This is a genomic window from Grimontia celer, from assembly GCF_900055185.1.
Classification (GTDB): domain Bacteria; phylum Pseudomonadota; class Gammaproteobacteria; order Enterobacterales; family Vibrionaceae; genus Enterovibrio; species Enterovibrio celer.
Genome location: NZ_FIZX01000001.1, coordinates 1,845,486 through 1,903,156 on the forward strand (window position 1 = coordinate 1,845,486; position 57,671 = coordinate 1,903,156).

General features: G+C 48.1%; 43 protein-coding genes, 1 tRNA gene, 1 other RNA gene and 1 pseudogene (1 of these 46 only partly in view). 17 read left to right on the top strand and 29 right to left on the bottom strand.

The annotated features are described in order from the left end of the window. Positions 1 to 283: 283 nt before the first annotated feature. A complete protein-coding gene (locus GCE9029_RS08105) occupies positions 284 to 976 on the top strand; it encodes a peptidoglycan recognition protein family protein (RefSeq protein WP_231870056.1) in 693 nt (230 codons plus the stop codon). Between the two features lie 39 nt (positions 977 to 1,015). Here GCE9029_RS08105 and GCE9029_RS08110 read toward each other — a convergent pair whose 3' ends face one another. The 8 genes from GCE9029_RS08110 to GCE9029_RS08145 form a co-directional block, all read right to left on the bottom strand. Then, a complete protein-coding gene (locus GCE9029_RS08110) occupies positions 1,016 to 1,633 on the bottom strand; it encodes a CDP-alcohol phosphatidyltransferase family protein (RefSeq protein ID WP_062662450.1) in 618 nt (205 codons plus the stop codon). Beyond that, entirely contained in the window at positions 1,626 to 2,288 is a 663-nt protein-coding gene (locus GCE9029_RS08115) for an ATP-binding cassette domain-containing protein (RefSeq protein ID WP_062662452.1), read from the bottom strand. The genes GCE9029_RS08110 and GCE9029_RS08115 overlap by 8 nt, the downstream gene beginning before the upstream one ends. Then, entirely contained in the window at positions 2,254 to 3,957 is a 1,704-nt protein-coding gene (locus GCE9029_RS08120) for an ABC transporter permease (protein WP_062662454.1), read from the bottom strand. Before GCE9029_RS08120 ends, GCE9029_RS08115 begins: the two co-directional genes overlap by 35 nt. A 5-nt stretch (positions 3,958 to 3,962) precedes the next feature. After that, on the bottom strand, positions 3,963 to 5,111 hold the full coding sequence (locus GCE9029_RS08125; protein ID WP_062662455.1) for an ABC transporter substrate-binding protein: 1,149 nt from the start codon (positions 5,109 to 5,111) through the stop codon (positions 3,963 to 3,965). A 102-nt stretch (positions 5,112 to 5,213) separates the two neighbouring features. After that, on the bottom strand, positions 5,214 to 5,891 hold the full coding sequence (locus GCE9029_RS08130; RefSeq protein WP_062662457.1) for a TVP38/TMEM64 family protein: 678 nt from the start codon (positions 5,889 to 5,891) through the stop codon (positions 5,214 to 5,216). 211 nt (positions 5,892 to 6,102) lie between these two features. Then, a complete protein-coding gene (locus GCE9029_RS08135) occupies positions 6,103 to 6,873 on the bottom strand; it encodes a heterodisulfide reductase-related iron-sulfur binding cluster (protein WP_062662459.1) in 771 nt (256 codons plus the stop codon). Continuing rightward, the gene (locus tag GCE9029_RS08140; protein ID WP_062662461.1) at positions 6,870 to 8,666 is read right to left on the bottom strand and encodes an FAD-dependent oxidoreductase; all 1,797 of its coding nucleotides are present in this window, start codon (positions 8,664 to 8,666) and stop codon (positions 6,870 to 6,872) included. The genes GCE9029_RS08135 and GCE9029_RS08140 overlap by 4 nt, the downstream gene beginning before the upstream one ends. Before the next feature lie 84 nt (positions 8,667 to 8,750). Next, positions 8,751 to 9,740, bottom strand: coding sequence for a sulfurtransferase (locus GCE9029_RS08145; protein ID WP_062662463.1), 990 nt, complete (start codon positions 9,738 to 9,740; stop codon positions 8,751 to 8,753). A gap of 272 nt (positions 9,741 to 10,012) precedes the next feature. Between GCE9029_RS08145 and GCE9029_RS08150 the strand changes: the two genes are divergently transcribed. Further along, on the top strand, positions 10,013 to 11,857 hold the full coding sequence (locus GCE9029_RS08150; RefSeq protein WP_231870057.1) for a sensor histidine kinase: 1,845 nt from the start codon (positions 10,013 to 10,015) through the stop codon (positions 11,855 to 11,857). Beyond that, positions 11,858 to 12,463, top strand: a complete 606-nt coding sequence (locus GCE9029_RS08155) for a response regulator transcription factor (protein WP_062662467.1) — start codon at positions 11,858 to 11,860, stop codon at positions 12,461 to 12,463. 93 nt (positions 12,464 to 12,556) lie between these two features. Here GCE9029_RS08155 and nagE read toward each other — a convergent pair whose 3' ends face one another. After that, positions 12,557 to 14,014, bottom strand: coding sequence for an N-acetylglucosamine-specific PTS transporter subunit IIBC (gene nagE, locus GCE9029_RS08160; RefSeq protein WP_062662470.1), 1,458 nt, complete (start codon positions 14,012 to 14,014; stop codon positions 12,557 to 12,559). 195 nt (positions 14,015 to 14,209) lie between these two features. On the opposite strand from nagE, the gene GCE9029_RS08165 reads away from it, so the two are divergent. Both GCE9029_RS08165 and GCE9029_RS08170 read left to right on the top strand, forming a co-directional pair. Beyond that, entirely contained in the window at positions 14,210 to 15,100 is an 891-nt protein-coding gene (locus GCE9029_RS08165) for a LysR substrate-binding domain-containing protein (protein ID WP_062662472.1), read from the top strand. Between the two features lie 138 nt (positions 15,101 to 15,238). After that, a complete protein-coding gene (locus GCE9029_RS08170; protein ID WP_062662474.1) occupies positions 15,239 to 16,252 on the top strand; it encodes an alpha/beta hydrolase family protein in 1,014 nt (337 codons plus the stop codon). A 12-nt stretch (positions 16,253 to 16,264) separates the two neighbouring features. On the opposite strand, the gene GCE9029_RS08175 is transcribed toward GCE9029_RS08170, so the two are convergent. Both GCE9029_RS08175 and GCE9029_RS08180 read right to left on the bottom strand, forming a co-directional pair. After that, the gene (locus GCE9029_RS08175; protein WP_062662476.1) at positions 16,265 to 17,329 is read right to left on the bottom strand and encodes a helix-turn-helix domain-containing protein; all 1,065 of its coding nucleotides are present in this window, start codon (positions 17,327 to 17,329) and stop codon (positions 16,265 to 16,267) included. Positions 17,330 to 17,379: 50 nt separating this feature from the next. Beyond that, positions 17,380 to 17,733 (bottom strand): annotated as a pseudogene (locus GCE9029_RS08180) (LysR substrate-binding domain-containing protein); the annotation flags it as partial. Positions 17,734 to 17,998: 265 nt separating this feature from the next. Here GCE9029_RS08180 and GCE9029_RS08185 point away from each other — a divergent pair. Genes GCE9029_RS08185 through GCE9029_RS25830 form a run of 3 tightly spaced genes read left to right on the top strand, consistent with a single transcriptional unit; the run spans position 17,999 to position 21,154 of the window. Continuing rightward, on the top strand, positions 17,999 to 19,510 hold the full coding sequence (locus GCE9029_RS08185) for a hypothetical protein (RefSeq protein ID WP_062662478.1): 1,512 nt from the start codon (positions 17,999 to 18,001) through the stop codon (positions 19,508 to 19,510). Further along, positions 19,507 to 20,553 (top strand): glycosyltransferase, encoded by a 1,047-nt coding sequence (locus GCE9029_RS08190; RefSeq protein WP_062662480.1) that lies wholly within the window; start codon positions 19,507 to 19,509, stop codon positions 20,551 to 20,553. Before GCE9029_RS08185 ends, GCE9029_RS08190 begins: the two co-directional genes overlap by 4 nt. Further along, a complete protein-coding gene (locus GCE9029_RS25830; RefSeq protein ID WP_062662482.1) occupies positions 20,531 to 21,154 on the top strand; it encodes a class I SAM-dependent methyltransferase in 624 nt (207 codons plus the stop codon). The genes GCE9029_RS08190 and GCE9029_RS25830 overlap by 23 nt, the downstream gene beginning before the upstream one ends. 73 nt (positions 21,155 to 21,227) lie before the next feature. On the opposite strand, the gene GCE9029_RS08200 is transcribed toward GCE9029_RS25830, so the two are convergent. Continuing rightward, complete coding sequence (locus tag GCE9029_RS08200) at positions 21,228 to 22,127, bottom strand: LysR family transcriptional regulator (RefSeq protein ID WP_062662485.1); 900 nt, start codon at positions 22,125 to 22,127, stop codon at positions 21,228 to 21,230. Between the two features lie 67 nt (positions 22,128 to 22,194). Beyond that, a complete protein-coding gene (gene ppsR / locus GCE9029_RS08205) occupies positions 22,195 to 23,031 on the bottom strand; it encodes a posphoenolpyruvate synthetase regulatory kinase/phosphorylase PpsR (protein WP_082804303.1) in 837 nt (278 codons plus the stop codon). 169 nt (positions 23,032 to 23,200) lie between these two features. Between ppsR and ppsA the strand changes: the two genes are divergently transcribed. Beyond that, on the top strand, positions 23,201 to 25,576 hold the full coding sequence (ppsA, locus tag GCE9029_RS08210) for a phosphoenolpyruvate synthase (protein WP_002542628.1): 2,376 nt from the start codon (positions 23,201 to 23,203) through the stop codon (positions 25,574 to 25,576). 67 nt (positions 25,577 to 25,643) lie between these two features. On the opposite strand, the gene GCE9029_RS08215 is transcribed toward ppsA, so the two are convergent. Then, positions 25,644 to 26,363, bottom strand: coding sequence for a GntR family transcriptional regulator (locus GCE9029_RS08215; RefSeq protein WP_197475332.1), 720 nt, complete (start codon positions 26,361 to 26,363; stop codon positions 25,644 to 25,646). A 253-nt stretch (positions 26,364 to 26,616) separates the two neighbouring features. Here GCE9029_RS08215 and mngA point away from each other — a divergent pair, with 253 nt between their 5' ends. Next, positions 26,617 to 28,554, top strand: coding sequence for a PTS 2-O-a-mannosyl-D-glycerate transporter subunit IIABC (gene mngA, locus GCE9029_RS08220; RefSeq protein ID WP_062662489.1), 1,938 nt, complete (start codon positions 26,617 to 26,619; stop codon positions 28,552 to 28,554). Between the two features lie 96 nt (positions 28,555 to 28,650). Continuing rightward, positions 28,651 to 31,293 (top strand): mannosylglycerate hydrolase, encoded by a 2,643-nt coding sequence (gene mngB / locus GCE9029_RS08225; protein WP_062662492.1) that lies wholly within the window; start codon positions 28,651 to 28,653, stop codon positions 31,291 to 31,293. 111 nt (positions 31,294 to 31,404) lie between these two features. Here the strand turns inward: mngB and GCE9029_RS08230 are convergent, their stop codons facing one another. From GCE9029_RS08230 to GCE9029_RS08240, 3 genes are all read right to left on the bottom strand, one after another. Then, the gene (locus GCE9029_RS08230; RefSeq protein WP_062662494.1) at positions 31,405 to 33,321 is read right to left on the bottom strand and encodes a methyl-accepting chemotaxis protein; all 1,917 of its coding nucleotides are present in this window, start codon (positions 33,319 to 33,321) and stop codon (positions 31,405 to 31,407) included. A gap of 479 nt (positions 33,322 to 33,800) precedes the next feature. After that, positions 33,801 to 34,808, bottom strand: a complete 1,008-nt coding sequence (galE, locus tag GCE9029_RS08235; RefSeq protein WP_062662496.1) for a UDP-glucose 4-epimerase GalE — start codon at positions 34,806 to 34,808, stop codon at positions 33,801 to 33,803. A gap of 267 nt (positions 34,809 to 35,075) precedes the next feature. Beyond that, positions 35,076 to 37,013: an amidohydrolase gene (locus GCE9029_RS08240; protein WP_062662498.1), complete on the bottom strand. Its 1,938-nt coding sequence runs from the start codon at positions 37,011 to 37,013 to the stop codon at positions 35,076 to 35,078. Positions 37,014 to 37,138: 125 nt separating this feature from the next. Between GCE9029_RS08240 and GCE9029_RS08245 the strand changes: the two genes are divergently transcribed. After that, the gene (locus GCE9029_RS08245) at positions 37,139 to 38,029 is read left to right on the top strand and encodes a LysR family transcriptional regulator (protein ID WP_062662500.1); all 891 of its coding nucleotides are present in this window, start codon (positions 37,139 to 37,141) and stop codon (positions 38,027 to 38,029) included. Positions 38,030 to 38,083: 54 nt separating this feature from the next. On the opposite strand, the gene GCE9029_RS08250 is transcribed toward GCE9029_RS08245, so the two are convergent. Further along, positions 38,084 to 38,554 carry a phosphatase PAP2 family protein gene (locus tag GCE9029_RS08250; RefSeq protein WP_062662502.1) on the bottom strand — a complete coding sequence of 157 codons (471 nt, stop codon included), beginning with the start codon at positions 38,552 to 38,554 and terminating at the stop codon, positions 38,084 to 38,086. A gap of 502 nt (positions 38,555 to 39,056) precedes the next feature. Here GCE9029_RS08250 and GCE9029_RS08255 point away from each other — a divergent pair. Beyond that, positions 39,057 to 42,977 carry a calcium-binding protein gene (locus tag GCE9029_RS08255; protein ID WP_062662504.1) on the top strand — a complete coding sequence of 1,307 codons (3,921 nt, stop codon included), beginning with the start codon at positions 39,057 to 39,059 and terminating at the stop codon, positions 42,975 to 42,977. A 293-nt stretch (positions 42,978 to 43,270) separates the two neighbouring features. On the opposite strand, the gene GCE9029_RS08260 is transcribed toward GCE9029_RS08255, so the two are convergent. From GCE9029_RS08260 to GCE9029_RS08270, 3 genes are all read right to left on the bottom strand, one after another. Further along, positions 43,271 to 43,417: non-coding RNA, RtT sRNA (locus tag GCE9029_RS08260), on the bottom strand. A 44-nt stretch (positions 43,418 to 43,461) separates the two neighbouring features. Next, positions 43,462 to 43,552 (bottom strand) — tRNA-Ser (locus GCE9029_RS08265). Positions 43,553 to 43,693: 141 nt separating this feature from the next. Beyond that, positions 43,694 to 44,581, bottom strand: a complete 888-nt coding sequence (locus GCE9029_RS08270; RefSeq protein WP_062662506.1) for a LysR family transcriptional regulator — start codon at positions 44,579 to 44,581, stop codon at positions 43,694 to 43,696. Positions 44,582 to 44,709: 128 nt separating this feature from the next. Between GCE9029_RS08270 and GCE9029_RS08275 the strand changes: the two genes are divergently transcribed. Then, entirely contained in the window at positions 44,710 to 46,389 is a 1,680-nt protein-coding gene (locus GCE9029_RS08275; RefSeq protein ID WP_062662508.1) for an amidohydrolase, read from the top strand. Between the two features lie 65 nt (positions 46,390 to 46,454). Here the strand turns inward: GCE9029_RS08275 and pstB are convergent, their stop codons facing one another. The 4 genes from pstB to GCE9029_RS08295 all read right to left on the bottom strand — a co-directional run bounded on the left by pstB (position 46,455) and on the right by GCE9029_RS08295 (position 51,158). Further along, complete coding sequence (pstB, locus tag GCE9029_RS08280) at positions 46,455 to 47,207, bottom strand: phosphate ABC transporter ATP-binding protein PstB (RefSeq protein ID WP_231590948.1); 753 nt, start codon at positions 47,205 to 47,207, stop codon at positions 46,455 to 46,457. Between the two features lie 127 nt (positions 47,208 to 47,334). Then, a complete protein-coding gene (gene pstA / locus GCE9029_RS08285; protein WP_062662513.1) occupies positions 47,335 to 48,636 on the bottom strand; it encodes a phosphate ABC transporter permease PstA in 1,302 nt (433 codons plus the stop codon). Continuing rightward, the gene (gene pstC, locus GCE9029_RS08290; RefSeq protein WP_062662514.1) at positions 48,629 to 50,011 is read right to left on the bottom strand and encodes a phosphate ABC transporter permease subunit PstC; all 1,383 of its coding nucleotides are present in this window, start codon (positions 50,009 to 50,011) and stop codon (positions 48,629 to 48,631) included. The genes pstA and pstC overlap by 8 nt, the downstream gene beginning before the upstream one ends. Before the next feature lie 106 nt (positions 50,012 to 50,117). Next, the gene (locus GCE9029_RS08295; protein WP_062662516.1) at positions 50,118 to 51,158 is read right to left on the bottom strand and encodes a PstS family phosphate ABC transporter substrate-binding protein; all 1,041 of its coding nucleotides are present in this window, start codon (positions 51,156 to 51,158) and stop codon (positions 50,118 to 50,120) included. A 366-nt stretch (positions 51,159 to 51,524) separates the two neighbouring features. On the opposite strand from GCE9029_RS08295, the gene GCE9029_RS08300 reads away from it, so the two are divergent. Further along, a complete protein-coding gene (locus GCE9029_RS08300; RefSeq protein ID WP_062662519.1) occupies positions 51,525 to 52,007 on the top strand; it encodes an arsenate reductase/protein-tyrosine-phosphatase family protein in 483 nt (160 codons plus the stop codon). A 13-nt stretch (positions 52,008 to 52,020) separates the two neighbouring features. On the opposite strand, the gene GCE9029_RS08305 is transcribed toward GCE9029_RS08300, so the two are convergent. The 3 genes from GCE9029_RS08305 to GCE9029_RS08315 all read right to left on the bottom strand — a co-directional run bounded on the left by GCE9029_RS08305 (position 52,021) and on the right by GCE9029_RS08315 (position 55,881). Further along, complete coding sequence (locus tag GCE9029_RS08305) at positions 52,021 to 53,082, bottom strand: sensor domain-containing diguanylate cyclase (protein ID WP_062662521.1); 1,062 nt, start codon at positions 53,080 to 53,082, stop codon at positions 52,021 to 52,023. Positions 53,083 to 53,193: 111 nt separating this feature from the next. Continuing rightward, the gene (locus tag GCE9029_RS08310) at positions 53,194 to 54,300 is read right to left on the bottom strand and encodes a GGDEF domain-containing protein (protein ID WP_062662523.1); all 1,107 of its coding nucleotides are present in this window, start codon (positions 54,298 to 54,300) and stop codon (positions 53,194 to 53,196) included. A 90-nt stretch (positions 54,301 to 54,390) separates the two neighbouring features. Further along, positions 54,391 to 55,881 (bottom strand): FAD-binding domain-containing protein, encoded by a 1,491-nt coding sequence (locus GCE9029_RS08315; protein ID WP_062662525.1) that lies wholly within the window; start codon positions 55,879 to 55,881, stop codon positions 54,391 to 54,393. Between the two features lie 167 nt (positions 55,882 to 56,048). Here GCE9029_RS08315 and GCE9029_RS08320 point away from each other — a divergent pair, with 167 nt between their 5' ends. Both GCE9029_RS08320 and GCE9029_RS08325 read left to right on the top strand, forming a co-directional pair. Beyond that, the gene (locus GCE9029_RS08320) at positions 56,049 to 56,333 is read left to right on the top strand and encodes a 2Fe-2S iron-sulfur cluster-binding protein (protein WP_062662527.1); all 285 of its coding nucleotides are present in this window, start codon (positions 56,049 to 56,051) and stop codon (positions 56,331 to 56,333) included. A gap of 135 nt (positions 56,334 to 56,468) precedes the next feature. Beyond that, a complete protein-coding gene (locus GCE9029_RS08325; protein ID WP_062663179.1) occupies positions 56,469 to 57,170 on the top strand; it encodes a YoaK family protein in 702 nt (233 codons plus the stop codon). On the opposite strand, the gene GCE9029_RS08330 is transcribed toward GCE9029_RS08325, so the two are convergent. Beyond that, a protein-coding gene (locus GCE9029_RS08330) for a GGDEF domain-containing protein (protein ID WP_062662528.1) crosses the window boundary here: on the bottom strand, positions 57,152 to 57,671 show its 3' portion. The gene runs 332 nt beyond the window's last position; the window shows 520 of its 852 coding nt (coding positions 333-852); its start codon lies off the right edge, out of view; it ends in the stop codon at positions 57,152 to 57,154. The genes GCE9029_RS08325 and GCE9029_RS08330 overlap by 19 nt on opposite strands.

Genomic DNA, 57,671 nt, shown 5'->3' on the forward strand with positions numbered 1-57,671 from the left:
GTTCAAATAGATGAAATAACTAACATTTACTGGACAAAAGTCGCATGCGAATCGATGTGTGAAATGCATCACCAAGCCGGAAAGTCCGATCGCTCCACTGCCCGTTCTGGAAAAAAGCGGCATTGATTCCGTTCTTCGGCACTCAGCGAATTCTCCACTTCAGCATTAGCAATCGCTCATTAAGTCGCATCTGTGATATTCCTCCCACCACTATTCGTTACGATACTTGGTGTATAGCGGTGTTACGACAGCCGCCTCAGGAAGAAAATAACTCAACAAGGACGTGGCGACAATCAACGACATAGGTATCACCATGGACTTTTCCAAACCCAAACGCCCTGTCGACAGGGTGTTTTTGCATTGTAGTGCCAGCGATTCAGAGGCACATGACAACATTGAAACCATGCGAAGATGGCACCTTGAAAGAGGATGGCGGGATGTGGGCTATCACTATTTCATCCGAAAGAGTGGCGAGTTGGAGGCTGGCCGCTCGCTGGAAAAAGTCCCCGCCGCACAGCAAGGACACAACACAGGTTCTATCGCGATTTGCCTGCATGGTTTGAAGCAGGAAAAATTCACCAAAGCCCAGTTCGACACCCTTATCGCGCTCTGTCGCGAAATCGACAACTCCTACGAAAACCAACTGACCTTCCATGGCCATTGCGAGGTTTCTGCCAAGACCTGCCCGGCGTTTGACTACAAAGCAGTGTTGGGTCTGACTGAGGCCGGCGATAGGAAAAATGCGCCTGCAAGCGAACCACAGCGGGTTGAACAGCCCATTCTTGAACTCACTGCCAAAGGTGCCGCTGTTGCTCACCTTCAAGCGCTACTCAGTGAAAAGCTGCAAATAGACCTCACCATTGACGGTCATTTTGGCCAGCTCACCAAAGCGGCAGTGATTTCATTTCAGCGAAAGAAAGGACTGGTTGACGACGGCACGGTTGGCCGAAGAACGTGGGAGGAATTGCTGTCTTAAATTGAAGTCGCCCAACGTGTCGTTGGGCGACTTGCAAACTCAGCGAATTTGCTTGGCAAGGGTCTGATAGCCGTTATAAATGCGCGAGCCAGTAGTAAACCAGCACATGGCACCGAACACACAGGCAATCGTCACAAAATGTGCAGGGAATAGACACATCAGCATAAAGCAAAGAATCGTCTCTGAACCTTCGGTCAATCCCGTCATGTAATACAGTGATTTGTTACTGTAAACTGGGTCATCAATCCCCTGCTTGCTCGCCATGATCGCGAAAGCCAGAAAGCTGCTTCCCGTGCCAATGAAAGAGAAAATCAAGAAAGCCCCCGCCACCGCATTCACTTCCGGATTAGCCAGAATAAAGCCAAATGGCACCAGCGAGTAGAACAGGAAATCGAGGCTGATATCCAAAAACCCACCGGCGTCAGTAATGCCCTGAATCCGCGCCAACGCGCCATCCAATCCATCCATCATGCGGTTGATCATAATGAAAATCAGCGCCAGTTCGTATTGCTGCATCGCCAGCGCTGGCAAAACCAGAAATCCGATGCAAAAGCCTGCCAAAGTGACCTGATTGGCAGAAACGCCCATCTCATCGACCATTTCAGCAAACATCGCCAACGGGCGCTTCACCACTTTAATGCCAAAACTATCAAGCATGTTGACGCTCCTGTTGTGCGGCGTGCCAAGGCCAGTTCAGAAGCTGACTGCCTTGAGGAATATCTTCGAGATCATGCGTCACCATCAACGCGGGAATTTGGGCTTCTTTCAGCTGCTCAACCACCCAATCGCGGAACTGACTGCGCAAGGTTTTATCCAGCTTGCTGAAAGGTTCATCCAAAAGCGCCACTTTGGGTTTTGCCAACAACATTCGGGTCAGACTGACACGGGCGCGTTGGCCGCCGGAGATCTGGTCTGGGAACGAATTCGCCAACTGTGCCAGCGAGATGTTTTTCAACGCCTGCATTGCACGTTCTTTGCGTTCCGCGCCTTTAATGGTATCCGGCAAGGCAAACGCCAGATTTTCCCAAACAGACAGGTGTGGGAACAGTAAGTCATCCTGAAACAGAATGCCGACTTCGCGCTTGTGCGCTGCCATGCCATCAAGCTTGATGCCATTCAGTTTGATGCTGCCGAAATATTCAAATTCATCTGACAGGTGGCCTGCTACGGCATCCAACAAAGTGGATTTACCGCAACCACTTGGTCCCATCAGACACAGCACTTCGCCCTTTTCTACGCGCATGTTCAGCGATGAAAACAGCACCTCGCCAGAGGATTTACGAATGGCGAGGTTTTCGAGACATAAGCTCATTATGAAACAACTCTTTGATTGGTTTGCGGCGAAGCGTTAACTGCAAACGGCTTGTTAGTATCGCCAGCGAGAAGAACAGGAACGGCAGCAAAGCCTGCCAAATAGCGTAAATCGCCGTAACACGACGATCGAAGCCGCTGGAAAGCGCCACCGCTTCCGTGGTCAATGTGGTAATGCGTCCTGCACCCAGCACCAGTGTCGGCAGGTATTGCGCCAGACTGACGCTGATACCAATTGCCCAGGCGAACAAAATTGCGGGCAACAGGATAGGCATTTTCACTTTAAGCCAGACGCGGAGTGGCGATTTACCGAGACTCAACGCCGCGCGGGTTAAACGCTCGTCATAGCTGCGCCAAGGGCCGTCCAGCGAAAGATAAACATACGGGAAAGCAAAGAACAGATGCGCCCAGCAGACCCAGAAAAAATGTGCATCGCCATTCACGTACAGCGTGGCAACCTGCATGCCAAAAAGGATGGAAAGCTGCGGCACCAACATAGGCACGGCAATGATGTAACCCGGCACCTGAATGCGGTGACACAGGCGATATTCGTGCGCCAGTAACGCCATCACCAAAGCCAGCGTGGCGGAGATCAGTGCGATAACGATGCTCTGCTCAATCGAGCCAAGAATGGAATCCCACTCATATTCCCAGAAACGCAGGCTGTATCGGCTTGGTAGTAAATCCGGGAAGCGCCAGCGCTGCGCCACGCTCCAGATTAACATCAGCGGGATCATCGAAATCGAGAGTGTCAGCATCCCCACAAACAGGGTTTTCCCCGGTAACGCGAAACCTGTACGCCCTGCATATTGCCATTGGTTGAAGCCTTGGGTGACCGCCCATTCAATCAGACGCGCAACACCAATCAGCAAGAGGGAGATCGCCAGCAACACCACAGCCCCTGCTGACGCGCGTGGCAGTAGAGCTAAGTCCGGGTCGTTAAACCATTGCCACACCAACACCGCAAAAGTTGGCGGGTTGGTCGGGCCGATGATCAATGCCACATCCACTACCGACAAGCCATAAGCCATGACCGCCAGCAATGGAAAACGCAGCTTGGACAGCCACTGTGGGAACACACATTTCCACCAGGCTTCCGCACGGGAATACCCCAGTGACGCGGCGACTTTTTCCACTCTGTTTACTTTCACCTGCTGGAGAATGGAAATACTCATCAGTAGCAGGAATGGCACCTCTTTCAATGCCAGCATCAGGATTAAACCAAGCGCGTGCGGGTCTTTGATCAGCAGCGCGAGGTCAGACGCGTTCGGATCAGCACTGATGCCAACCACATCCAGCAAACGCATTCCCATCCCCGTTGGGGCAAACAGGAAAGCAAAGCCAATGGCAAACGCCACATGCGGCACAGCCAGCAAAGGAGAGAGGGAGACCTCGACCTTACGCCAGAACTTGGTTCCCCAGGTTGCCTGCAGAATGGCAAATGTCAGCAAACACGCCAGATACGTGCTCGCTAATCCGGAATAGACCGTCATGCCAATCGAGCGCCAAACGCCTTCCCAATCGAACACTTGGGAAAATCCGTTCAGCGAGACGAGGTGCATGTCGAGTGGCGGAATGTAGCCCACTGAAGAGACCGCAACGCCCGCCACCCCAAACAGGGTCGGCAGGACGCAGATAAGAAGAATGAACAGATAGCTCGCGCGTAACATCAAACCTAACTTCCGTAGCGTTGTAGCCACTCTTTTTCGATGGCACTTTGCCAGCTTGGGTGGGTTTCAGGCACTGATTTGAACGGCTTGTGTTCTTTCGCCGAGCCAGAAAGGAATTCGGTTTTAAGTACCGATGGATCACCCCAAATATCGATATTACCTTTACGTGATTGCGCTTCAGGACACATCAAAAAGTTAATGACCACTAACGCCCCAGCCTTTGCATTAGCGTTCCATGGCACCGCCAGATAATGAATGTTCGACAGCGCGCCGAAGTCCATTGCATAAGCTTTAGTGCTTTCCGCAAGGTTACCCGTTGCATGGGCAGCGTAAACCGCGTTTGGGTTGAAAGTGATGGCCAAATCGATTTGACCGTCATCCAGCAATTGCAGTGTTTCGGCTGTGCCTGCCGGGAATTGCTCGCCCCCACGCCAAGCTACTTTGTGGAACGCATCCAGATAGTCCCAAAGCGGTTTGGTCACAGCTGCATAATCTGTGTCAGAGGCTGACTTTTGCAGACGTGGATCGTTCGAAGTCAGCTCAATCAGCAAGGACTTCAAAAAGCTCGTGCCGTGAAATTCCGGTGGTCGTGGGTACGTCAGTCGGTTTGGATTTGCCTGCGCATATTTCAACATGTCCGCGTAAGAGCGCGGAGGAGACGAAAGCGCTTCCTCGTCATAGATAAACACCAGTTGTCCCATGCCCCATGGCGCTTCCAGCCCTTCTGTTGGTTCGGAAAAATCCACGGTCACAGGCAGTGACTGATCCACGTACTGCCAGCTTGGTAAGTCTTCAACAAAAGGCCCAAACAGCAGTTGGTTGTCTTTGAGGGATTTGAAGTTTTCGCCGTTAATCCAGAGCATATCAACGCTGCCACCCTGATCTTTGCCTGCGGCTTTTTCTGCAATCAAGCGCGTGGTGGTTTCAGTAATGTCTGTCACTTTGACGTGATGAAGCGTGACATCGTAACGACGCTTAAGCTCTTTTTTCGCCCATCCCAGATAGCGGTTAATTTCCTGATTACCGCCCCAGGCGTGGAAGTAAACATGCTGTCCGGCGGCCTCGGCTTCAATCTGCTGCCAGTTTTCAGTGCCTGTCGCAGACACAGAGAAAGTGGTGACCGCTAAAATAAGCGCGGTGAAAAGGTTGTTCATACTACTTCGTTTTTATCGGTTTCTAGGGCTTTCAAAAGCAAAAAATCGTCCCCAGCCAAAAAGACGGAGGACGATACATTCACTTCATGGATATGCGCAAGCTTATTTAGACAGTTCCGCCATATCGATGCCTTTTTTCTTCGCGATGTATTTCGGGATCAGAGACATGCCGAACAGCACCAGACCCGCAACCGCGAATTTCACCAGCAGCATGGCTGACACGCCGTTAGTCGCGATGTCACCCGCCATGTAAGCGAAGATGAAGGCGCCAGGTGCCATAGTGATCATCGAAACCAGTGCGAAAGTGCTCAGGCTCAGACCAGTCAAACCGTATGCGTAGTTTTGCAGGCTGAATGGGAACACAGGAACCAGACGGGTCAGGATCAGGAAGCTAGTGCCGTTTTGCGCAACACCGTCGTCAATTTTCTTGAAGATTGGGTTGGTACCAAACTTTTTCATGATGGTGCCACGTAGCAGGAAGCGAGCCACAACAAACGCTGCAGACGCACCTACGGTTGCAGCAACCAGTGCCAGAATACCGCCTTGAACCGGGCCAAAGACGATACCCGCAACGATGGTGAACGCACTGCCTGGCAGCATGAAGATACAGGCGAAAACGTAAGCAATCAGGAATACCACGTAACCCATTGCGCCGAAGCTTGCGATCCAAGCTTGCAGGCTTTGGATGTCAGTGATGATTTCCAGAATGCCGCTTTGTTTCGCTGCAAACAGAACAGCGGCGATAACCGCAATGACCAGACCTATTTTTAGAAATTTCATGAGTATTTACCCGAAAAATAAAGAATTCTGCTTTTCCCTGAAGAAGGCGTTCGGCCTTGAATGTGCGCTTTTTGTTTGCCTGATACGAGGGCTCCCGTTAGGCCCAAACGCATCCTAAAAGCGCACCGAACGACTTCTTAAGGCAAGAAACTCGCCGGGCGAAACTGCAGGAGACAACTGCGTATTGTTCAACACCCGGCGGCTTCTTAAATCACACTGACATGCACTTAATCAGGCCAGCTTTTGACTTGTAACGGTTGAACCAAGCTTTTGCTGGGTTAGCCAGTACGTTCACTGGTGGTGCAGTGTCTTGCATCACAACCGGACCAAACATCAGATCCAGAATGTGCCAAGATTTAGTGCCCACACCCATCATGGATGCGCGACATGCTGCGCAGTAAACCACCACGTGGTCAGTTTCAAATTCATCAACACGACGCTGAACCACTCGGGTTGCCACATCAGGGTTAGCCGGTACAACCATGCCACCGAAGCCACAGCAGCGCGTATTCTCGCGGGTGTGTTCTGGCTCAGCAGTTTTGTAGCCAAGCTCATTCAGGATCCAACGGATACCGTCTTGTAGTTCTTTCTCGTAGCGGGTTGAGCAAGAGTCGTGAATGGTGAATACCACGTCGCTGTCTTTTGCTTTGCCCACCAGCTCTTTTGGCAGACCGATTTTTGGCAGCAGTTTCCACAGAGAAACGGGCTTTTGCGTACCTCCAGATTTCTTGATCATGCCGTAGCAGCTTTGACATGCCACGATCACTTCGTCTGCTTGCAGCTTGTCAAAGTCAGCTTGCAGCTGGCCGTAACGCTCTTTGAATTTGTCTGCCTGACCAATCGCTGCAGTTGGCTTACCACAACATTTCTGAACCGCACCCATTTCCGGGAACACGTTTTTCAGGTGTTGTGCAATCGCCGCGACACCTTCTGGCGAGTAGGATGGCAGGCTGCATCCTGGCATGAATACTTTATTGGTCATTTTGTGGTTACCGCGCGTTTAGCCATTGTGAAGAATTTCGAGAAGCCCAGCTTCTGGTGCATGTTGATTGCCTTGTGGCCTTTCATTGGCGATTCGCCATTGTTCGCGTTAACGAAGTCAACACGGGCACCAAGGAAGATATCCTTCATTGGGTAATCTTTAGGACAAACGATGGTGCACTGGTCACAGGCGTTACAGGAGTAAGCCAGCAGTGGGTCCATTTCTTTGTTGTTGACGAAGTCGCTGAACAGGGTCTTCGGACAGTCGCCGAAGTCGTTCATCATGATGCACTCGCTCATACACAGTTTGCAGGTACATTGCAGACAGCGGCTTGATTCCTGCTTGATTTGCTCTTGCGTGAAACCAAGGTCAACCTGCGCGAAATCGCGCTTGCGTACTTCAGCATCACGCAGTTCACCGTGCAGACGAGGAACATCGGTAGTGCCTTTAGGCAGTGGGATGTCCAGACGAGACTTGTAGCTGTACTCTTCCTGGAAATCGCGGCCTTCTTCCAGAGGACGACCCGCGAACTGACGCTCGATGCTCATGGCTGCTTTACGGCCCAGCGCCATCGCTTCAATCACGATGTTACCGCCAGCGGCGTCACCAGCGACGTAAACACCTTCCATCGAAGTTGCCAGCGTGTCTTTGTCGACCACGTAGCGACCGCCACGCGTGGTTTCCAGCGCGCCGTCAGTGATGTCTGCCACCAGCTGACCGGTTGCGAATACCACTGTGTCGACTTCGATAGTACGGGTTTCATCGCTGTAGCTTGGAGCAAAGTTGCCGTTTTCGTCGAAGATAGACAGCACACGACGCAGGGTAATTGAGGTCACTTTACCGTCTTTCTCTTCGATAGAGATTGGGCCCCAGCCTGCGTTGAAGACCACGCCTTCTTCCAGCGATTCTTCGATTTCAACATGGCTTGCTGGCAGTTTTTCCATCGCTTCCAATGAGCACTGGTAAACTTCATCAGCACCGATACGCCATGATGAACGTGCACAGTCCATCGCTACGTCACCACCGCCGATCACCATCACTCGTTTGCCAGCGCGGGGGAATGCACGGGTTTCAGAGATTTCTTTCAGGTATTCAACTGCAGAGAATACGCCTTCAGACTGGTGACCAGGCAGCGGGATGATAGAACCCACATGCGCACCGTGTGCCAGAACCACTGCATCGTGAGTGTTGCGCAGTTCTTCAAATGTGATGTCTTTGCCGATTTCCACGCAGAACTTGGTTTCGATGCCCAGCATATCCAGGTAGCTGTATTCGAAATCAATAACATGGCGTGGCAGACGGTATTCAGGAATACCTACGCGCATCATGCCGCCGTACACGTCCATTTTTTCGAAAATAGTGACTTCGTGACCTTTGCGGCGAAGTTCAATCGCCGTCTGTGCACCCGCAGGGCCAGCACCGATGATGGCGATTTTCTTTCCAGTTGGATTCAAAACCGCCAGATCCCAGTTCTCTTTGTTATCCATTTTTTCTGCAACGAAGCGTTTGATACCCGCCACGCTGATGCCCTGACCGTATTCAGTCTGACGACGACATGCCTGCTCACACGGGTGCGCACAGATGCGGCCCAGCGTTTGCGGCAGAAACAGTTTGCCGCGAATCACGTCCAGTGCTTCTTGATACTTGCCTTCGCCCGCCAGACGCACGTATTGCTTAACGTCAGTGTGCATTGGACATGCAGTTTGGCATGCTGGGTCTGCATCACCCATGCAGCCGTCTACTACGCGTTGTGCCGCGTCGTAGAGCTTTTGACTAAAAATGACATTGTTCATTGTTGTTATGATTCCGGTATATGTAATTCTTTTGGCAGTACCTACTCAGGCGCAGTGCTCAAGTGCGCCTGGGTAAGTCATTGATTAGCTTTTCTTCGCACCGCTTTGCACTGGAATATCCGCACGATTTTGTTCGTAGTGCGCGTAGCTGTATTCAATCCAAGAACCGTCGTAGTTGTAGACGTCTTGTGCACCCAGAACTTCTTCCAGAACCATCATGGTGTGTGCAGAACGAACGCCTGATTGACAGTAGGCAATCACTTTCTTGCCTTTGATTACGTCGCCGTACAGGGCTTGCAGTTCTTCTGCCGATTTCAGCGTGGTGTCGTCGTTCAGCGCTTTGGTCCAGTTGATGTGAACACTGCCAGGGATCGTGCCCGGGCCAAATGCGCCAGATACTGTGGTGCTGCCATCAAATTCCGCGGTGCCGCGGGTATCCAGAATCACCCAGTCAGCGGTGTTTTGCGCTGCCAGAACCATATCCAGAGTTGCCAGTGCCGATTCTTCGCTTTGTGGTGCTGGAGCTTTGTACTGAGATGCAGTCACCGTTGGGTTTGCATTGCCAGTTGGGAAGCCTTCGCCAATCCAAGCATTCAGGCCGCCATCCAGATAACGAACATCTTCATGGCCGAGGTTTTTGATTTGCCAAAACAGGCGGGCAGCGTCGTGGTGAGAGTTCGCCGCGTAAACCACAATGGTGGTTTCCGGTGTTGCGCCGTAGCTGCTCAGCAGGGATTCCATTTCTTCGACAGAGTTGCGCATGCCGTCAAACTCATACGCCTCTTTCGCTGCTGAGTAATCAGGACGCCACATTGAGAATGAACCTTCGATAGGTGCATCTGGCTTCATTGGGTTCAGCGCGCCGATCACAACCACATCCAGGTCGCGATCCATCATCTGCTTCACTTCCTGTGCAGAAACGAACGCTTCTGGGTTGGCGTACTCAGCAAACTTCTGATCTAACACTTCAGCACTTACCTGAACCGCTTCTGCACCGAACATGCTGGTGTAGCCGACATAACCTGCTGCCAGAACAGCAGCGACAACGCCGATTGCAACTGTCGATTTTTTCATCGTGAAATTCCCAAGATTATTAAAAATTTTTCTGCCTTCTCAGAGGCAAAAGGAAATCAATAACGGGATGCTGAATACTCGGCTTTATGATTCGTTTTAAGTGCCAATCTTACTGCCAGCATCTCGCTCAAAATGCGTTGGGTTGACCGCTCCGGGTCAGTAGCACGGATTGTGTGTGAATGGGGAAATGGCGGATATTGTGGTTTACCACAATAGTGCGAAATATTTGATCTAAAGCAACATTATTTATAGGGTTTTATAAGGTAAAATGCGTGCCACTATCATTCCCGACGTGTGCCACTCACTTGCCCGGTTACCTACAACGTTTAACCCCATTTTTGGGTATTAAAGCGGTTTTCCTTTATATCGTTAGCATGTGCTGCCTATGTGTTTGTCCTGCACAAGCCGGCGTCCTTCAACATTATGATGTCGGTGTGTTAGCGCTTCGTGGCGATCAGCATGCTGATCAATCTTGGCGGCCAACATTGGATTGGCTGGAAGAAACCATTCCGAATACCGAGTTCACCCTTCATACCTACGACTTTGAAGAGTTGGATGAAGCGTTCGAACACAATCAGTTGGATTTCCTACTGACCAGTCCGGGACAGGCCACGCGTATTGCGCGGCAATACCCACTAAACTGGCTCGCCACCCAGAAGACCCCATACAGCAGTAACCTCACCCACTCCATTGCCTCTGTTGCTGTTGTGCGTAGCGACTCGCCGTATCTTGCCCTTCGTGATATTGAATATGCCCGCGTGGGTGCCGTTTCAGAAAAAGCGTTTGGCGGCTTTCTGGCGCTCCGCTACGAAATTGAAAAACGCAATGTGTTTGGCAGTAGCTTCTTTAAGCGGGTGAAATTCTATGGTCCACCAACAGATAACATTCTGCTGAGCGTGATTGACAACGATTTGGATGTCGCAGTGCTGCCCGCCTGTACGCTGGAAAGCATGATTAAGGAAGGACGCATTGAGCGGCATAAAGTGCGTGTGCTTGAAGGCAAACGTCCGAATGACTCTATTTGTACGGTGACCACCCCGCTCTATCCGAACTGGACCTTTGCAAAAACCGACCGCGCTTCAGACAGCATCGGCAAGTTAGTCACCCAATCACTGCTTTCGATGCATGAAAGTGCTTACGCCGCAGAGGCAGCGGGTAATGTCGGCTGGACGCTCCCGGCAAGCCCGGTCAAAGTCGACCATGTGCTGCATCAGCTCGATATGCATCCCTTACAGCGCACCTGGCAGGAAGGATTTCTGAAATGGCTGGATCGCAATCAGGTACTCGCCTTCGCCACCTTCGTCGTTTTCATGCTGATGAACATCTATCACTTCTGGTTGGAATATCGCTTCAAGCGCAGTAAGGACGATCTCAAGAAAACCCTCTACGAACTCAAAGAGAGAAACGAGCAACTGGAACATGCACAGCGAACCATGATTGTCAGCGAGCTTGGCAGCAGCATTGCGCATGAGATTAACCAACCGTTGTCGACCATCAAAAACTACTCTGAAGGACTACAACGTCGCATTGCCCAAGGCATGACACCGGATGAACTTACCCCTTTCTTGGGCAAGATCCAGCAACAGGTCACCGTCGCGAGCGGCATCATCCAACGCTTGCGCGGCTTGATAAAACAAACACCGACAGACTATGTCACCTGCGATCCGATCTTCTTTATCAAGGAGTCGATATCGCTGATTGAATACGATTTCCAGGCTCAAAAAATAGCACTAAACCTGATCGTTGAAGGCGAGCCGCTCCAAGGCGAATTCGATGTCATTGGTATGCAGCAAGTGATGATCAATCTCCTGAAAAACGCCAAAGATGCCTGCATGGCGAGTCTGGATTACGAAATCTCACCCACCGTCACAATCGAGCTATTGTACGGCACCCATGAGGTGGTTATCCGGGTTCAGGATAATGGCATCGGCCTTGCGGCAAGCGAGAACGAAGTGAAGAAGCCTTTCTATACCACCAAAGAAGATGGTTTGGGCCTTGGTTTGCCTATCTGCCGTGAAGTCGTCGAAGCCCATCGCGGACACTTTATTATTCAGGCTGCACGCCCGGTTGGCTGTGAAGTCACTGTAGTGCTGCCAATCAAACGAGAACAAGAATAAATGAACAAAAGCCCGGTATTTATTGTTGATGATGAAGATGCAGTCCGCGAGTCACTGGTCTTTATGTTGGAAAGCTATGGCTTAGTGCTGAAAGATTTCGCCTCTGGCCCTGCGTTTTTGGAAAGCGTCGATATTTCAGAGCCGGGTTGCATCGTGCTCGATAGCCGGATGCCAGAAATGCGCGGTCAGGAACTACAGCAGATCCTCAACGATGCACAAAGCCCACTCTCTATCATCTTCCTGACAGGTCACGGCGATGTGCCTATGGCTGTTGATGCACTCAAAGATGGCGCGGTCGATTTCTTCCAAAAACCGGTGGACGGTGATCGCTTGGTGACAGCGATTGAAAAAGCACTCGCCCACTCTTTCCAGCGCGTTGGCCATGTCTGTGTCGAAAAGAAATACAACAGCCTGACTGACCGTGAAAAAGAAGTACTGAGAGAAGTGCTGAAAGGCCAGACCAACCAGCAGATGTCGAAGACCTTGTGTGTCTCACTGCGCACCATTGAAGTACACCGCGCGAACATGATGAAGAAGTTTGAGGCGAGTAATGTGGCAGATTTAGTGCTGCGGTTAAGTACCTTGATTCAGCAAGGGAAAATCTAGTCCAGCACAAAAGGCGAAGTGCAGAATCGCGGGGGAATGCGAAACTGCACTTCAGGGGGAACCTATTGGCATTTAAATGCCGTTTGATTCGTTTTAATTAGAGAGCGCGACTTTCATCTGCTCGGCGACTTTGTCGACCTTGCCCAATCCGACGACCACTTGCAGGCCACCTTTACCGATTGGAATCACACCTGCCGCGCCAAGTTGTTTCAGTTTCTCACTGTCAGCCAGTCCAGAGTCTTTCACTGTCAGGCGAAGACGGGTGACACAGTTGTCTACTTCCAGAATATTCTCTGCACCACCAATGGCTGCAATGTAGTCGTTAGTCAGTTGGCCAATTTCTTCTTTCGTTTCTGCTTTCGAAGCACCTTCTCCACGACCCGGCGTTTTCAGGTTGAACTTCAGAATCGCAAAGCGGAAGGTGAAGTAGTACACCGCGAAGAACACCAGACCTTGAGCAATCAACATGTACCACTGGGTAGCAAGTGGGTTCTGGCTAGACAGTACGAAGTCTACGAAACCTGCGGAGAAACCAAATCCTGCCATCCATTCCATACTTGCTGCGATGTAGAGGGAGATACCCGTCAGCACAGCGTGAATGAAGTAAAGTGCCGGTGCCAGGAACATAAAGCTGAACTCAAGTGGCTCTGTGATACCGGTGAAGAATGACGCCATGGCTGCTGCAATCATGATAGAGAATGTCGCGCCTTTGTTTTCTGCATCAGCACAGTGGTACATCGCCAAAGCTGCTGCCGGAAGACCAAACATCATGATTGGGAAGAAGCCCGCTTGATACATGCCGGTTTTACCTGGACTCGCCGTGCCGTCAGCAATAGATTGCGCGCCACCCAGGAAGTTAGGAATATCGTTAATACCCACTACATCAAACCAGAAAACTGGGTACAGCGCGTGGTGCATGCCGATGGTCAGTGTAAGGCGGTTAAAGAAGCCGAATAGGCCCGCACCCAGTGCATCCAGCGCCACAAGATGGTTACCGAAAACAACCAGTGCGTTGTAAACCATAGGCCAGACATAAAGCAGCACAAACGCAATTGCCATACCTGCAATCGAGGTCAGGATAGGGACCAGACGTTTACCGCTGAAAAACGCGAGTGCTTTTGGCAGTTCAACCGTGTGGTAGCGGTTGTAGATCTCCGCTGAGATAATGCCGACCAAAATACCAATGAACTGGTTATTGATCTTACCGAACGCATCTGGCACTTCGCTGGCTGCCACGCCCATCAATTGGCTCACTGCGCCAGGAGAAAGGAGCGTCGTAACGACCATAAAACAGATAAAGCCCGCCATGGCTGCCGCACCGTTTTTATCTTTACTTAATCCGAACGCGACACCTATCGCGAACAGCACAGCCATGTTGTCGATGATTGCGCCGCCGGATTTGATTAACAGCGCCGCCATGACGCTTTCTGAACCCCAACCCACCGGATCAATCCAATACCCGACACCCATTAAAATTGCTGCGGCGGGCAGAGTGGCAACGGGTACCATCAATGCCTTACCGACTTTTTGCATATATCCCAAGATATTCATCTAAGCCCCCAAGCTTTATTCAATCAAATTCTTAATCCCCCGCATGGTTGTGATGCTGTTGTTATTAGCTTGTTTTCGCTGCTTCACAACCAGTGCTTTAGGCCTATTTGACGATTAAGCCCGCTTGCAAACAAACCAATCCGACGCCATCATGAATTAATATTTTTAATACATAATAGCGATAGCAGAAAAACAATGGCGAACCTTCAATCACTGCTTGGCAATCTCCATACCTTCAATGTGGCTGCAAGAACCTTGAGCTTTACCGAAGCGGCAAAACTCCTGCACTTAACGCAAGGTGCTGTCAGCCATCGCATCAAAGTGTTGGAACAGGAACTGGGGTTTAATTTGTTTGTTCGCGGAACACGAAAGCTGACGCTGACAGATGAAGGGAGAAGGTTTCAGGGCACACTGGCGAGCTCACTGAACAATATTTTCAGTGAAATTGATGATATCCGGCATACTGAACTGAGCGGTGATTTGACCATTTCGACGTCGCCAGGCATTGCCTATGAATGGCTTATCCCCAAGTTGCCAGATTTCAAAGCCAAGTACCCCAAATTCAATTTGAAGGTGATGACGCAAGAACTCGAACTGGAATTCGAAACAAACAACATTGATGTCGCGCTTTACTACGGGGCATCAGAAAGACCCGATGTTTACCGCATTAAAATGTTTGATGAGCGTTATGTTCCTGTCTGTACACCCCAATACGCCAAAGAGAACCGACTGTTTGAAGATGGCATGGCTTCGCTTTCCCGTGTGAATTTTCTCTACGCTGCCACATCTACCGTTTGGTCCCGTTGGGCAAAGCACCACAAAGTGAATATCGACATCGCCAAGCAATGTTGCGTTTTCACACATCAAGACATGGCTGTGTTCAGCGCAAGAAAAGGATTGGGGGTAGCAATGGGTAGATACCGATTCGTCAAAGACGCACTGGAAAGTGGCGAACTGGTTTCTCCTTATCCCGGAATGGAAACCCACAAAACCCATGATCTGCTCTGTCCGCTTGGCTCTGAGAAAAGACCCAAAGTGCGAACATTCATTAATTGGGTGATGGGTCAAATTGACCAAACGAACTAACAAGAAGCTCATATATTAGGGTCTGTTGACCTTTGGAATAAAATCACGATCGAGGACGTCCTCGATCGTGTTCTAGGACGCACCAACACTAGTCTCAGCACATACTGGCTCCAACCTCATGGTTTAAGGAGCCACAAGGTGAAACCCATTAATTTACTCGTTATCTTGTTCACGTTCGTCCTAAATTCTGCCTTTGCAGCGAATGTTGGGTTTGAGCAATTCTCGCTTGAAGATGACGCATCAAGACCACTGAATGTTTCTATCTGGTACCCAACATTTCAAACGTCACCAAAAACCGTGATTGCCGAAAATCCAGCTTTTGTTGGTACTGAAGTGATCAAAGCAGCAACGCTAGATGCCAGAAAAGCGCCTGTTGTTTTGCTCTCTCATGGCTATCGTGGAAGCTGGCGAAATCTCAATTGGCTGGCGACGAAGCTTGCTATACGTGGTTACGTGGTGGCCGCGACTGATCACCCCGGTACAACAACTTTTGACCAATCTCCATCTCAAGCCGCGCAATGGTGGCAAAGACCAAGAGATATTTCCCGCTTGCTGAGCTTTCTGCTGGCTGACTCAAAGTGGAGTCAAGCTTTGGACACGGACAACATTTCTGCTATCGGCCACTCTTTGGGGGGATGGACGGTGATGCAGTTGGCAGGCGTTGAAATTGATAGAAACGAATTGAAAAAACAATGCCAGCTCATTTTCAATCCAAGAACGTGCGGACTGGCAAAGGAGCTGGGGCTTGATAAGGTTCAGCCAAAGGAGCCGGCAACGACTTCGCTCAAAGACACGCGCATCAAACGTGTTGTCAGTTTGGACTTGGGTTTAGCTCGCGGATTTTCTGTTCCGAGTATGACTGAAATACTAATACCGACACTCATTCTGGCTGCTGGCATCGACATAGGCGATTTGCCTCAAGCTATGGAGTCAGGCTATTTAGCTGAACATTTACCTTTATCGACAAGACACTACAAGGTGTATGAGCAAGCCACCCATTTCAGTTTCATGCAGCGATGTAAGGCAGGCGCGACCGACTTGCTGGAACAGGAGTACAAGGGCGATGGCATTATCTGTAAGGATGGATTCGGCACCCAGCGTGAAGCACTGCATGCCGACATGTTGGCGGATATCCTTTGGTTCCTTGAGTAACTCACACGGGAATTAAAGGGTGCCGCTTCGGAATTCGCTGGGCGTTTTTTCGGTGATCCGCAAAAACTCTCGGTTGAAGTTGGATTTAGTCTGAAAGCCCGCTTCAAGATAGATTTCAGTGATCGCCAAGTCGCTGCTTTTCAGTAGAGACTTGGCGTGCTCAATCCGATAGCGGTTGATTGCTCGGGAAATATTCTCACCACGAATCTGATTCACCGATGAAGAGATTTTTCTCCCAGGAATACCCAGTTTCCTCGCCAGCTTATTTAACGTCAGATCCGGGTCTTTAAACAGCTCCCTTTGCGCCATCATCTCATCCAATTTCGCGACAACCGATTGCGCCTCATCATTCTCGTCAGTGATTGGTTCAGGTTCGAGCTCCACTTCAGAATTTGTGTCACCGATAGCCAGTTCAGCATCATTCACCTCAAACACGTCTGCTTCGGGAATTTGCTCTTGGGAGGGCACGCTTCCGTCAACAATCACCACCAGCATACCCATAACTGGTATCAGTATTAGATAGCTGAACGTGAGAATGTAACCTGTGTGCTCAGCACCAAACGCGACAAAGTCATAGGAGATTGCCCCATCAATGAATGCAGAAAACAGTAAAAGTGCACCCGCAACTCTTTCGGAGTAACTTGTCTGATTTGTGTCGCTGAGTCTTACCTTATCTGCTGTGCTGAAAGAAAGAGACAATAACCACACACCATAGATTAGGTACAAAATCACCAGCAATACATCTGTCAGCCCCAACCATAGATATGGATAACTGACAGAGGACAATGCCACCAACCCAGGACCAATCCAGTGAACTTTACTGAGAGGCTTGTTCGAGTGTGCTTGAGAGAAACACCACCATGCCACAACAGGAAGGCACACGCCTAACATGGGCTGAATTGTGCGGAAGAAACTAATATCCGTCGTCCACCTCAAACCTACGACCGCGGTTGCAGCAGCACACAGGACCAGAAACCAGAAAGCATGTTTTGACTGGTAGAGTGAACGATTGAAAATGATCGCCGCACCGAAAATCAACATCAAAGACGCCACAAATGGCAATGGGATAGAGAGCATTTTTGTCCTTTAAATTGAGCTCGTCATAATGAGAAGGATTCGTTCGTCACTTAGAAGTAACGCGCAATTTCCAGATACCGGTTGCGGATATGTTCGATCAACGCCTTCACCTTGGTCGGAGGTTGGCGGGTAAACGGATACACGGCATAGATGCCGAGCTTCTTGCCTACTTGCTCAGGAAGAATATCAATCAGCGTCCCTTCCAACAGGTCGTGATAAACCAAACAGCGCGGCACATAAGCTATGCCATAGCCGCCCAGCGCGGCTTTGCGAAGTGCGGCGGCATTATCAGTGGAAAAACTGCCAGACACTTTGACGATGTAGTTACCTTTACTGGCTTTGAATTCTCAGTCCGAAGCCCCGGTGGTTTGATACGCGTATTGCAGGCAACTGCGGTCGACTAATGTATTAAAAAACAGCAAGTTGAAATTTAAAATTAACCAGACATAATAAGTATCTATGATATTTTTTCAAATAAAATTTAAGTTATGATATTTTCCTGATTATCTAGGATTATATCAAGCTGAAAGATACAGAAAAACATACAACATAGCATGCCACAGATCACACAATTTGCATCAAGTGTTTTAAACATAAAAAGAACAAAGGTTATAATTTTGATTTATGAGTTAAAGTCATTCAAATCCTTTAAATAAATTGGAATATAAATTGAAAGAAAGCAAAAAAACTAGCACAACAATACAAATAATTACAATAATAATTTGTTGTACATTATATACAGCGATAATTTATAATTATTTTGGCATTGTTGACAGTTATGACCTTTCTAGGTATATAAGTGCAGGCATTGCTTTATTGGAGGAGCAAGGACTTGCTCCTCATATACAAAGTTATACTGAATTATCATTTTCTGATAGAGATGGACAATTAGTTTATCCTTCAGCAATTTTTCAGGTAATAGCCGCATTATTAAGCGGAAGTTTATATAGCACCCCCTCTATACATTTATTTTATGCTTTCACTGTGGCTATATTTACACTCTCCAATATTATCATATTTAAAATATTGAATCATAAGATAGATAAAAACCTAGCTCTGATCATCACGGTGTCAATGTTATTAATACCATACAACATGGTATTTAGTGAAAATATGACAAGACCTTTGACTGGTCCATGGGGGATGTTTTTTTGGTTGATCTCCATCTATTTCATCATTAATAAAAAAGTAATTAAGGCTGGACTCACATCTGGTTTGGCTTTACTGATTAGAATCCAAACGTATCAGTTGGTTTTCTTGGAAGTTATTTTAATCGAAAAATGGAAAGAAAGATTAAGATATTTGCTCTCTATTTTAGTTACAGTACTTATATTTCAAGCATTCTTCTATTTATTGATATCTACACCAAATGGAAACAGCAGTTTTTATCTAGATGCAGTAAAAACTATAGACCCGAGCAAAATAAAGCAATCATTTCTTTTGGGATTTGAGTTTCTTTTAATAATGAAAGTGTATTCGATATTTGCACTTATAATTATCCCTTTCTTATTCTCAAGTGTAGTATCCAGAGAAACCAAATCATTCATATTATATTATATTGCATTTTACTTTGTATTGTTCTTTGCAACAATAATTGCCATGCCATTAGTTTATAATGCAAATCCCAACACAAGATATTTTATATACCTATATCCATTTATTCCAATTATATTTGGATTTATAATTTCTGATTTCTCTTTTAGTAATAGTTTGATCTTTAATAGAAAAATAACCATTTTATTATCAATCATTACCATTAGTATTTTGTCTCTTCATCTTTTCAATTCAATAAAATCTGGAAGTGGCAATGACAATGCCATAAAGGAAATTTATTCAATTAGTGATCATCTTGATGAAGACATTAAAAATCCAGTAATATTAACTAACGATAGGTATATCCCAAGCTATATTTTTAGCAGCATAAGATCAAGAAAATTTTATAACCTGCCTAGTTTAGAGGATTTCACAAAATCCAACCATAATAATAAGATTGATTTCATTATTTTCTCCTTTAGGCACCATAAGCACAAAAACAAGATTACATCACTAGGATATTTGCAGGAAAGTGGCGTCAACATTACTTTAAACACTCCACTAATTGATAATAACGGAAATACTTTTATTTATGAGAGTAAAACATCTGAACTTACAAATATGATTATATACAAGAGAAAACAATGATTCTGATTCCAGCCTACGAACCAAATGAAAGTTTAATTAGCTTACTAGAGGGAATAACTGGAGAGTTTTCTTCCTCTAGTATACCTATGGTAATTGTAAATGATGGTTCAGAAAAGGAAGTATCTCTAAAAACTTTTAATACCATAAGAGAGAGATTCCCTAATATAGTAATTCTTACTCATGAGAGTAATATGGGGAAGGGCGCCGCAATAAAAACGGGCATTAGATTTGCACTTGAAAGCCATTATGAATTTGTTATTACCGTCGATGCTGACGGCCAGCATGAAGCTCATGACGTTAAACGACTATATCAGTATTCAAAATATCATTGTCAGAAGCTAATTATTGGCACCAGACGTTTTAGTGGTGACATTCCTCTAAGATCAAAATTTGGAAACCTATTAACTAGGACGTTATTTAATTTCATACATAGTACTAATATAGAAGATACACAATCTGGACTAAGATATATTCCTCACTCATGCTTTAGTATGATTCTAGAAATAAAAGCAAACAGATATGAACTAGAACAAGAAGTTTTAAATGTATGTGCGAGAAAAAAAATCATAGCGCCGCCTTTGTACATAGATACAATCTATGAAGAAGGAAACCCCAGCTCTCATTTCAATAAAATTAGAGATTCATTTCTTATATACTTTGTCCTTTTCAGAGCTGTACTATCTGGGGTTTTAATTGCAATATTAGACGTAATAGTTTTTGCAATAATATTTAGTCAAACCAAAGACGCAGATATATCGGTATATCTGACGAGGTTTTTAATGACTTTGCTATATTATATATTGTTAAGAAGTTTTGTTTTCAATTATAAAGGAAGACAATTTTCCGCATTTATAAAGCTAGTTACTTTGATCATTTTGAATAGCTTAATTGTTGCCTATGTTCTGGAAAGAATGGAACCTCATTCAGAGAGTACTAACTTAGTATATATTTCAGTTAACATTTTGCTTTTCATTATAAATTTTTTAGTTCAAAAGGCATTTATTTTCAAGGAAAAAAACAATGAAAGAAACAGACTGGGATAAATATTACACTAATCGAGGAACCAATAAGATCACCAAGATAACTAGGGGTTTTACTTCGAACAAGATATCCAATCTGATACGTCGACAAGGGATAAATAACCCTAGGATTTGCGAGCTAGGTGGTGGAGATAGTTGTGTAGCTGATGAAATAATTCAAGAAAGTAAAGCATCATATTATGAAGTTGTAGATAACTGTGAAAAAGGCTTGAGCCTATTTAAAGCGCGTAACCATCTTTGTGAATCAGGTGTAGTTAAAGACTCAGTACTGAACAAGAATTCAGTTGAAAACTTCGATATATGCTTAAGTATCGGGTTAATTGAGCACTTTAATGAATCAGATACCTCTAAAGCTATCGAATATCACTTTAAAAAAGTTAGGACGGGAGGCTTCGTCCTGATCACCTTCCCTCACCCAACATGGCTCTACTGTCTTACAAGGAAAATTCTTGAAATAACAGGTGCATGGAAATTCCCAGACGAAAGACCACTCAATTTTGAGGAGGTTACTAGGACTTGCAAACTATATGGTAAAGAGATTCACAGGAGCATAAACTGGAAAATAATTCTTACTCAAGGCTATGTGCTTTACGAGAAAATTTAGCTTTGCCTATTTGTAGATACCATAATGCGAACGGCCTATATTTGCTATTAATGGCAACTGTATGCAACTCATTTTAGAAATAATTCACCATTTCCAGGTACCGACTGCGGATATGCTCGATAAGCATCTTGACCTTGGTCGGTGGCTGGCGGGTAAACGGATACACGGCATAGATACCGAGCTTCTTGCCTACCTGTTCAGGAAGAATATCAATCAGCCTTCCTTCCAACAGATCGTGATAAACCAGACAACGTGGCACGTACGCAATGCCATAACCGCCCAGTGCAGCTTTTCGCAGTGCGGTGGCGTTATCAGTGGAAAAACTACCAGATACTTTGACGATGTAGTTACCTTTACTCGCTTTGAATTCCCAGTCCGAAGCACCGGTTGTTTGATACGCGTATTGCAGGCAATTGTGGTCGATCAATGCTTCCGGTGTGGCAGGTTTTCCGTGTTGGGCAATGTATTGCGGCGAGGCACATACCACCCATTGGGAATCAAGGAAATGACGGGCAATCAGGCTTGAATCTTCAAGGTATCCCGTACGGATAACCAGATCATAGCCACCTTCAATCAAGTCGACGAATTTGTTGTCGAGCGACATATCAACCGTCAGGCCAGGGTTTTGGTAACAGAACTCTGCTACTGCATCTGCCAATAGCAAATCGCCAGAAATGGTCGGCACTGACATTTTGATATGACCACTGATGTTCTCGCCAAACCCCACGACAGAATCAACCGCTTCTTGGGTAGCCTGTTTGACGTTTTTCGCCCCCTGCAAGAGGGCTTTTCCCGCTTCTGTCAGTGTGAGCTTGCGAGTAGTGCGGTAGAGAAGCTGAACGCCTAATTCTTCTTCTAAACGCGCAACACGTTTACTGACAACGGAGTTTGTCAGGCCGTTTTGCTCGGCAGCTTTACTGAAGCTGCCCAACTCCACCACTTGGGAAAAGAGAATTAAGTCATCCGCGCGCACGGTATTTACTCATTTTGAGAAACAATAAAGACCATTATTTCCTTTTCTCAGGGAAAGTAAACTTGTATCAGAACAACCGACGCTTCAGGCCTGTTTTTTCCAGTACTCGGGTGGAGATTTCTTCAACCGACAATGAGGTGGTGTTGATATAAGGAATCGCTTCACGACGAAACAGCGATTCAATCGTTGCGATCTCCTGTTCACACTGCTCGCTGCTGGCATATTCACTTCCCGAGAGGCGGTTCTGACGGATCTGGGTCAGGCGCTCTGGCTCTATCGTCAACCCAAACAACTTGTGACGTTGGAACTCGAATTCAGGCAATAAACGCAGCATTTTCATGTCTTCCGCGATAAACGGATAGTTCACCACGCGAAGGCCGAATTGCATCGCCATGTAGAGGCTGGTCGGGGTTTTACCGCTGCGCGAAACACCCAGCAAAATAATGTCTGCTTTATCCAGGTCTTTTAAAGAAATGCCGTCATCATGCGCCAAGGTGTATTCAATCGCCGAAATGCGATCAAAGTAGGTGTCTGAATCTTTGCTGACACTTCGAGAACGTTGAAGTTTTGGCTTAGGCTCGATTTGAGTGTCTTCTGCCACACGCTGGACGATACTTTCCAACACATCGTAGAAAAATGCTGGTGCCTGAAGCAGATGATCACGCATTGCAGGAACGACCATGGAGAAGAAAACCAACGGTTTTACCCCATGTTTATCGTGGGATTGTTGGATCTGTTTGACCAAATCCGCCACTTTGTCTTCAGACTCGACAAAAGGGAAGGTTTTCTCGTTTGGGACAAAGGAAAACTGACCCAAAACAACATGCCCTAATGTCTCGCATGTGATGGCTGTCCCGTCCGAGACATAAAAGACGTCTCGGGTTTGAATTTCTGTGTGCTTCAAAGGTTAATCTGCTCGCAAAATTTTATTAGGATACAAACATAACAATAACAACAAATGGTCAGCCATTAACGTTTGCTCAGCTTTTGAAACCCATAGCGTTTTTTAGCCCAAACTTAAGGTTCACCGCCCAAAACCCAATACAAAAACTGCATAGTTTCTGGAGAAAGACATGCAAAAGAACACCCTCTGGTTCGATACCCTGTCCATGGATGATGTTGACAAGGTCGGCGGCAAAAACGCTTCTCTTGGCGAAATGGTTTCCAACCTCGCCAATGTTGGCGTTTCTGTCCCGAATGGGTTTGCGACCACTTCGTTTGCGTTTAACCAGTTTCTTGATTACGAAGGGCTGGATGATCGCATTCACCAAGTGCTCGATGAACTGGATATTGAAGATGTTGAAGCCCTACGCAAAGCCGGTTCCCAAATTCGACAATGGGTACTGGACGCCCCCTTCCCTGCTGATTTAGAGCAGGATATCCGAAACAATTACGAGACGCTGGTTGATGGAAATTCGGAGCTTTCCGTTGCTGTGCGTTCATCTGCAACTGCAGAGGATTTGCCAGATGCATCCTTTGCAGGTCAGCAAGAAACCTTCCTGAACGTCAAAGGCATTGATGCCGTGCTTGAGGCAACCAAGCACGTATTTGCCTCACTGTTTAATGACCGCGCGATTTCTTACCGTGTGCATCAAGGCTTTGATCACCGCGGTATCTCTCTGTCTGCAGGCATCCAGCGCATGGTGCGTTCAGACAAAGCCTCATCAGGCGTGATGTTTACGCTGGATACTGAATCAGGCTTCGATCAGGTCGTGTTTATCACCTCCTCATGGGGTCTTGGTGAAATGGTGGTGCAAGGTGCGGTGAACCCTGATGAGTTCTACGTGCATAAACCACTGCTGGAAGCCGGTCACCCTGCAGTAGTAAAACGTACTTTTGGCTCCAAGCTGATAAAGATGATTTATGCCGACAGCCAGGTGATTGGTAAGCAGGTTGAAATCATCGACACCTCAGCAGAAGAGCAAAGCCAGTTCTCGCTAAATGATGATGAAATCGCAGAGCTTGCCAAGCAAGCGATGATCATCGAGAAGCACTACAAGCGTCCAATGGACATTGAGTGGGCCAAAGACGGCATCGATGGCAAGCTGTATATCGTTCAGGCGCGTCCTGAAACGGTTTGCTCTCAGAAGCAAGGCAACGTGATTGAGCGCTACGAATTGAGCGCCAAAGCAGGTGTCTTGGTGGAGGGCCGTGCTATCGGTCAGCGTATCGGCAACGGTAGTGTTCGTATCGTGAAATCACTGGATGAAATGTCACTGGTGCAGGACGGCGATGTGCTGGTCACTGACATGACTGACCCTGATTGGGAACCGGTGATGAAGAAAGCCTCTGCGATTGTCACCAACCGCGGCGGCCGTACCTGTCACGCGGCAATTATCGCCCGTGAACTTGGCATTCCAGCCATCGTAGGTTGTGGCGACGCCACCAGCAAACTGAGTGATGGTGCAGAAGTGACTATCTCTTGTGCAGAAGGTGAAACCGGTTACGTTTACGAAGGTAAACTCGACTTTGCGGTCAGCCAAACTGCGGTAGACGAACTGCCAATGCTGCCAACCAAAGTGATGATGAACGTGGGTAACCCGGACCGTGCGTTCGATTTCGCCCAAATTCCGAACGAAGGTGTCGGTCTTGCCCGTCTCGAATTCATCATCAACAAGATGATTGGTATTCACCCTAAAGCCCTGCTGAACTTTGACGCACAAAGCGACGAGCTGAAAGCAACCATCAATGAGCGCATTCGCGGCTATAAAGATCCAGTCGATTTCTACGTCAGCAAACTGACCGAAGGGATCGCGACCATTGGTGCCGCTTTCTGGCCGAAGCGCGTCATTGTGCGTATGTCAGACTTCAAATCGAACGAATACAGCAACCTGATTGGCGGTAGCGAGTTCGAGCCCCATGAAGAAAATCCAATGTTGGGCTTCCGCGGTGCTTCACGTTACATCTCGCCAGTGTTTGAAGATTGCTTCGAGTTAGAAACTCAGGCGATCAAGCGCGTGCGTGACGAAATGGGTCTGAAGAACGTTGAAATCATGATCCCGTTCGTTCGTACCACAGGTGAAGCGGCAGAAGTGAATGACCTTTTGGCGAAGCACAACCTGCGCCGCGGTGAGCAGGGTCTGAAAGTCATCATGATGTGTGAGCTGCCGTCCAATGCGGTATTGGCGGAAGACTTCCTGAAGTACTTTGATGGCTTCTCGATTGGTTCAAACGACATGACCCAGTTGACGCTAGGCCTTGACCGTGACTCCGGTGATGTCGCGCATCTGTTTGATGAGCGCAACCCAGCAGTGAAAGCCATGCTGAAGATGGCGATTGATGCAGCCACTAAAGCAGGTAAATACGTCGGTATCTGTGGTCAGGGTCCTTCGGATCACGATGACTTGGCACAATGGCTGATGGATCAGGGTATCAGCTCTGTTTCCCTCAACCCGGATACCGTGGTTGATACCTGGATGAAACTGGGAAAAGTTGCTAACAAGTCCTGATTCATCCATTTAATGAATGTAAACGCCTGCAGTGTGAGAACACTGCAGGCGTTTTTATTTAGTGCGCCTAGGGGCTGTGTCGTTTCGCCACCAGCGTGAATTTGTAGTCGGTCGACTTAAAGTAGTTTCGGCTGTACTCGAACACAGTATCATCAAGAAGGTGACCACGGGTGCGCTTTTCGATGATGGGCTGGTTTGGGTCAATCACCAAAAGCTCCGCTATTTCCTTGGGTGGCAAAACCGGAATAATTTCCTGTTCACTGCGGTCAATCACCATACCTTTGGTGTTTTCGATAAAGTCGTACTTGGAGCCCTGCATGACCTGATAACTCAGATCAGGGAACATTTCAGTCGGCAGCCAAGTTTCTTCAACCGTTATTGGTGCTTCATCTACATATCGGACACGTTTAACGTAAAACACCTTATCACCTTCAGCAATGTTAAGGTTCTCTGCCATGGTCAAAGACGCTGAGGTCACTTCGAAAGCCAGCACGTCACTGCGGATCACTGAATCCAGGTGAGACCATTTTTCAGCAAAGCTGCTTTGGTGGTAGATATCGTAATTAACTTTGTTTTCTTTAACGTAGGTGCCACTACCCTGCTTGCTTTCCAGCTCTCCACTTTCCACCAGCAGTTTAATCGCTTGTCTAACCGTTACGCGGCTCACTGAGTAGGTTTCCCGAAGCTGTGCCTCAGTTGGTAATGCTTCCCCTACTTTGTATTCACCCGCACTGATTTTCTCTCGGATGGCATCAGCAATCTGGCGATACATTGGCAATCTGGCCATAAAGCTCTCTTGAAATTCAGGCAATATCATTTAGTGAAATTCGATGATTCGCACCATTTATTGATGGTAAATGTATCATACCAATCGGTTTTTCCATACAAGAAGACCAGCATTCCACTTAGAAAGCAATACAAGTAAAATACATTTATTACGGAATACGAGATCTCTATCACTTCATATTTGTATTATAAAGGTATTATTCACGCATTGTTGTAGGGACAACAATGAATAACGTGAAAATGGGAAAAATGTTATGAACCTAACCTCTCTGACCCACCCATCGCTGATTAATTTACAAACGACTTTTAGTAGTCGAGATGAGGCGATTCGAGCCCTTGCCGACCAATTAGAACAACACGGAAAACTCCATGACAAACAGCAATATCTGGACGCAGTATTTGCACGCGAAGAGCAAGGTCCAACCGCCATTGGTGAGGGTTTAGCAGTACCTCATGGTAAGACAGATGCCGTAAAAGAATCTGGGTTCGCAATGGCAACATTGACTCGAGATCTTAAATGGCAAGGCATTGACGAAGAAGAAGACGTCAACCTGATTTTCCTGATTGCCATCCCTAACGCAGAAGCCGGCTCTACCCACATGCAACTTCTGACGGAGTTGACCACCACGCTGGTCGATGACGACGTTCGCGAAGCTATGCTGAAAGCCACCAGCGTAGAAGAAGTGATGGCTTTACTCGATAACCAAGAAGAAACCGAACCCAAAGAAGAATACAAAATAGATACAAATTTACCCACAGTTGTATGTGTCACTGCTTGCCCAGCAGGTATCGCGCACACATATATGGCTGCGGAGTATTTAGAAAAAGCCGGTAAGAAGATGGGCATTAACGTGTACGTCGAGAAGCAAGGCGCGAATGGTATTGAAGATCGCCTGACGGCGGAACAGCTGAACAAAGCCGAAGCTTGTGTGTTCGCAGCAGAAGTCGCCATCAAAGAGCTTGAACGCTTTCAGGGCATTCCACGCGTTGAAGTCGCGGTTGCAGAGCCTATTAAGCACGCTGAGCGCATTCTGAATGAAGCATTGGAAGCCTCGAAAAATGGCAGTGGTGCTGAACGTGCAGTGATCACTGATGACAAGCCAAAACGCCTTCCTCTGAAAACGGAACTCAAACAGGCACTCCTTTCCGGTATTTCCTACGCCGTTCCTCTCATCGTTGCCGGTGGTACCGTTCTCGCCGTTGCAGTATTACTTGCTCAAATCTTTGACTTGCAAGAGCTCTACGCGACTGACGGTTCTTGGCTGAATATGTACCGCAAACTGGGTGGCGGATTGCTTGGTACCCTGATGGTTCCTGTTCTTGCAGCGTATACCGCCTATTCACTGGCTGATAAACCGGCGCTTGGCCCTGGCTTTGCAGCAGGTATTGCGGCAAACCTGATTGGTTCTGGTTTCCTCGGCGGCGTTGTCGGTGGTCTGATTGCCGGTTATGTCATGCGCTGGGTGAAAGAGAATGTTCGTCTCAGCCCTACCTTTAACGGCTTCATGACCTTCTACCTCTACCCAGTGATTGGCACTCTGGTTGCTGGCTCTCTGATGCTGTTTGTTATCGGTAAGCCTGTTGCCTGGCTGAACCAAGGCCTGACTGACTGGTTGAACGGCATGTCTGGCACTAACGCCCTGCTGCTTGGCGCTGTGATAGGCCTGTTCGTTTCATTCGACTTAGGTGGCCCAGTAAACAAAGCGGCTTATGCCTTCTGTCTGGGTGCAATGGCAAACGGTGTTTATGGCCCTTACGCCATCTTCGGTTCGGTGAAAATGGTTTCAGCGTTCACCGTGACAGCTTCCACTTTGCTGATGCCTCGCTTGTTCAAAGACTTCGAAATTGAGCTGGGTAAATCGACTTGGCTGCTCGGCCTTGCAGGTATCACCGAGGGGGCAATCCCAATGGCGATTGAAGACCCAATTCGTGTTATCGGCTCTTTCTTGCTGGGCTCTGTGGTGACAGGTGCCATGGTAGGTGCTGCGGGCATCGGTCTTTCAACACCGGGCGCAGGTATCTTCTCTCTGTTCTTGCTTCACGATAGTGGTCTGGGCGCTTTCGCGGCGGCAGCTATCTGGTTCGGAGCAGCATTGATTGGTGCTGCAATTTCTACGGCAACCCTGATTGCCTGGCGTTCACATGCCGTTCGTAGCGGCAAATACACAGTACAAGACGCCACAGCTAACTAATAACAAAACAATGAATGGGGCACCCAAGTTCGGTGCCCCGAAAAACCAATTATTCAATTTGATTGTCGAGCCCTTTCGCTCAATAGGTAAACTCTAATGGTTACATCACGCGTACATATCACTCCACACATGCACTGGGACCGTGAATGGTATTTCACGACGGAAGAGTCTCGCATCCTTCTGGTCAACAACATGGAAGAAATCATGCAGCGTCTGGAAAACGACCCTGCATACAAGTACTACGTATTAGATGGACAGACCGCAGTATTAGAAGACTACTTTGCAATTAAGCCCGAGAATAAAGAACGTGTGAAAGCACTGGTTCAAGCTGGCAAACTGATTGTCGGCCCATGGTATTCCCAAACGGATACCATGCAGGTTTCCGGCGAATCCATTGTTCGCAACATGCTTTATGGCATCCGCGACTGTCTGGCGCTTGGCGAGCCAATGAAGATTGGTTACCTGCCAGACTCTTTCTCCATGAGTTCTCAACTTCCAATGATTTACAACGGCTTTGGTATTGACCGCGCCATGTTCTGGCGTGGCTGTTCAGAGCGCCACGGTACCAACAAAACCGAATTTATCTGGCAATCCAACGATGGCAGCGAAGTGACTGCGCAAGTGCTGCCTCTGGGTTATGCGATTGGTAAGTACCTGCCTCAAGATGAAAAAGGTCTGCGTGACCGTTTAGACAAGTACTTTCCTGTGCTGGAAGCACCATCCGTCACGAAAGACATTCTGTTGCCAAACGGCCATGACCAAATGCCGATTCAGGAAGACATCTTCGAGGTAATGGACAAGCTTCGCGAAATCTATCCGGATCGTGAGTTCGTGATGAGCCGCTATGAAGAAGTCTTTGAACGAATCGAAGCCATGCGTGACCAGTTGGACACCATCAAAGGCGAATTCAACGACGGTAAATACATGCGTGTTCACCGCACCATTTCTTCGACGCGTATGGATATCAAATTGATCCACGCCGAAGTGGAAAACAAGATCGTCAACATCCTGGAACCGCTGGCATCTATCGCATGGACATTGGGCTTTGAATACCATCATGGCTTGATTGAAAAAATGTGGAAAGAGAGCATGAAGAACCATGCCCACGATTCCATTGGCTGCTGCTGCTCAGACAAAGTTCACGCTGAAATTCTCAACCGTTACATCCTTGCGGATGACATGGCGACCAACCTGATCAACTTCTACAAACGTAAGATTGTTGACCACATGCCAACCCGTGAAGGTTGTGACAAGCTCGCGATGTTCAACCTGTCGCCATACGCACGTGAAGAAGTGATTAACACCACCATCACCCTGCGGGCGAATGCATTCAATCTGTTTGATGACAACGGCAATGCGATTGAATATTTCATTCAGGATCAGCGCATTATCGATCCGGGCAAGATTGACCGTCAGATCGTTCATTACGGTAATTACGACCCATTTATCGAATACGACATCCAGTTCAGACAAGAAGTGCCAGCCATGGGTTACACCACGCTGCACATTGAACCGCACACCAAAGGCAAAACCAAAGTGGTGGTGCAAAACGAGTACGTGCTGGAGAACGAATTCTACCGCATCAATGTGAACAACAACGGTACGCTGACTATTTTCGATAAAGAGACTCAGCACACCTATGACCAGGCTCTGCGTATTGAAGATGGCTCTGACGACGGGGACGAGTACGATTATTCTCCATCCCGTCAGGAGTGGCTGCTTTACTCTGATGAGTTTGAAGCGAAAACCGATATCCAGCACCAAGGCTTCCAGTCTGTTGCCAATATCGAGCTTCGCATGGCAATTCCGGCAAACCTTCAAGAGCGCGAAGAGCGCACAGGTCAGAACGGTTCTCTGGATGTGCAGTGTCAGGTGGTGTTGAAGCAAGGCAGTCGCCGAATTGAAGTGCGCATGGAGCTGGATAACCAAGCCGATGACCATCGCGTCCGTGTGCTGATCCCAACGCCATTTGTGTCGGAAACCGTGGTAGCAGATAACCAGTTTGGCCTGATCACACGTCCAACGAATGACCCAGCAATGGCAGTGTGGGAACAGGAAGGCTGGAAAGAGGCGCCTGTACCGGTTTATCAGCTGATGAACTTTGCAGCATTAGAAAACAATGCTGGCGGTATGGCACTGATGACCAACGGCCTTCGTGAATTTGAAATCATTGCGCGTCAAGGCAACCAAGAGCGTGACACCTTTGCACTCACCCTGCTGCGCGGCATTGGTACGCTGGGTAAAGAAGAGTTGCTGCTGCGTCCGGGTCGCCCTTCAGGCATCAAGATCCCGACGCCGGATTCACAAACCCGCGGCAAGTTGGTGTGCGAGTTTGCCTTATTTGGTTACGAAGGGGACCACATCAGTGCAAACATCATGGCAGAAGCGCGCGACAACGTGACGCCAATCCAGTGTTACAACAAGATCCCTTACAACGCGATGAAGTTGAATGTTGGCAAGCAGGACAAGCCTCTGACCTACAGCCTGTTTTCTAAAGGCAAACGCGGCGCGGTGCTAAGCGTGCTCAAGAAAGCTGAAGATGAACAAGGCTTGGTGCTTCGTGTCTACAACCCAGCGGAAGCGGGTGAACTGAAGGACGAAGTCAGCTTTAACCTCCCTGTTTCTTCCTGGCAGCAAGTCAGTATGGATGAGAAACCACTGGAGCCAGCGCCAACAACGGATACCGAGTTTGGCACTCTCAAGCCTTGTCAGGCGAAATCGTATCTCGTTAAGTTTTGATACCAACCGTAGTGAAACCTAAACCACAAAAAAAGCCCCCGCTGTGATGCGGGGGTCTTTGTTGCCGTGTGGCTTACTTTCAGACCTTATTGCATTGAAATCTTTTTCTCTCTAAACCTTAAACTGGCCCAGTACGTCGTTCTGGTCAGACACATTTTGTTTTTGCCCATCAATCACATCGTGCATCTCATTTACTAACCTCGATACCTCGACCGAAATGTCTTTTGTTGCCTGAGCATTGCGGTTCACCTCTTCACAGACAATGCTTTGCTCTTCCGCCGCGGCAGCAATTTGATAAATCATGTCGGTGATTTGAGCTACTGCCTGACGAATAGATTGCAGTTCAGTATCCGCATCTTTTGAGTGTTCAAGGGTTTGCCCCACTTCCTGTTGGCTGGACTCCATCACTTCCAGAGCTTTTCTTGCGCCACTTTGCAGGGTTTCAATCATGCTGCCGATTTCTTCAGTCGACTGCTGAGTTTTCTGCGCCAGCTTTCTCACTTCATCCGCCACCACTGCGAACCCACGGCCACTGTCTCCAGCACGGGCAGCTTCGATAGCCGCATTCAAGGCTAACAGGTTGGTTTGCTCTGCGATGTCTGTAATCACACTCAGCACGGAGTCTATACCCAATGCAGAAGCGTTAAGATCAGATACCACTGTCACCGCTTCCTGTACTTGATTCGACAAAGCTGCGGTAGAACGCGCTGAGCTTTCTACCAATTGCGCACTGCGATCTACATTAGTACTGGCACTCTGTGCAGACTCAGATGCGAGCTGGGAATGGTTAGCCACCTCTTTGGCACTTACCGACATCTGGTTAATCGCTGTGGCTAACTGATCGACCTCATTCATTTGAGTTTCAATCTGTGCTCTGGCTTCTGACGCACTCAATGTTGACGCTTCCATGCCAGAACCCACTTTGTCTCCCAATGATTTTGTCTTGGAGATCATGGCACCCAGTTGCTGCATTAGCGTATTCACACTCATTGCAACATTGCCGATTTCATCTTTACTCGTGACCTCTAAATGCTTGGTCAGATCGCCATCTCCCTGAGTAAGCTCTTCAATTTTCTGCTGAAGTCCAATAATCGGTCGGAACAATCGCTGCAGAACAAACACCAACACAGCAATCGATATCAGAAGCAAAGCGACTGAAACCCAAAGCATGCGCTGGATTAACGCATCAAGAGACTGATAAGCCGTGTTTTGATCCACACTCACCACGTAGTACCAAGATTTCCCAAACCCAAGTTCTATTTGGTTGTGGTACGCCGTTCTGGTTCTTCCACTACTTTGGTAGTCAAAGTCGCCATAGCCGGGTGCTAAAAGCTCATCCTGATAGTCAGCAAGTTCTGGAATCGAACTGATTGTGGTTTCGCCCGGTTTACTTTTCTGGCTAGAAGACGCGATGACCACACCTCTCTCATCAAACAATGACGCAATACCACTTTCGGGCAATCCCTTGCCTATGTGCGCTCCAATGATATCCAGCGTCAGATCAGCAAGAAGCACGCCCTTTAACGTATTTCCTTCATAAAAAGGCTCAGCAATACTCACCATCAATTTTTTCGTTGTCGCGCCGGTATAAATATCTGTAATGATGGTGCCACGTTTTTCTTTTGCGGCTTTATACCAGCCTCGCCCACGAGGATCGTAGGCATTAGGGTCGTATTTCCCGGAATTGGAACTGAACGCGTTGCCGTTTTCAAACCCAACGATAATGGCGAAAACCTGAGAAGATTTTTTAATTTGATTGGTGGACACCAAGATCTGTTCATCAGACAAGGGCTCGGAAAAAAAAGGAGCATTTTTTTGAAGAGAAATAGACACACGGTTGATCCAACGTTCTACAGCATCACCCGCAGCATCAACACGAATTGATATACTTTCATCAATACTTTCAGTCTTTTCTTCACTCAGGAAATAATAGGAAAGATAACTTGAAATACTTAGTGATAAGGTAAGTAGAACGGCAGATATTGCAATAACTCTTTGTTTGAAACCAAGGTTTATGAGTTTCACCATAATCCTAAATCCCTACTTCTTCAGGCAACATGGCCAATAAAGTCTTTTTTATTCATGAGATTAAAAGCAGGACCGCAAAACCGCTTTATTCATGCCTCTAAGAAAGAATGTCGGACACCGCACTACCGTCTGTGTCATTAGATATAAGCATGACACAATATAAAAACGAAAATCGCCATATTGATAACCATTGAAATATTGATACATATTTTCATTACACAGCAATATTCAAGGAACAAGAATCACTTTTCAGAATTCGAACAATCAGGAACTTAAGATGGATTTTCCCGGAGTTTTAATAGCAAAGGCTTGATATATAGAACCTTCATTTTCTGGTGATAAATAGACTGAATGAAAGTCACAAAATAGGGGTGTACCCAAACGACCTGAAGATGCCGGATTCAGGTTGTTTGGGTATATATATAAAAAGCCCGCTGGTTTCAGCGGGCTTTGTCGTTTATCTCTTGGTTACAGTCAGTTTAATAACCGTTCGGGTTCTTTGACTGCCAGCGCCAGGTATCTTCTACCATGTCATTCAAGGTATGGGTTGCCTTCCAACCGAGATCTTGCTGCGCTTTGGCAGGGTCTGCCCAACACTCTGCAATGTCACCTGGGCGACGCGGTGCGATTTGGTAAGCAATTTCCTTACCGCATGCTTCACTGAACGCTGCTACCATTTCCAGCACGCTCTTACCGTCGCCAGTTCCGAGGTTGTAGATGTGTAGGCCCGATTTCTTGCCGACTTTATCAAGCGCAGCAAGGTGACCTTCTGCTAAATCAACAACGTGGATGTAGTCACGCACCCCACTACCATCACGGGTTGGGTAATCATCACCGAACACAGACAGGAATTCACGGCGACCAACGGCCACTTGTGAAATAAACGGCATCAGGTTGTTTGGAATACCCTGTGGGTCTTCACCCATTTCACCCGACTTGTGCGAGCCGACTGGGTTGAAATAGCGAAGCAGCGTAATGCTCCAGTCTGGGTTCGCTTTCTGGAAATCTGTCAGACACTCTTCCACCATCAGCTTACTGCGGCCATAAGGGTTGGTCGCTGACGTTGGGAAATCTTCACGGATTGGCACAGAAGCTGGATCACCGTAAACAGTTGCCGACGAACTGAAGATCAGCGAGTGAACGCCTGCATCACGCATCGCATCCACCAGCACCAGAGTACCGTTAACGTTGTTGTCGTAGTATTCCAGCGGCTTCTCAACCGACTCACCCACCGCTTTCAAGCCAGCAAAGTGAATGACTGCATCAATGTTTTCTTTTTCAAACACGGAGGCCAGAAAAGCTTTGTCACGGATGTCGCCCTGATAAAACGTCGGCTTTTTACCCGTCAGTTGTTCAATGCGCTCAAGCACAGCAAGTTTACTGTTGTGAAGGTTGTCGAGAAGGATGGGATTCAAACCTGCTTCAATCATTTGAACACAGGTATGGCTGCCAATATAGCCAACGCCGCCAGTTACGAGTACGTTCATGTCAAATCTCAATTGGGTTGTGATTTTAGTTTCCGTGTCTAGGTTCAATTCAAGCACGGATTTCTTATGGCGACCACTATACCTGAGCATGTAAGAAGTGCCAGTTACATACATCGAATCACATAAAAACCACTGTGTTAGGCGCAAATTCGAATAACTGGCTCGAATATGAAAAGGTAAACGTTGCGGTTTTACAGTGGATTTAATTCGAATGTAAATAGAAAAAGCCGCTGAATTATGCAGCGGCTTCGTTGGGTTTTAGCCCTATTATCTGATGGCTTCGTACATCGCCTGTTGGAACAGCAAAGCACTGTCACAGACATCACCATTCGCATGGCTATGGCCAAGACTGGCTGATGGTATCCGGCTCATCAGTTTCAATACCGTTTGGTTATTGTCAGAGGTTTCAAGGCCAGCATTCGCCACGTCGATCTCTGTCGCAACGCCCCGGTAAACAGTCGCAGCAATATCAATATCTCTAATGCTTTCAGGCTCCACGTTATATGGGCTTTGCTCAAGCACAGTAAAGTTAGCGTATTTGCCAATATCAATGCTGCCGATCTGATCTTCTAAGCGTGCTGTGTATGCGGCATCAATCGTAATGGCTCGCATGGCTTCATCTACTGTGATCCGCTCTTCAGGCCCCATCACCGACTCGCCAGACAAGCCGATTCGGTTTACTGCTGCCCAAACTAAAGCCAGCGGCTGCGCCGGAGCCATTGGTGCATCGGAATGCAAAGAAAGAACCCCACCCGCATCGATAAATGAACGCCCTCTCGCCATCACTTCCGCACGTTCTTTACCTACACCTTCTTTGCTGTAGAGCTCTGCCAGCACGTGGGTGTAATAAGGATTCACACTGAAGTTAGCACCAGATTCCACTGCTCGTGGAATATCATCTTTGTCAGTAATGCCTAAATGGTGGAAGCTGGTGCGATGATCTTCCCTTGGCGTTTCTTCATTCAGCGCGTCCACCACATCCAAGGCGCTTTCAAATCCCAAGTCGCCATTGGCATGAATCACGATCGTATAGTCATCATTCCAATATGGGCGCATGCTGTCTTCGAGCTCTTCGGGGGTTTGCAACCATTCGCCATGGTGACCGTCGATATAGCCATCTTTCAACTGCATTAGCTGGCTATACATCGCGCCGTCAGAGAAGAGTTTCACGAATTTAGGCAACCATTGAATTTGGTCTTGTCCCTTGTAGTCTCTGGTTTGGGCTTCAGCAATCAACTTACCTTGCTCAGCATCATAACCGCCTGCTGAATAAGTGAAGTTACCTGCAGGAATTAACCAGTAATCCATAGGGAAAGCATCATCCAGCAAAATAGAAACCATTTGGTCATACATTTCCGGCGTCGCAATCACACCTGGGTCAATCGCCGTGGTAATACCGCCCGATTGCACATAATCACGCGTTCTCTCCATGCCAGTGGCAAAGCGACCACTGTCTACCAAAAACGTCAGGGTTTCAGGAAGAATGATTTTTCCGCCGTTTTCAAATGCGTGTCCACGTTCCCAGTCTAACTGCTCATACGCCAAGCCTTCGCCCGACCAATCACTCTCTTGCCAACCCATCATTTCAATCGCGGCATTGTTGAAAAACAGCTCGTGGAAGCTTCGGTGCCAGACAATGATCGGGCGATTCTCTGAGATCTGGTTCAGCACATCACGCCCCATGTTTTTGCCATGGAAAAAGTTGTGATAGCCCCAAACGATCAATGGTTCGCCTTCCGGTGTCGCCTTCTCGATCTCAATCAGACGGTCAATAAATGCGTCTTCTGAGTGCACACCTTTTACATCGCCCCAAGGCAGTTTCCAGTCTGCAGGGGTAATGAAGTCTGTGCTCATGAGAATCGCACTCAACCATAAATGGATATGAGGTTCGACAAAGCCTGGTGTCAGGACTTTATCTTCAAATTGTCTATCTACAATCAACTCTGGATGCGCCTGGTATTTTTCCAGCAGGGCGTCTTTTTCGCCCAAATCTAAAATTTTGCCATTTTGAACTGCAATAGCAGTGACCTGCTCTGGCGCAACATCAGACATGGTAACAATGTCGTTCGACACGAAAACAGTGACTGGGCTCGCCAATACTTCTTTGGATAAATCCGCCAAATCCACAACGTCTGCTTGCTTTGAGCAAGCCGTTAGTAGTGCGATAGACATTGCCACTGCTGATAGTTTCATTGTTCTATTCATCGCTATCCCCATATAAGCACTTTGGCTTCGTGAGCTCTGTTCGATGTTGAGAATTTAACAATGAAATACCGTTCTAACTAATGCATTATGATGGGTAAAACCCAACATTAGTTAATGGAGAGAATATGTTCTCTTATGAGCATCTCGCCGCATTCTGCGCAACAGTGGAGGAAGGCAGCTACAGCAAAGCTGCGCGCAGATTGGGTAAAGACAGAACGACTATTCGTGAGCAGATCAAAGCACTCGAAGACAGCTACGCCATCGCGCTTTTTGATATTGAAGGGAAGTCAGCAGTCGCAACCAACGCCGGTCAGGCGATTTACAAGCAAGCACAGCTCTTGGTTAAAAACAGTGAGCGTCTAAATACCCGATTGCTGAAAAGCTATCTTGAGCCCATCACTCAACTGGACATCTATCATGATGTGCTGGCTCCTGCCCCACTCATTCTGCACATTGAACGTTTAATGAATGAACATTATCCCGACATCAAACTGAACTGGTTACACAGGAACCGGGATGACGCGTTAAAAGCCGTTTCTGAAGGGAAAAATAAACTCGCGCTGATGCAATACAAGCTTTCGAATCAATCGCCTTACCCGTTGGGTTTCGTCAATCTGGGAAGCGATGACCTGAATGTATATTGCAATCCCCATCACCCGCTAGCCAAATTGGAGCGAGTCACTGTGGGCGATTTACAACTCGAAAGGCAATATCTGAGTGAAAACCTGATGGTGAGTGCACCCGAACTGTTTTCTGTTTCCGCAGATGTAAGAATCGTCAGCAACAACGATATTCTGTTGGAGTTGGTAAAAAACGAGGGATGGACAGTGATTCCTCAAAGCCTTGCTGAACCTTCGGTAAAACAGAAACACCTCATTAAGCTTCAACTGGACGAGCTGGCCTCCAGCCTCAATGTGGGCATTTCTTTCTTCTACCCAGAGGCAATAGAAAGCACGCCGGAGCTCCAAACGCTGCTCTCCTCAATCAAAGCGTTCGCTGCCAAATATTACCAGTAGAGAGATACTAAAAAGCCCGCACCTGAGCGCGGGCCTCTCATTATGCTAGTCGGTTTACATCCATTTAATGGCAATCACTGCCGCAGCAACACCGACACCTAAACCCGTCACAACATCACGCCAGTGGTGCTTGAATGCTCTCACCCTGCCAAGGCCAACACACGCTGCAACACCGTATGAAAGCAAACCGATGAACCAGCCATAGCAAAGCATCAGTGCTGTGGAAGCTGCGACGGCATTTGCTGTGTGATTGGATGGAAAGCTGTCGTTACCGCTGAGATCAGGTCGTTTCGCATCGATGAAGAACTTACCTAAAAGGCCTATTCCAGAAGCACCCGCAATGATCAGTAACGCTTGCTGTAACTCCTGCCACTCTCCATGAATCATTGGAAACCCCAGAGCCGTGGCTACCAAACCATAAGCACCCACATCACTGACCGACTGCCAGTTGGTAGAAGAAGAGATCTGGGCAATGAAGAAGACCCAAATGGAAGCCAGGAAGATCAGAGGATATACAGTACTCATTATGCGTCGATTTAATCTCACTAAGGGACTAACGATGCGTTGAGTATCTCAAAATCCTCAATGAAATCGGGGAGAAGAATGTAACCAAACATTTATGCTAACTAGCAAAAAAAGGATACACCAATGCGTTAACAACCCTATCATCAGCCAAAAATAAACTCATACTTAATGCTTTTTTGGTCCATGAATAGATATTTTCAATTCAATTCATGGTGGATCACCGATTCACATTGATGAGCAATCATGCAGTTTTTTACATGTCACTAAATTAGCGCCATATGGAATTTGTATCGAAAATGCATTTTTCTACCCGACAATCCTGTTGATGCATATCAGAAGCAGTGTCCACTGCATATCTATTCATGGAAATATTTCTCAATGAGACCGCCTCTCAACAAATCTCGATAGTGAGACAAACTGGTACTACCTCTCCGGAAAAGCCCTTACTAATATTCCGCCTACTTAGGCCAAACCAAACTTTTCTAGCAAGCGGGATGCTGACATGACAAACATCATCAATGGAACTGAAAACGACGACGATCTGCGTGGCGATACCGCCGCTGATACTGTAGACACAATTTACGGCAAAGGTGGGAATGACACTTTACGGGGCTACCGAGATAATGACTTTCTCTACGGTGAAGACGGTGATGACACGCTATACGGCGGCAAAGGTAATGACGAATTACACGGTGGCATTGGCAATGATTGGCTCCGTGGCGGCTCAGGTATCGATTTTCTCTATGGTGGAGAAGGCGAAGATATGCTCGAAGGCGGCCTGGACAACGACATTCTGGACGGCGGTGCTGGTAATGACCGCCTATTCGGTAATGATGGTAACGATGTCATTTCTGCTGGCGCAGGCGAAGACATGGTTAATGGTGGCAAAGGTAACGACACTATTAATGGTGGCGACGATAGAGACATCCTCTTCGGTTCATTCGGTGATGACACACTAAACGGTAATGCCGGCAACGATGTTATTTATGGCGAGGGTGACAACGATACGGTCTACGGCCAAGAAGGAGACGACGCTGTTTATGGTGGCTTGGGTGACGATAAAGTCTACGGTGGCGTCGGCAATGACTTGGTGCGTGGAGGATCAGGTAATGACACACTGTATGGAGAAGCAGGTAACGACACCATCGAAGGTGGATTGGGACAAGACACTCTGTACGGTGGCGATGGTGAAGACAAACTTTCCGGGAATGATGGTGATGACACGCTCCATTCGGGAGCGGGTAACGATAAATCCCGCGGAGGCAATGGCAACGACACCGTTAACGGTGGCACTGGCAATGACATCCTTTTTGGTGATGGTGGCGATGACACCATCAATGGCGACGAAGGCAACGATGTTCTTTGGGGTGGCAATGGCATTGACACCATCAAAGGCGGCGTAGACGATGACTCCCTCTGGGGTCAGGTCGGCGATGACCTTCTTTATGGTCAGGATGGCAACGACTCAGCCCGTGGTGGTGACGGTAACGACTATATCGATGGCGGCATTGGTAATGACCAATTGTTTGGCGGAGATGGTGATGACCATCTGGTTGGCGATGACGGAACCGACCCGACAATAGAGACAGGAACTGAAAGCGCTGCCGGTTTTTCTATCCGTGCCGGAGGCTCGGCGGTAAAAAGTGGCGTTGAGGCTGGTGGCACAACCACAACGATTTCTATCGACGGTGTCCCTTACGTCGTTTCAACACATTGGGCTTATGCTGGGACCGTAGTCGTTTCGAGAGTAGAAAGCGATGGCTCTCTCACCGAAACCGACCGCATGATTTACGACAACACGACGGGTTCTGTTTCTACCTCATCTTCCGGTGACATCGCTGACGATGCAGCGGCCTTAGGTATTCCAGTTGGCGCATTTGGGAACGGGCTGACAAATTCAAATATCTATGATGTGGATGGCAGCCCCACTCTGTTTTTGACGTCTCAAAACAGCGGCTCTATCACTGCATGGGATATCGGTTCAGACGGCACCATTACACTGAAAGGTGGCCTAAACTTCGGTAACTCTCAAACAGGTATTGTTCGCGAAAACGTGGTTTTTGAAGCGCAGGATGGTCAAGAGTACATCTACGCTGCCCGCGCGCAAAATGACCGTGTCGACATTCTTACCTACGACTCAAGCACGGGTGCAATTGCTGAAACTGGACGCTCTGTTTCAAGCGGCAATGCACCAACGGGTTTAGATCTCGTCAATATTAACGGCAATGACTTCCTCGTATCTTCAACCAGCGACGCCGTCTCTATCTATGCCATTGACGCCACGACGGGTGGCCTTACATTAACAGACTCAGAATCTGTCACTGGCTTGGGCTGGTATAACAGTGTTGATATCTATGAGAAGCCAGATGGCAGTACCTACGCCATTGTCGATGGGCAACCAGGAGAGGGGCAGGTCTACGTATTTGAGCTGGGTGCCGACGGTTCAATGACACTGACTGACACGATTGATGGCTATGGCTCACGTTATTCATCTGCTGGCTATGTTGAAGGCGAGCCAGTCTTCGTGATGGCGAATGCCACGGAAGGCGTTGATCTCTACACCATCTCTGATGACGGGACATTGGTATTCCAAACACACATTGCCGATATCGAAAATGATGTGACTACGCCAGTGATTGTGCAGACAGAAGATGGCAGCTACTTCTTGGTCGATGCTGATGGCGACACAGCCTCAGTGAAGCTGGATACCAATGATTTCTACAACCGTAAGCTCAATGATTACCTTGATGGTCAGGACGGCAATGACAAGCTGGAAGGCGGCATTGGTGATGACACGTTGAAAGGTGGCCTAGACAACGACAAACTTTACGGTGGAGAAGGCAATGACTACCTTGTCGGGGATGACGGTAAAGCGCCAACCCTGACACTTTCAGCAAGCTCAACGGTAATTGAAGGACCACAAGTAGCCAGTGCAACAACAACGTCCATCTCTGTTGATGGTGTTGCTTACGTTGTGTCAACACAGTGGGCAGTCAGCGGTCTGGCAATTGTTTATCGTGTCGAAAATGATGGCTCACTGACCGAAACCGACCGAATGACGTATGACAGTTCCACCCTTTCAATTACCACCACGTCATCTGGAGACATTTCAGCGGCTATTGCAGATGCCGGGGTTCCGATTGGCGCATTCGGAAATGGCCTGACTCAGTCCAACATCTATAACGTGGACGGCACGCCAACCCTGTTTATGACTTCTCAAAACAGCGGTTCAATCACTGCTTGGCATATTGCCGAGGATGGAACCTTCAGCTTCGAAGGTGGTTTGAGATTCGGCCACTCACAAACACATTTAAACGGTGGTATCGTCCGCGAAAACGTGGTCTATGAAGCGCTGGATGGTCAGGAATATATCTACGCTGCACGCGCGCAGAATGATCGTATTGATATTCTAACGTACGATTCTGAAACTGGTACCATCGCTGAAACAGGTAACACCGTCGCCACGGGTGACTGGGGAACAGGCTTGGATCTGGTGACGCTAAATGCCAACACTTATCTGGTTTCAAGTGGCAGCGACAAACTCTCAATTTTCGCTGTCGACCCCAACAATGGTGGTTTGTCATTGGTTAGCGAAGCTGCCCTGCCAAACATCGGTACCTATAACGGCGTCGACGTTTATGAGACAACAGATGGTCGCGCTTACGCCATCGTTGATGGAAGCCCAGGAGACAGTGACATCTTTGTATTTGAGATTGGCTCAGATGGTGCACTGACATTAACCGACACTATTGAAGGCTATGGTTCTCGCTATTCTTCAGCAGGTTATGTAGAAGGCGAACCAGTGTTTACTATGATAAATGCCACAGAAGGCGTTGACCTTTACACCATCTCCGATCAAGGGAAGCTGGAGTTTCAACTCCATATCTCTGGCATCGAGAATGATGTAACCACACCTGTGATTGTTCAAACCGAAGATGGCAGTTACTACCTCGTTGATGCTGACGGTAATACCGCCACCGTGAAACTGGACTTTAGCTACGACAAAGGTAACACCGAAGACCGCACTCACAACGATGAGCTATACGGCGGCAGTGGCGATGACCGACTGGAAGGCAACTATGGTGACGACATTCTGGATGGCGGTACCGGTCAGGATAGACTCAACGGCGGCATTGGCGATGATTTCCTCAATGGCGGTGCAGGTCGCGATACACTCACTGGTGGCTTAGGTGCAGACAAGTTCTTCTTTGACAGCAACTCAGGCTCCGACACAGTGACCGACTTTAACGCAAGCCACGATATTTTGGTGATCGACAGTTCACTGGCTACAAGCCTTGCAGAACTGAACATTAAACAAAGCGGTACCAACACGCTGATTTCAAACAGCGATGAATCGGTCTTTATCAAACTGGAAGAATTCGATGCAGATAGCATCCATACCGACCTTTTTGATTTCACCTAGTCGCAAGGCGTTCTAATTGAAAAGCGGCTCTTGATGAGCCGCTTTTTTATTTGGATAAGCCAAAACGAAAAAGCCCGCTCAGTGAGCGGGCTTAATCTAATGTGGCGGAGAGATAGGGATTTATACGGTCGCTTCGCGCCCTTCCCTTCGGGCTGTTGCCTATTCGGCTTCGCCGGGCAACGTTGTCTCGCTTCGCCCGGCTGAACCCATAGGGTCTAGGGTTCTGCACCCTATCTCTTGCGAGGGTTAAAAATGCAAAAAGGCCGCTGATAATTCAGCGGCCTTTTCTAATGTGGCGGAGAGATAGGGATTTATACGGTCGCTTCGCGCCCTTCCCTTCGGGCCGTTGCCTATTCGGCTTCGCCGGGCAACGTTGTCTCGCTTCGCTCGGCTGAACCCATAGGGTCTAGGGTTCTGCACCCTATCTCTTGCGAGGGTTAAAAATGCAAAAAGGCCGCTGATAATTCAGCGGCCTTTTCTAATGTGGCGGAGAGATAGGGATTTGAACCCTAGATACGCTATTAACGTATGCCGGTTTTCAAGACCGGTGCTTTCAACCACTCAGCCATCTCTCCGTAAGTGCCGCGCATATTACAAAGCCCTCGCGAGCTTGTAAAGCCCGAATTTCCTGAAATTCGTCCGTTTGCACAGGCTTTGCTCAGTTAGTCTATTTGGCAGACACTTAACGCCCCCTTTCGGGCTATTGAATCAAATGCTCAGCCAAACTGACGCCCCTGCTCTTCAAACCAATCGATGATATCTGCAAACTCCTGCTGGTTATCTTTGCCAATAGCAAAGAACACATTGAGCCCTATACCTTTTCCAATAGGAGATTCTTTGATATTGAGCTCCACCAGCTCACCAGAGTTTAGGTATGGCAACAGATAATCCGTCGGCATGGCTGCCCACCCATCTCGTTTAATCAACTCACACAATAAATCATGGTTACTCACTACATGGCGCCGTGGAGATACCTTGGCAAAACCGACATCCAACGCGAGAAAGTTCTCCGTCAGATACTGTGTCTGACCCTGTAGTTCATTGATCGTGACTTCTTGCAAAGCAGCCAGCGGAGACGAGACGGATGCAAAACACTTCAGTTGTAGGTTGGCAATACTTCTCCAGGTCACTTCCGTCTCCGGGAAAACCATATCGCGGTTTGGCATTAACGCCAGATCTGCTGATCCATCATTGAGCATTTCCAGGGCCTCTGGACGTGTTCTGTGAAGCCAGTTAACCGTGATATTCGGATAATGCTGCCGTATTTTCTCTTCGATATTGACCATCATGGTCATAGGGGCAAATACATCATGAACAATGGTTACCGAGTACACATCACGGTCAAATAAGGCTTGGCTGAAGTGGAAAAGCTCTCTGTTTTGTTTCTCTACTACTTTGGCTTGAAAATACAGCTTGCTGGCCTTGTCGGTGGGGATTGCCTTTCGACCTTCAATAACAAATAGTGAATACCCCACTCCATCTTCAAATGCCATCACGTGCTCACGTACCGTGGTGCGCGATTTCCTCAACAGCTTCGCCGCAGCACTGTACGAACCTTTTTCATAGACCGCGATAAAGGTAGTGAGTTGTTCCAATGTATGCATTTCGTCTATTCCATGCCTTTTGTTAGTAATACCCTAACAAAACTGACTTGGTGGTATTAGATATTCGTTTAAAAATAGCGACAAGTTCAAAAAATCATTTAAAACAAAAACTAAACTCAGAGGTCGAAATGAAAATCTTCCTGCTTTCGGTTATCGCTCTTGCACTCTCCTCTACCATGGCGCTAGCCGCACCGGATCTGATTTTAAAAAACGGAGACATCATCACCGTTACCGGCGAACAGGCAAGCGCCGAAGCAGTGGCAATCAAAGACGGAAAAATCGTTGCCGTCGGCAGCACAACAGAAGTCCTAAAAACAAAAGGAAGCACAACAGAAATTCGTGACCTTGAGGGGAAAACAGTCGCACCCGGCTTTATTGATTCCCATGGCCACTTTGCCAACTACATCCCGCTGGCAAACTCACTATTTGTTTACCCTTCCCCAATGGGAACCAGTGACAGTATTCCAGCTATCCAAAAACAGTTGTCGGCCCATTTCTCCCAAGACTTGGATAAAAGCATTTTGCATATCGCGTTTGGCTATGACGATTCGGTCCTGGAAGAAAAACGCCACCCTAATAAGCAGGAGCTGGACAAAGTAACGGGAGACTTCAGCCTTTGTATGATGCATGTGTCTGGGCATCTGGGTGTTTGTAACAGTGCAGGGCTGGCAAAAATCGGTTATTCCGATGCATCAGAGAATCCAAGTGGTGGCGTGATCCACAAAGATGAAGGTGGTGCGCTGACTGGCCTGCTAGAAGAATCTGCCACCTATGCTCTCTTTCCTCACCTGACTGTAGGTAGCCAAGAAGAAGCCATCGAAAACTTTAACAAAGCTCAGGATCTATTCGCGCGTTATGGGGTAACAACCGCGCAGGAAGGACTAGCCACAGCCTCAACCTTAGGATTGATTAAATCAATGGCCGATGCCGGCGAGTTGAAAATCGATGTGCTGGCTTATGCAAAATGGGTCGACTTCGAAACTGTACTTAAAAACATGAAGCTTGGCGAATACAGCAACAGGCTGAAGCTTGCTGGTATGAAAATTACCGGGGATGGCTCCCCTCAAGGCAAAACCGCATTCCTATCAACGCCATACTTCGAAGTGCCTCATAGCCACTCCTATCACTACCACGGCTATCCGGTACTCAACCAAGATGAAATGAATCACTACGTGGATTTGGCATTCAAAAATAACGCTCAGCTTATCAGTCACGCAAACGGTGATGCGGCAGCTGACCTGCTTCTGAATGCCGTTGAAAAGGCAAATGCGAAGTACGGGGACCGTGACCACCGAACTACCACGATTCACGCGCAAACTATGCGCCTGGACCAGATTAAACGTATGCGAGATGCAGGTATGATGGTGTCTTATTTCCCTGCCCATACCTTCTTCTGGGGTGATTACCACCGCGATTCAGTGCTTGGTCCTTGGAGAGCATCAAACATCTCCCCTATGGGCTGGGCAAATGAATTCGGACTGACTTACACCATTCATATGGATGCGCCGGTTGCTTTCCCTGACCAGTTGCTCAATATGTGGACAGCCGTAAACCGAGTTACGCGTTCAGGTGAAGTGTTAGGTGAATACCACAGAATCACTCCTTACCAAGCGCTGGAAGCCGTCACCAAAACTGCTGCTTATCAGAACTTTGAGGAAGACGAAAAAGGCACCATTGAAGTAGGCAAACGCGCGGATTTAGTCGTGCTGGACAAAAAACCACTGGCCGTCGAACCGATGGAAATCAAAGACATTCAGGTACTAGAGACCATTAAAGACGGTAACACTGTCTTCAAATACGCTGGCTAATAGTCATCGACTGACAGAAAAAAGGCGGACAATGTGTCCGCCTTTTGAATTTCTGGCGTCAGCAATTAGCCGAAACGGCCACCGATGTAGTCTCGAGTCAACTTGTGCTCTGGGTCTTCGAAAACACGCGCTGTTTCGTTCACTTCTACGAGGTCACCCAAGTGGAAGTATGCGGTGCGATCGGAAACACGCTTCGCCTGTGACATGGAGTGCGTGACCATCACGATACTGAAGTTCTCTTTCAGCTCGCTGATCAGCTCTTCGATGATGCCCGTAGCAATCGGGTCAAGCGCTGAACATGGCTCATCCATCAGAATAACTTCTGGTGCAATCGCTATAGTACGGGCGATACACAGACGCTGTTGCTGACCACCAGACAAACCGGTTGCTGGCTGATCAAGGCGGTCTGCCACTTCAGCCCAAAGACCTGCACGGCGCAGCGATTCTTCAATCACGCCATCCAGTTCATCTTTGCCATCTACCAAACCATGAATACGCGGGCCGTAAGCCACGTTGTCGTAAATAGATTTCGGGAACGGGTTCGGGCGCTGGAATACCATACCCACCTGTGAACGAAGCTCAACGATTTCCTGCTCTTTGGCATAGATGTTATGACCATCCAGCAGGATTTCACCTTTCACTTCACAACCCGGTACGGTGTCGTTCATACGGTTCAGACAGCGCAGGAAAGTAGATTTACCACAACCTGAAGGGCCAATCATCGCCAGTACTTGTTTCTCACCGATGTCGAGATTGATGTTACGAATTGCTGATTTCGCGCCGCCTTCGTAGCTCACGCTAACATCGCGTGCTGTCATGCGAGGAGCCGTGACAAATGGCAGACCACAGGTCTCTTTAGGGGCTGCAGTTTTTTCAGCCGCCATTTCTTGATGTACTTGATTCATTTCACCTGTGTGAGTAATTACGGTTGTCATATCCATACTCCTACCATCTGCGCTCAAGGCGCTTACGCATGATAACGGCACATGCATTCATCAGTGCCAAGAACGCCAGCAATACCATGATTGCGCCTGAGGTGTTCTCAACAAAACCTTTTTCCGGGTTTTCAGCCCAGAGATAAATTTGTACTGGCAGCGCGGTGGCTGCATCCAGCGGACCAGAAGGAACGTCAACAATAAACGCCACCATACCGATCATCAGAAGCGGTGCAGTTTCACCCAACGCCTGCGCCATACCGATAATGGTACCGGTCAGCATGCCTGGCATTGCCAGTGGCAGAACGTGGTGAAGCACCATCTGCATTTTTGAAGCGCCCACACCCAATGCAGCATCGCGCACCGAAGGTGGGACTGCTTTGATTGCTGCGCGGCTTGAAATAATGATGGTTGGTAGCGTCATCAGAGTCAGTACCAAGCCACCCACCACCGGCGCCGAGCGCGGCAAGTCAGCCACATTCAGGAACACCGCCAAACCCAGCAGACCGAACACGATAGATGGCACAGCAGCGAGGTTGTTGATGTTGATTTCAATCAGTTCAGTCGCGCGGTTACGTGGCGCAAACTCTTCCAGGTAAATGGCTGCGGCCACACCAATTGGGAAGCTCAGCGCCAGAGTGACCAGCAAGGTGTAGAAGGAACCTACCGTTGCGCCCCAAATGCCCGCCAGCTCAGGGTCACGGCTGTCACCATTGGTGAAGAACTTGGTGTTAAACACGGTGCGAACGCGGTCTTCTTTTTTCAGTTCGTCATACCATTCGATTTGAAGGTTTTTGAACTGACGGCCATCTTCCGGTGTGCTCGCCTTGATGTTTCCTTTGTTGTACTGGTTAAAATTATCGCCTGCTTGCGCCCAGTAAGTGATGGTCTGCCCAATCAGCGATGGATCTGCCATTACCTTGTCACGCAGGTCGTATTCCGCACCGTTTGAGATAAAGCTGTATAGCGCACGGCGCTGTTTACGGCCGTCAACAGAAATCTCATCACGAAGCGACTGACGAAGCACTTTACGGAAGCTCGCACCCATCAGCACTTTAGGATCGGTTTCATCGCCATCAATGCCGAGCGCTTCCGGAGAAAGATCTACCTGAAGCTCAATTTCCGTAGTGAAAAACGCCGTGTAACCCTCGGAAAAGATGGTGGTCATCAAGACAATCAGGAACGCAAACGCCATCGAAATCGAAGCAATACCGTAGAAGCGGAAGCGCTTCTCTTTGGCGCGGCGACGGGCCACGCCCGCTTTAACCCGCTCGCGTTTGGTCTCTGCCATTTTTAGTAATTTATCAGTCATACTGCTCTCGATATTTCTTCACGATTCGAAGTGCAACAAAGTTGAGTGCCAGAGTCACTACGAACAATGTCAGGCCAAGTGCGAATGCTGCCAGCGTCTTAGGGCTGTCAAACTCTTGGTCACCCACCAGCAAGGTCACGATTTGCACGGTGACGGTGGTGACAGAATCCAGCGGGTTAGCGGTGAGATTTGCCGACAAACCTGCTGCCATCACCACGATCATGGTTTCACCAATCGCACGGGAAACGGCAAGCAACAAGCCGCCAACGATGCCCGGCAATGCTGCAGGCAACACGACTTTGCGGATCGTTTCTGAACGCGTAGCCCCCAAGCCCAAAGAACCATCGCGCAGGGACTGCGGCACTGCGGTAATCACGTCATCAGACAGTGATGAAACAAAAGGAATGATCATCACGCCCATCACTGCACCTGCTGCCAATGCACTTTCAGATGACGTATTGCTAAGACCAATGGCCTGAGCGACATCACGGATAAAAGGAGCAGCGGTCAGCGCAGCGAAGAAGCCGTAAACCACGGTTGGAATACCAGCGAGGATTTCCAGAATAGGTTTAACGATATTGCGCACGCGTGGTGAGGCGTATTCCGCCAGGTATATCGCACTCATCAAACCGATAGGCGCTGCAATACACATGGCGATAAAGGAAATCATCAAGGTTCCGGTAAACAGTGGAATTGCACCGAATGCACCACTTGCACCTTGCTGGTCAGCACGCAGGGCAATCTGCGGTGACCATTCTGTCCCGAATAAGAAGTCCGTGATAGGGATAATCTGGAAGAAGCGAATCGCTTCGAACAACACCGAAAGAACAATACCTGCAGTGGTCAGTATCGCCAGTGTTGAACAGAACATCAGGAATATTTGCAGGCATTTTTCCACATAGTGGCGCGCCTTAAGTTTTGGGCGAACCATTCGCCAGCCAGCTGCCAGACCCACCATTGAGATAGTTAGTACCGCGACCCATCTAAGCGTCAGTCCGATACTTTGCAGGTGTTGATAATGCTCTGATGCCGCTAGCAAGGCAGGATCTTCTGTCTTCAAAACGCCATTCGCAATGTGCACGATTTGGCTGTAAAGCAACGTCATGCTTTCGTGCGCCTGAATCGTTGCGGATGGAAGCTGAGCCATAACGAGAGAATGAACCATGCTGGGTTCAATGGCCTGCCAGATCAGAAGAAGAATCACCGCTGGCACCGCTGCTAAAATCGCAGCAAAGGAACCATAGTAAGCTGGTCGGGAGTGGAGCTTGTTCAAGCCACCTTCAATGGTAGCCACTTCCCGGGAACGTTTTTTGGCGAGTACAAAAGCGCTTATCGCAAACAGCGCTACAATCACCATCAATGTGGACGTCTGCATCCCTATTCCTTAAATCCTTTTTACTCAAACCGTGTTTCAAATCGATTTGGGTAAATACAGCAAAAGGTGGCGCACCTTAAAAAGTGCACCACCTCGGGTTGGTAACTTACAGGTTTGGCTTCAGCTCAACCGCGTCGTTACGAACCAGTTTCCAATCGCGAGCTGACAGAGGAATCAGACCACGGTCAGTCAGGTAACCTTCGTCGCCAATCGCATCTTCAGAAGTGAAAGCAGTAACGTAAGCTTTCAGGCCTGGAATCACTTCTGCGTGTGCGTTTTTCACGTAGAAGTACAGTGAGCGAGATACTGGGTAAGAACCGTCGCCGATTGCGTCAAACGTTGGCACTACACCGCCGATTTTCGCACCCTGAACTTTGTCAGAGTTTTGCTCGAGGAAGCTATAACCGAAGATACCGAAAGCGTTAGGGTTCGCGTCCAGTTTTTGTACGATCAGGTTATCGTTCTCGCCCGCTTCGATGAACGCGCCGTCTTCACGAATACCGTGACAAACTGCTTTGTACTTTTTCTTGTCTTGCTTTTTCATGGCTTTCAGTTCTGGGTACTGCTTACAGCCACCTTCCATTGCCAGCTCTACGAATGCATCGCGGGTACCAGACGTTGGTGGTGGGCCCAGAACTTCAATTTTGGTTGCTGGAAGAGAAGGGTTTACGTCTTTCCAGGTTTTGTTCGGGTTTTCGATGAGGTTGCCGTTCGCGTCAGGAACAACTTTAGCCAGTGCAGTGAAAAGGTCTTTCAGAGTGATATCGAACTGCTCAGACTTTTTAGAGTTAGCGAAAGCAATGCCGTCGTAACCTACTTTGATTTCAGTGATATCTTTAACGCCGTTCTTCGCACACAGCTCGATTTCAGAGCTTTTGATTTTGCGTGATGCGTTAGTGATGTCTGGCGTGTTTTCACCCACACCTGCACAGAACAGCTTCAGACCGCCGCCCGAACCGGTAGATTCGATTTTCGGTACTGAGAATTCTGAAGTGCGGCCGAAGCGCTCAGCAACAACGGTAGCAAACGGGTACACTGTTGAAGAACCAACAATGCTAATGTAGTCACGAGTCGCTGCAGCAGCGTTGTTAGCAGCGAATGCTGACAGGCATACTGTCGATGCCGCAATCAGAGCCTTAAGTTTCACATCAACCTCCAAGTCGATAGTTTTCTAAGTTGAACTGTCAGGTTGTAACTGACTGTTTTTCGATTTCGGTTCAAAAACTGAAGACAAAATTAGAGATCGCTTGTGACACTAACCTTAATGAAATGTGAACATTTGATTACAGCCGGAAATGTCACATAACTGACACATCATCAAAACCAATCATTCATCCCACTGACATATTCCCACCCTAGCTTATTGACCCACGTGCGCGCCTTACCCCTCCGCACCTGTCTTTTCTTGCTGTATCGACATCGCATTATTTGCGGCTTTTCGCTTGCTGGCTGGCGCACAAAATAGAATTACCCAAAACAACGCAGTGGCTAATAATTAAAAGAGAGTAAAGAAATGGCTCAATCAGCCTCAGTCGGCTTGCATGCCGCCGAAAGCTTCGATTCATCGACGCTTTCTGATCATGATGTTCGCTTGAAACACAAACCATCCGTCCTGTTTCTTTGTGACGGTAAAGAGGGCTACTCCCTTGTAGCAGAGGCGATTCTGGCCCATAAGGCGGACAGTCACTTTGACAGCTTCAGTGCTTATACAAGTAACACTTGTGATGTCGCCACTGCCTGTCAGGCTTTAAGGCAATACAACATCGCTTGTTCCGATAAGCATTTCCGTCCTATCGAAGCCTACAACTGCAACAATGTGGATTATTTGATTGCGTTAAACCCCGCGTCGGTTCAATCAGGCAAACCTCTGCCGAAGTATGAAAAGTTTATTCCGTGGGATATTACTGAGGGTGGGGAATCGAGCGATCGTCAGAAAGCGATAAAGTACATCAACGACCAGATAAACTATTTTCTGTCTGTCTATCTGTATCGTTGATTTGTTCGTTTCTTTAGGCGGGCTCTTGAAGGAGAGTATCGCTGTCGATAGATTCAAAGCGGTTTCGGCCGCTACTTTTTGCTTGATAAAGCATGCGGTCAGCGCGGGAAACTAAGTTGGCAATCACACGCTCCGGATCAACCCGTTCTTTTCCATCAAACGCGAAGTAGCAAATCCCCATGCTGGCCGTAACGGGTGTGTTACCTGCCTCAATGGCGTTAAGACTTAATTGGATGCGTTTACACACACGCTCTACTTGCTCGACATCAACATCTTCCAACCAAAGCAAAAACTCTTCACCACCATATCGACCAACTAAGTCATAGTTTCTGAGTACGGTTTTGAGGGCATTGCCGACCCCTTCCAATACCTTGTCACCAAACTGATGGCCAAAGGTATCGTTAATCTGTTTGAAGTGGTCGAGGTCCAATAACACCATTGCACCTTTTGACGCTTTACGGCTAAGTTTGTTGATTCGCGAATCGATGTGTTCAAAAAGGTGGCGTCGGTTCGGTAGCCCGGTCAGTGGGTCTAAGCGAACTAACGCTTCCAATTTTGCATTGAGGTTCTCCAGTTCTTCTTGTTGAAGTTTGCGCGCAAACTCTACTTCCAACCAACTCGCCATTAAATAAAGTGAGTCGACGTCAATTTCGCGGAATTTACGGGGATACGGTTCAGGGCTGGTAAAGTTCAGCGTTCCCTGTACCTTGTTGTTCACTCTGATAGGAATGCCGATATAGGACTCTAAGCCGAACTCGTGATAAGCAGGATGATTTCCCAGAAGTTGGGTTTCGCCGACATTTTCGATGGCGACTGGGCCATCAGCATCAAGTGTTACCCAGCAATAAGACAGGTCGTAGGAAAATGAGTCTCCCGCCTTCAGCGGAACACTCTCAGGACAAACGACATTACGAACAAGATAGGTGTTCCCGTCAATTAATGACAGAATGCCAATATCCAGATTGAACCTCTCCAGACCCATTTTAATGAGCTCATGGATTTGATGGTCTAATCCTTTCTCGTAATCATTGGTGATCTGGTAGATCCGGCGGATCACCATTTCGCTTTCAGACATTCCCAAAATACACATTCTCTACGTAAATACTCAACTTAAAGCATATACCGTAGGTTATGTGTTAACCACCTGAATTATAAAAATTTGCTGAAGGTAGTTATGAAGCGCAAATTACAACGATGTAATGGTTACCGGCCGCCTCGACGCTGACATGGCACAGTTTCGGCCCTTAGCCTTAGCATCAGTCAGAGCGTTGTGTGCGAGGTTTATCAGTTTGTCGACTGCACGTGCATACGGAATTTGCTTCTCACTGTCACTCCTGAACGCGCAATAACCAATACTGATGGTCACGGGTTTGTTGTCTACCGCACAGAGGGCGACGCTCTCCGACATACGCTCGCACACTTTCACGACTTCAGACTGCAAGGTGTCGGGCAGCCAAACTAAGAACTGCTCGCCGCTGTAGCGCGCGACGTAATCATAGTTACGCACGGCTTGCCTAAGTGCAGTTGCTACCCCTTTCAGGATACGATCACCCTCTTCATGACCATGCTTTTCATTGAGCATGCGGAAGAAATCGATATCCACCAGCGCAATCGCGCCTTCGCCATCGCGGCGGATTAACTGGTTCAGCTCACGGTACAAATAGTCGAACAGCGCACGGCGGCTTGGTAGTTCTGTCAGCACATCCACTTGCTGGAGGTTTTCGAGACGTTCACTGAGCTGACGATAAGATTCACGCGCGCCATTGAGTTCTTCACGGTATTCCTCATTTTCTAACTTCAACTCCAGAATACCTGCCAATAGCGTAATAACGCTGTCACTATCTGGGTGCGGGTTGCCATCCGCCTCTGCCACCACACTCAGCGTTCCCCACACTGTTCCGCCGAAATAAATCGCCACCCCCCAATATGCAGTGGGCAATCGGTTAACGCCAGGATGTCCGGAGAGCTTTTCGTGCTTTCGTGTGTCCGGTGCCATCAGCGGCCCTTCCATGCCAGCAGTGACGCTACAAAACGTGCTACCCAAAGCAACCACATCTCCAGATTTTTTCGATAACACGCTGCCGTTTGAATAACACTCCACCACTTCCAACTCGAGATTGTCGATGCGGGAAAGGCAAGCGCTGTCAGCGTCAAACTGCCATGCCGCAATTTGAAGTAACTCCCTCACCCATTCAGAAAAGTTCAGGTCTTTTCGGCGGGTTAAATGTTGGACACGACTGACAATACTGGTTTGAACGACTGACATTTCGGAATCGGAGGAATGAGATGACATGGCGGTACCTTGTTCAATTGCCTTATAAAAACAAATAGCACAGCAAACGATATACGCTCATTTCTTTGACGACTGTATCAACAACAAAAGTCACTCCGGCCTCACATGCACCGCAAGGATTCGTTTACTTTCCTTTTTCACTTCCGGACATTTTTTCCAGCCCCACAGCCTGTCGCGGGCTTCTTTGGCTGCAGTTTCTAGCGTCAAGCAAGGATTTGGATAGTCGCCATTATCTCCAATACTCACGTCATACATTTTTTGTTCCATAGGCGTTAGAAGCCAGGGTTCAAAAACTAATGGTGCTGGCACGTTTCTTAGTTCGGGAAGCCAACGGTGGATGAATACTGCCTCAGGATCATGTTCTTCAGCTTGTTTGGTGGGGTTGTATATGCGGATAGTGTTTGTACCCGTCACGCTGGCCTGCATTTGGAATTGTGCGTAGTGAATGCCAGGTTCGAAATCCAGAAAGAGACTCGCCAAGTGCTTCACCCCCAATCGCCAGTCAATATTGAGGTGATGACAAAGGAAACTCACCAACATAGAGCGCATCCGAAAGTTGATATAACCCGTTGCGTGAAGGCAGCGCATGCAGGCATCCACCAGCGGGTAGCCTGTCATTCCTTGCTTCCAATACTCCAGATCCCTGAAAACATCTTCATCCTTTCTGTAAGGGAAAGCTTCGTAGCCGCGATTTACATGGCGAAACTCCATGTCGCATTCACTTTCGAATTTTTGGATGAAGTGGCAATGCCAGTGGAATCGGGATGACAAGGCACTAAGCGACCGCCGCCAGCCCTGATCATTCCAGTGCTGCAACAGAGTCTGATAAACCTCCCTAACACTGATATTCCCCCACGCCAGATAAGGAGAGAGCCGCGAGCAATGGTTGCGGCTTTCGGCGGGTTTAGAGATTTTGTAGGCGTAGTCTTTGCCACGACTCTCGTAAAAACTATTGAGAGTTTGCCACGCCAGCGTCGCCCCACCTGTCTGCATCCCTCTTTGTTTTTGTTGCCACGATTCAGGCGGACACAAACTCGATAGATTAACGTTTTCCTCATCGATGAACGTTGCGTTGCTTAGCTGTGGCGTCACAACGGGAGCTCGCATGGTTTTGTCCCACGCTTTGTCCCATCCATCGCGGCTTATTGCCCCTCGTTTAACCGCCCCTGTTTGAAATTCCTGCCAATCAATTGCTCTCTCTTCACACCAGCGTTTGACCTCCCTGTCGCGTTCAAAGGTTTTCATCAAGCCGGTTTCTTCATGGGAATACATAGCTTTCACGGCAAACTGCGTAGAAATGCTTTCCAGCGTTTCAATACAATTACCTTGCGCCACCAACACTTTTCCTCCGAACGGCAAAAGCTGTCGATTCATGTCTTCCAGCGATTGCCAAACGAAGCGCCAATGGCGTTCTGAGTAATGTTCATCCTCAAGCAGCATTGGCTCGAAGACATAAAGCAGCAGAACGGGTAAACCCGAAGCTATGGCTGCCTGCAGCGGTGCGTGGTCGGTCAGGCGTAAATCGCGCTTAAGCCAAACTAAGCTGATCGCATCTCGGTTTTGGGTTGGTGATGAAGGCATGAATTGGTCGTGGTTAAGTGTTTTGACTATTTACGCAATTCATCACACGTTCGATCTTCTCTGCTATCGAGAAGCACCGATAAATTCGAATTATCAAAGCGTTGAATCTACGCTTTTAAAAGCACCTATATCCAAATATGAAATCACGGCTTTCAGGGAGACTTATGATGCCTAGAGTGACGTTCGGACAAACCGGAAACAGCGTTGAGCTTTCCAGCGGCAGTTCGCTGATTGATTTGGAGGATACTGGAAAAAGTGAAGTGCCGTTTGGCTGTCGTTCTGCCGCTTGCGGAACCTGTCTGATTGATGTCGAATCCGGCATGAGTAATCTTGGTCCCAGAACAGAGGAAGAGCAGGATCTGTTACATGATTTGGATATGGATGGCGATAAGCGCCGCCTTGCCTGTCAGTGCAAGATTTTTGGCGACGTCACTATCACCCCCCTGAACTAAAACTCTCCTCCCAAAAGAAAATGTGCATGTGTGTTTGATCTAAGCCGCATGCACGCTGCTCTAATGAGGTAAAATCCTCCCTTTCCCTAGGGGCTGTTGCCCGCATTACACATCCACTTCAATAAAGGTTTTCGCGTGATATCCAAACTGCCCAAATGGGTTGAGTACGGCGCATTCATTCTTGCGCTGACTGCCGGCTTTGTTAATGGAATTGGTTTGCTCGGATTTGAGCATCAGGCCATCTCGCATCTTTCGGGAACGGCAACATTGATTGGTACGGATATTATCAACAGCCATCCGGTGAAACTCGTACATTTGCTTTGCATTCTTGCGGGATTTTTCGGTGGCGCCCTGCTCTCTGGCTTGATCCTGAAAGACGGCACCTTATCGCTGGGGCGTCGCTATGATTTTCTTCTTCTTGTGGAAGCAGCATTGCTGCTGGGTGCGATTTACCCAATGAGCCAGAATACGGTGTATGGTTTGTACTTCGCCGCTGCAGCTTGCGGCATCCAGAACGGCTTGGTCACCAGTTACAGTGGTGCAATTGTGCGTACCACACACATCACGGGGATCATCACTGATTTAGGATTGATGTTTGGGGCATGGCTGAGAGGACAGCCTCTCAATCAACGCAAACTGGTTTTGTTTATCGTGATTGCGGTTGGGTTTATCTTTGGCGGCACTCTGAGTGCTATTATGTTTCCCATACTGCAAGAAAAAGCCTTTATACTTCCCGCCCTGGTCTGCGTGATGTTGGCCTTCATCTATCGCATTCATATGAGACGAGCGAGAATCCACCTTAAATCTATCGCACCCAATCAGCAGGCGCGAGATTGACGGCGAAATTTGGCTTTATACATTTCACCGTCTGCACGGTTTAGCAGCTCATCGATATTGGCATCGTCTTTCACTTCAACACTGCCGATGCTGACATCCACGCCGTAGTCTGCAATACCAGCACAAAGTGAAGCAGCAAGCTCCCCCAAATCATGTTCTTTTTTGCTCAAAGCGACAAACTCGTCCCCACCCACCCGAAAGGCAGCCTGAGAACCAAACGTCGAGGACAGGTTTCGGCCAAAAATCTCCAGCACTTTATCCCCAACTCTGTGCCCATGGGTATCGTTACACTGCTTGAATTTATCGAGGTCAAAATAGTAAAGATGATGGGTAATCAAACCAAGTTTGGAGAAGCGCTCAAAGCAGGCACGGCGGTTACCCAACTGGGTGAGTTCATCTAGCCGGGCATCTTTATATAGCTTGGCACGCAACGATTTGTTCGCCGCTACTTCGCCACTTAAACGCGCTATCATTTTTTCACCGGCTACGGTTTGCTTCAAA

What these genes read in the sequence shown, in the direction of transcription:
- GCE9029_RS08110 (WP_062662450.1), bottom strand. Translation starts at nt 1,633, where the DNA reads ATGCTTGATAGTTTTGGCATTAAAGTGGTGAAGCGCCCGTTGGCGATG.
- GCE9029_RS08155 (WP_062662467.1), top strand. Translation starts at nt 11,858, where the DNA reads ATGAACAAAAGCCCGGTATTTATTGTTGATGATGAAGATGCAGTCCGC.
- ppsA (WP_002542628.1), top strand. Translation starts at nt 23,201, where the DNA reads ATGCAAAAGAACACCCTCTGGTTCGATACCCTGTCCATGGATGATGTT.
- GCE9029_RS08275 (WP_062662508.1), top strand. Translation starts at nt 44,710, where the DNA reads ATGAAAATCTTCCTGCTTTCGGTTATCGCTCTTGCACTCTCCTCTACC.
- GCE9029_RS08315 (WP_062662525.1), bottom strand. Translation starts at nt 55,881, where the DNA reads ATGCCTTCATCACCAACCCAAAACCGAGATGCGATCAGCTTAGTTTGG.
- mngA (WP_062662489.1), top strand. Translation starts at nt 26,617, where the DNA reads ATGAACCTAACCTCTCTGACCCACCCATCGCTGATTAATTTACAAACG.
- GCE9029_RS08245 (WP_062662500.1), top strand. Translation starts at nt 37,139, where the DNA reads ATGTTCTCTTATGAGCATCTCGCCGCATTCTGCGCAACAGTGGAGGAA.
- mngB (WP_062662492.1), top strand. Translation starts at nt 28,651, where the DNA reads ATGGTTACATCACGCGTACATATCACTCCACACATGCACTGGGACCGT.
- GCE9029_RS08305 (WP_062662521.1), bottom strand. Translation starts at nt 53,082, where the DNA reads ATGTCTGAAAGCGAAATGGTGATCCGCCGGATCTACCAGATCACCAAT.
- GCE9029_RS08135 (WP_062662459.1), bottom strand. Translation starts at nt 6,873, where the DNA reads ATGACCAATAAAGTATTCATGCCAGGATGCAGCCTGCCATCCTACTCG.
- GCE9029_RS08175 (WP_062662476.1), bottom strand. Translation starts at nt 17,329, where the DNA reads ATGCTCTCTATCCCATTGCCATTTGTGGCGTCTTTGATGTTGATTTTC.
- GCE9029_RS08125 (WP_062662455.1), bottom strand. Translation starts at nt 5,111, where the DNA reads ATGAACAACCTTTTCACCGCGCTTATTTTAGCGGTCACCACTTTCTCT.
- GCE9029_RS08230 (WP_062662494.1), bottom strand. Translation starts at nt 33,321, where the DNA reads ATGGTGAAACTCATAAACCTTGGTTTCAAACAAAGAGTTATTGCAATA.
- GCE9029_RS08120 (WP_062662454.1), bottom strand. Translation starts at nt 3,957, where the DNA reads ATGTTACGCGCGAGCTATCTGTTCATTCTTCTTATCTGCGTCCTGCCG.
- GCE9029_RS08240 (WP_062662498.1), bottom strand. Translation starts at nt 37,013, where the DNA reads ATGAATAGAACAATGAAACTATCAGCAGTGGCAATGTCTATCGCACTA.
- nagE (WP_062662470.1), bottom strand. Translation starts at nt 14,014, where the DNA reads ATGAATATCTTGGGATATATGCAAAAAGTCGGTAAGGCATTGATGGTA.
- GCE9029_RS08255 (WP_062662504.1), top strand. Translation starts at nt 39,057, where the DNA reads ATGACAAACATCATCAATGGAACTGAAAACGACGACGATCTGCGTGGC.
- GCE9029_RS08270 (WP_062662506.1), bottom strand. Translation starts at nt 44,581, where the DNA reads ATGCATACATTGGAACAACTCACTACCTTTATCGCGGTCTATGAAAAA.
- GCE9029_RS08140 (WP_062662461.1), bottom strand. Translation starts at nt 8,666, where the DNA reads ATGAACAATGTCATTTTTAGTCAAAAGCTCTACGACGCGGCACAACGC.
- pstA (WP_062662513.1), bottom strand. Translation starts at nt 48,636, where the DNA reads ATGACTGATAAATTACTAAAAATGGCAGAGACCAAACGCGAGCGGGTT.
- GCE9029_RS08320 (WP_062662527.1), top strand. Translation starts at nt 56,049, where the DNA reads ATGCCTAGAGTGACGTTCGGACAAACCGGAAACAGCGTTGAGCTTTCC.
- pstC (WP_062662514.1), bottom strand. Translation starts at nt 50,011, where the DNA reads ATGCAGACGTCCACATTGATGGTGATTGTAGCGCTGTTTGCGATAAGC.
- pstB (WP_231590948.1), bottom strand. Translation starts at nt 47,207, where the DNA reads ATGACAGCACGCGATGTTAGCGTGAGCTACGAAGGCGGCGCGAAATCA.
- GCE9029_RS08300 (WP_062662519.1), top strand. Translation starts at nt 51,525, where the DNA reads ATGGCTCAATCAGCCTCAGTCGGCTTGCATGCCGCCGAAAGCTTCGAT.
- GCE9029_RS08250 (WP_062662502.1), bottom strand. Translation starts at nt 38,554, where the DNA reads ATGAGTACTGTATATCCTCTGATCTTCCTGGCTTCCATTTGGGTCTTC.
- galE (WP_062662496.1), bottom strand. Translation starts at nt 34,808, where the DNA reads ATGAACGTACTCGTAACTGGCGGCGTTGGCTATATTGGCAGCCATACC.
- GCE9029_RS08145 (WP_062662463.1), bottom strand. Translation starts at nt 9,740, where the DNA reads ATGAAAAAATCGACAGTTGCAATCGGCGTTGTCGCTGCTGTTCTGGCA.
- GCE9029_RS08165 (WP_062662472.1), top strand. Translation starts at nt 14,210, where the DNA reads ATGGCGAACCTTCAATCACTGCTTGGCAATCTCCATACCTTCAATGTG.
- GCE9029_RS08130 (WP_062662457.1), bottom strand. Translation starts at nt 5,891, where the DNA reads ATGAAATTTCTAAAAATAGGTCTGGTCATTGCGGTTATCGCCGCTGTT.
- GCE9029_RS08190 (WP_062662480.1), top strand. Translation starts at nt 19,507, where the DNA reads ATGATTCTGATTCCAGCCTACGAACCAAATGAAAGTTTAATTAGCTTA.
- GCE9029_RS08215 (WP_197475332.1), bottom strand. Translation starts at nt 26,363, where the DNA reads ATGGCCAGATTGCCAATGTATCGCCAGATTGCTGATGCCATCCGAGAG.
- GCE9029_RS08115 (WP_062662452.1), bottom strand. Translation starts at nt 2,288, where the DNA reads ATGAGCTTATGTCTCGAAAACCTCGCCATTCGTAAATCCTCTGGCGAG.
- GCE9029_RS08310 (WP_062662523.1), bottom strand. Translation starts at nt 54,300, where the DNA reads ATGTCATCTCATTCCTCCGATTCCGAAATGTCAGTCGTTCAAACCAGT.
- GCE9029_RS25830 (WP_062662482.1), top strand. Translation starts at nt 20,531, where the DNA reads ATGAAAGAAACAGACTGGGATAAATATTACACTAATCGAGGAACCAAT.